At 68.8% G+C, this 57,279-nt stretch carries 47 protein-coding genes (1 of these 47 cut by a window edge); 31 read left to right on the plus strand and 16 right to left on the minus strand.

The annotated features are described in order from the left end of the window. Positions 1 to 248 precede the first annotated feature (248 nt). Together H8F25_RS08720 and H8F25_RS08725 are read left to right on the plus strand one after the other, a co-directional pair. Positions 249 to 3,032 (plus strand): DUF3987 domain-containing protein, encoded by a 2,784-nt coding sequence (locus tag H8F25_RS08720; protein WP_197213235.1) that lies wholly within the window; start codon positions 249 to 251, stop codon positions 3,030 to 3,032. A gap of 304 nt (positions 3,033 to 3,336) precedes the next feature. Next, positions 3,337 to 3,948, plus strand: coding sequence for a type IV toxin-antitoxin system AbiEi family antitoxin domain-containing protein (locus H8F25_RS08725; protein ID WP_197213237.1), 612 nt, complete (start codon positions 3,337 to 3,339; stop codon positions 3,946 to 3,948). A gap of 44 nt (positions 3,949 to 3,992) precedes the next feature. Here the strand turns inward: H8F25_RS08725 and H8F25_RS08730 are convergent, their stop codons facing one another. The 3 genes from H8F25_RS08730 to H8F25_RS08740 all read right to left on the minus strand — a co-directional run bounded on the left by H8F25_RS08730 (position 3,993) and on the right by H8F25_RS08740 (position 7,869). Next, positions 3,993 to 5,324: a Fic family protein gene (locus tag H8F25_RS08730; RefSeq protein ID WP_231597285.1), complete on the minus strand. Its 1,332-nt coding sequence runs from the start codon at positions 5,322 to 5,324 to the stop codon at positions 3,993 to 3,995. Positions 5,325 to 5,878: 554 nt separating this feature from the next. Further along, positions 5,879 to 6,862 carry an IS5 family transposase gene (locus tag H8F25_RS08735; protein WP_197213239.1) on the minus strand — a complete coding sequence of 328 codons (984 nt, stop codon included), beginning with the start codon at positions 6,860 to 6,862 and terminating at the stop codon, positions 5,879 to 5,881. Positions 6,863 to 6,927: 65 nt separating this feature from the next. Further along, the gene (locus H8F25_RS08740) at positions 6,928 to 7,869 is read right to left on the minus strand and encodes a LysR substrate-binding domain-containing protein (protein ID WP_197213241.1); all 942 of its coding nucleotides are present in this window, start codon (positions 7,867 to 7,869) and stop codon (positions 6,928 to 6,930) included. 349 nt (positions 7,870 to 8,218) lie between these two features. Here H8F25_RS08740 and H8F25_RS08745 point away from each other — a divergent pair, with 349 nt between their 5' ends. From H8F25_RS08745 to H8F25_RS08755, 3 genes are read left to right on the plus strand one after another with little or no spacing between them, the layout of a single operon-like run. Next, entirely contained in the window at positions 8,219 to 8,725 is a 507-nt protein-coding gene (locus tag H8F25_RS08745) for a hypothetical protein (protein WP_197213244.1), read from the plus strand. Between the two features lie 33 nt (positions 8,726 to 8,758). Next, positions 8,759 to 9,076, plus strand: a complete 318-nt coding sequence (locus H8F25_RS08750) for a hypothetical protein (RefSeq protein WP_197213246.1) — start codon at positions 8,759 to 8,761, stop codon at positions 9,074 to 9,076. After that, positions 9,073 to 10,773, plus strand: coding sequence for an AarF/ABC1/UbiB kinase family protein (locus H8F25_RS08755; RefSeq protein ID WP_197213248.1), 1,701 nt, complete (start codon positions 9,073 to 9,075; stop codon positions 10,771 to 10,773). Before H8F25_RS08750 ends, H8F25_RS08755 begins: the two co-directional genes overlap by 4 nt. Positions 10,774 to 10,930: 157 nt before the next feature. Here the strand turns inward: H8F25_RS08755 and H8F25_RS08760 are convergent, their stop codons facing one another. From H8F25_RS08760 to eno, 3 genes are all read right to left on the minus strand, one after another. After that, a complete protein-coding gene (locus H8F25_RS08760; RefSeq protein ID WP_197213250.1) occupies positions 10,931 to 11,083 on the minus strand; it encodes a hypothetical protein in 153 nt (50 codons plus the stop codon). Next, entirely contained in the window at positions 11,080 to 12,561 is a 1,482-nt protein-coding gene (locus tag H8F25_RS08765) for a GGDEF domain-containing protein (RefSeq protein ID WP_197213252.1), read from the minus strand. Before H8F25_RS08765 ends, H8F25_RS08760 begins: the two co-directional genes overlap by 4 nt. 235 nt (positions 12,562 to 12,796) lie before the next feature. Next, complete coding sequence (gene eno / locus H8F25_RS08770) at positions 12,797 to 14,092, minus strand: phosphopyruvate hydratase (protein ID WP_197213253.1); 1,296 nt, start codon at positions 14,090 to 14,092, stop codon at positions 12,797 to 12,799. A gap of 197 nt (positions 14,093 to 14,289) precedes the next feature. On the opposite strand from eno, the gene gloA reads away from it, so the two are divergent. The 8 genes from gloA (at position 14,290) to rplL (ending at position 21,688) form a co-directional block, all read left to right on the plus strand. Beyond that, positions 14,290 to 14,739: a lactoylglutathione lyase gene (gene gloA, locus H8F25_RS08775; protein WP_197213254.1), complete on the plus strand. Its 450-nt coding sequence runs from the start codon at positions 14,290 to 14,292 to the stop codon at positions 14,737 to 14,739. 3 nt (positions 14,740 to 14,742) lie between these two features. Beyond that, positions 14,743 to 17,691 carry an ATP-dependent Clp protease ATP-binding subunit gene (locus H8F25_RS08780; protein WP_197213255.1) on the plus strand — a complete coding sequence of 983 codons (2,949 nt, stop codon included), beginning with the start codon at positions 14,743 to 14,745 and terminating at the stop codon, positions 17,689 to 17,691. Positions 17,692 to 17,858: 167 nt separating this feature from the next. After that, a complete protein-coding gene (gene secE / locus H8F25_RS08785; protein WP_231597342.1) occupies positions 17,859 to 18,089 on the plus strand; it encodes a preprotein translocase subunit SecE in 231 nt (76 codons plus the stop codon). Continuing rightward, a complete protein-coding gene (gene nusG / locus H8F25_RS08790; protein ID WP_197213256.1) occupies positions 18,089 to 18,769 on the plus strand; it encodes a transcription termination/antitermination protein NusG in 681 nt (226 codons plus the stop codon). The genes secE and nusG overlap by 1 nt, the downstream gene beginning before the upstream one ends. 132 nt (positions 18,770 to 18,901) lie before the next feature. Further along, positions 18,902 to 19,327: a 50S ribosomal protein L11 gene (rplK, locus tag H8F25_RS08795; protein WP_197213652.1), complete on the plus strand. Its 426-nt coding sequence runs from the start codon at positions 18,902 to 18,904 to the stop codon at positions 19,325 to 19,327. Between the two features lie 118 nt (positions 19,328 to 19,445). Further along, complete coding sequence (gene rplA, locus H8F25_RS08800; protein WP_197213257.1) at positions 19,446 to 20,153, plus strand: 50S ribosomal protein L1; 708 nt, start codon at positions 19,446 to 19,448, stop codon at positions 20,151 to 20,153. A gap of 560 nt (positions 20,154 to 20,713) precedes the next feature. Continuing rightward, a complete protein-coding gene (rplJ, locus tag H8F25_RS08805; RefSeq protein ID WP_197213258.1) occupies positions 20,714 to 21,247 on the plus strand; it encodes a 50S ribosomal protein L10 in 534 nt (177 codons plus the stop codon). 57 nt (positions 21,248 to 21,304) lie between these two features. Beyond that, a complete protein-coding gene (gene rplL / locus H8F25_RS08810) occupies positions 21,305 to 21,688 on the plus strand; it encodes a 50S ribosomal protein L7/L12 (RefSeq protein ID WP_197213260.1) in 384 nt (127 codons plus the stop codon). Between the two features lie 129 nt (positions 21,689 to 21,817). Here rplL and H8F25_RS08815 read toward each other — a convergent pair whose 3' ends face one another. Continuing rightward, positions 21,818 to 22,624 (minus strand): SIMPL domain-containing protein, encoded by an 807-nt coding sequence (locus tag H8F25_RS08815; protein WP_231597286.1) that lies wholly within the window; start codon positions 22,622 to 22,624, stop codon positions 21,818 to 21,820. A gap of 118 nt (positions 22,625 to 22,742) precedes the next feature. Here H8F25_RS08815 and H8F25_RS08820 point away from each other — a divergent pair, with 118 nt between their 5' ends. Beyond that, positions 22,743 to 24,236, plus strand: a complete 1,494-nt coding sequence (locus H8F25_RS08820) for a mechanosensitive ion channel family protein (RefSeq protein ID WP_197213262.1) — start codon at positions 22,743 to 22,745, stop codon at positions 24,234 to 24,236. 109 nt (positions 24,237 to 24,345) lie between these two features. On the opposite strand, the gene H8F25_RS08825 is transcribed toward H8F25_RS08820, so the two are convergent. The 4 genes from H8F25_RS08825 to H8F25_RS08840 form a co-directional block, all read right to left on the minus strand. After that, a complete protein-coding gene (locus tag H8F25_RS08825) occupies positions 24,346 to 24,714 on the minus strand; it encodes an AbrB family transcriptional regulator (protein WP_197213264.1) in 369 nt (122 codons plus the stop codon). Positions 24,715 to 25,051: 337 nt separating this feature from the next. Beyond that, complete coding sequence (alaS, locus tag H8F25_RS08830; RefSeq protein ID WP_197213266.1) at positions 25,052 to 27,724, minus strand: alanine--tRNA ligase; 2,673 nt, start codon at positions 27,722 to 27,724, stop codon at positions 25,052 to 25,054. A gap of 139 nt (positions 27,725 to 27,863) precedes the next feature. Then, positions 27,864 to 29,813, minus strand: a complete 1,950-nt coding sequence (locus tag H8F25_RS08835) for an adenylate/guanylate cyclase domain-containing protein (RefSeq protein WP_197213268.1) — start codon at positions 29,811 to 29,813, stop codon at positions 27,864 to 27,866. Positions 29,814 to 29,833: 20 nt separating this feature from the next. Beyond that, positions 29,834 to 30,568 (minus strand): FecR domain-containing protein, encoded by a 735-nt coding sequence (locus H8F25_RS08840; protein WP_197213269.1) that lies wholly within the window; start codon positions 30,566 to 30,568, stop codon positions 29,834 to 29,836. 162 nt (positions 30,569 to 30,730) lie between these two features. Between H8F25_RS08840 and H8F25_RS08845 the strand changes: the two genes are divergently transcribed. From H8F25_RS08845 to H8F25_RS08880, 8 genes are all read left to right on the plus strand, one after another. Next, entirely contained in the window at positions 30,731 to 31,216 is a 486-nt protein-coding gene (locus tag H8F25_RS08845) for a hypothetical protein (RefSeq protein WP_197213270.1), read from the plus strand. An 85-nt stretch (positions 31,217 to 31,301) separates the two neighbouring features. Then, positions 31,302 to 34,409, plus strand: a complete 3,108-nt coding sequence (locus H8F25_RS08850; RefSeq protein ID WP_197213656.1) for a DEAD/DEAH box helicase — start codon at positions 31,302 to 31,304, stop codon at positions 34,407 to 34,409. A 447-nt stretch (positions 34,410 to 34,856) separates the two neighbouring features. Further along, a complete protein-coding gene (locus tag H8F25_RS08855) occupies positions 34,857 to 35,759 on the plus strand; it encodes an SWIM zinc finger family protein (RefSeq protein WP_197213271.1) in 903 nt (300 codons plus the stop codon). After that, positions 35,756 to 36,313 (plus strand): MEKHLA domain-containing protein, encoded by a 558-nt coding sequence (locus H8F25_RS08860; RefSeq protein WP_231597287.1) that lies wholly within the window; start codon positions 35,756 to 35,758, stop codon positions 36,311 to 36,313. Before H8F25_RS08855 ends, H8F25_RS08860 begins: the two co-directional genes overlap by 4 nt. 235 nt (positions 36,314 to 36,548) lie before the next feature. Then, positions 36,549 to 38,297: a diflavin flavoprotein gene (locus tag H8F25_RS08865; RefSeq protein WP_197213658.1), complete on the plus strand. Its 1,749-nt coding sequence runs from the start codon at positions 36,549 to 36,551 to the stop codon at positions 38,295 to 38,297. 160 nt (positions 38,298 to 38,457) lie between these two features. After that, positions 38,458 to 40,329, plus strand: coding sequence for a diflavin flavoprotein (locus tag H8F25_RS08870; RefSeq protein WP_197213272.1), 1,872 nt, complete (start codon positions 38,458 to 38,460; stop codon positions 40,327 to 40,329). 511 nt (positions 40,330 to 40,840) lie between these two features. After that, a complete protein-coding gene (locus H8F25_RS18030) occupies positions 40,841 to 41,557 on the plus strand; it encodes a rubrerythrin family protein (RefSeq protein WP_197210100.1) in 717 nt (238 codons plus the stop codon). A 330-nt stretch (positions 41,558 to 41,887) separates the two neighbouring features. Continuing rightward, positions 41,888 to 42,106 carry a hypothetical protein gene (locus H8F25_RS08880; RefSeq protein ID WP_197213659.1) on the plus strand — a complete coding sequence of 73 codons (219 nt, stop codon included), beginning with the start codon at positions 41,888 to 41,890 and terminating at the stop codon, positions 42,104 to 42,106. Between the two features lie 390 nt (positions 42,107 to 42,496). Here H8F25_RS08880 and H8F25_RS08885 read toward each other — a convergent pair whose 3' ends face one another. The 3 genes from H8F25_RS08885 to gcvH form a co-directional block, all read right to left on the minus strand. Then, the gene (locus tag H8F25_RS08885) at positions 42,497 to 42,688 is read right to left on the minus strand and encodes a hypothetical protein (RefSeq protein ID WP_197210101.1); all 192 of its coding nucleotides are present in this window, start codon (positions 42,686 to 42,688) and stop codon (positions 42,497 to 42,499) included. A 233-nt stretch (positions 42,689 to 42,921) separates the two neighbouring features. Further along, on the minus strand, positions 42,922 to 45,852 hold the full coding sequence (gcvP, locus tag H8F25_RS08890) for an aminomethyl-transferring glycine dehydrogenase (protein ID WP_231597343.1): 2,931 nt from the start codon (positions 45,850 to 45,852) through the stop codon (positions 42,922 to 42,924). 292 nt (positions 45,853 to 46,144) lie between these two features. Further along, positions 46,145 to 46,534 carry a glycine cleavage system protein GcvH gene (gene gcvH / locus H8F25_RS08895; protein WP_197210103.1) on the minus strand — a complete coding sequence of 130 codons (390 nt, stop codon included), beginning with the start codon at positions 46,532 to 46,534 and terminating at the stop codon, positions 46,145 to 46,147. A gap of 275 nt (positions 46,535 to 46,809) precedes the next feature. Here gcvH and H8F25_RS08900 point away from each other — a divergent pair, with 275 nt between their 5' ends. The 3 genes from H8F25_RS08900 (at position 46,810) to H8F25_RS08910 (ending at position 48,965) form a co-directional block, all read left to right on the plus strand. Further along, entirely contained in the window at positions 46,810 to 48,351 is a 1,542-nt protein-coding gene (locus tag H8F25_RS08900; protein WP_197210104.1) for an IS5 family transposase, read from the plus strand. A gap of 112 nt (positions 48,352 to 48,463) precedes the next feature. Further along, entirely contained in the window at positions 48,464 to 48,652 is a 189-nt protein-coding gene (locus H8F25_RS08905) for a DUF4160 domain-containing protein (protein WP_197210105.1), read from the plus strand. Then, positions 48,636 to 48,965: a DUF2442 domain-containing protein gene (locus tag H8F25_RS08910; protein ID WP_197210106.1), complete on the plus strand. Its 330-nt coding sequence runs from the start codon at positions 48,636 to 48,638 to the stop codon at positions 48,963 to 48,965. The genes H8F25_RS08905 and H8F25_RS08910 overlap by 17 nt, the downstream gene beginning before the upstream one ends. A gap of 21 nt (positions 48,966 to 48,986) precedes the next feature. Here H8F25_RS08910 and H8F25_RS08915 read toward each other — a convergent pair whose 3' ends face one another. Further along, on the minus strand, positions 48,987 to 50,300 hold the full coding sequence (locus H8F25_RS08915; protein ID WP_197210107.1) for a methionine gamma-lyase family protein: 1,314 nt from the start codon (positions 50,298 to 50,300) through the stop codon (positions 48,987 to 48,989). Positions 50,301 to 50,633: 333 nt separating this feature from the next. Here H8F25_RS08915 and H8F25_RS08920 point away from each other — a divergent pair, with 333 nt between their 5' ends. Both H8F25_RS08920 and H8F25_RS08925 read left to right on the plus strand, forming a co-directional pair. Then, entirely contained in the window at positions 50,634 to 51,482 is an 849-nt protein-coding gene (locus H8F25_RS08920; RefSeq protein WP_197213660.1) for a fatty acid desaturase, read from the plus strand. Positions 51,483 to 51,568: 86 nt separating this feature from the next. After that, positions 51,569 to 52,396 (plus strand): hypothetical protein, encoded by an 828-nt coding sequence (locus H8F25_RS08925; protein ID WP_197210108.1) that lies wholly within the window; start codon positions 51,569 to 51,571, stop codon positions 52,394 to 52,396. An 83-nt stretch (positions 52,397 to 52,479) separates the two neighbouring features. Here H8F25_RS08925 and H8F25_RS08930 read toward each other — a convergent pair whose 3' ends face one another. Then, entirely contained in the window at positions 52,480 to 53,289 is an 810-nt protein-coding gene (locus H8F25_RS08930) for a hypothetical protein (protein ID WP_197210109.1), read from the minus strand. Between the two features lie 175 nt (positions 53,290 to 53,464). Here H8F25_RS08930 and H8F25_RS08935 point away from each other — a divergent pair, with 175 nt between their 5' ends. From H8F25_RS08935 to mnmG, 4 genes are all read left to right on the plus strand, one after another. Beyond that, positions 53,465 to 54,445 carry a fatty acid desaturase gene (locus tag H8F25_RS08935; protein ID WP_197210110.1) on the plus strand — a complete coding sequence of 327 codons (981 nt, stop codon included), beginning with the start codon at positions 53,465 to 53,467 and terminating at the stop codon, positions 54,443 to 54,445. Positions 54,446 to 54,489: 44 nt separating this feature from the next. Next, complete coding sequence (gene rplI, locus H8F25_RS08940; protein WP_197210111.1) at positions 54,490 to 54,948, plus strand: 50S ribosomal protein L9; 459 nt, start codon at positions 54,490 to 54,492, stop codon at positions 54,946 to 54,948. A gap of 363 nt (positions 54,949 to 55,311) precedes the next feature. After that, positions 55,312 to 56,769, plus strand: coding sequence for a replicative DNA helicase (gene dnaB / locus H8F25_RS08945; protein ID WP_197210112.1), 1,458 nt, complete (start codon positions 55,312 to 55,314; stop codon positions 56,767 to 56,769). 99 nt (positions 56,770 to 56,868) lie between these two features. Continuing rightward, positions 56,869 to 57,279: the 5' end (the start) of a tRNA uridine-5-carboxymethylaminomethyl(34) synthesis enzyme MnmG gene (gene mnmG, locus H8F25_RS08950; RefSeq protein ID WP_197210113.1), read on the plus strand. 1,554 nt of this gene lie beyond the right edge of the window; 411 of the gene's 1,965 nt are visible here — the first part of the coding sequence; the start codon lies at positions 56,869 to 56,871; the stop codon falls past the right edge of the window.

The following is a 57,279-nucleotide window of genomic DNA, read 5'->3' on the forward strand; positions in this document are numbered from 1 at the left end:
CGATTGAGCTCGGTTGAACCGTGCAAACCGTGCAGATTTACAGGACTTGCACGGTTTGCACGGTTGCGGGGCATCCGGCAATGCCGCGCAGGAGCCCAAATGAAAAGGCCGCAGCGAAGTTCGCCGCGGCCCTGAGTTCGTGGTCTCCTGATTATGGCATCTCCGGCGATTGCTGCGGCTGCTTTCTGCTGGGTTGTTTCACAACGCAGAAACGGGTTCCGGGCCTCTGCCTTCATGGAGGTTCGGCGATGAACCCTTGTGCCTACAGCGCTCTCAGGGAGGCGGCCGTTCGCCTGCTGCAGCTGAGGCTGAGCATGCAGACGGTGATTCCGGTGGCGCTTCCCGCCGAGTCCTATCCCGCAACCAGAAAGAACGGAGCAACCGGTCGGCGGGACATTCAGCGCGACAAGAATGGCAAGCCCCTGCCTGCCTATGTGGGCAAGAATCCGAGTTTCTGGAAGGCGGACGGAACGCCGACTCAGACGAGTCACCGGAAAGCGGTGGATGAGGCAGAGCTGCTGGCAAGAATTGATGTTGCGGAACGCCTTGGAAAGCCGATCGGGCTAGCTGTCATCCCATCCACGGATGTGGTGGTGATCGACTTCGATCGCAAGAACTATCCATCACAGGAAGCTTGCGACCGTGAATGGCTGGGATTGCTGGATCTTTATCCAGAGCTGACGCAGACCCGGCTTGAGCGCACGCCCGGCGGCGGGGTCCACATTTACGTGCAGCCGGCTGACGGGATGGCCAGCTGGCGGAGTGCGGCAGGGTCACTGCACTGCCAGTTCACGCCCGTTCCTGGCGGTGAGCATCGCGGGGAGGTGCTGGCCGGCACCCGGGTGTGCGTCTGTGCCCCGACCCGCAGCGGAGCCGGTGCCTATGAGCTGGTCAACCCGGATCACGCCTACAGCGTGGTTGAGGTGCCGGATCTGGCCTCCATCGGCATCTACCCGAAGGTCAACGCAACACCTGAACCCACGGTTCCGCCGTCGTCGTCGCGGCCTGCCAGCGAGAGGAGAGCCCCGAACGGCCTGAACACCATTCCGCAGTTGGCCGATCTGATCGGCAGCAGGGCGCAGGAGGTGCTGAGGGGTGGGCGGCCCTATGGCGCGGACGCATCGGCCGTGGCCGATCGGAGCCTCCAGCTCACCGGCTTCGTGAAGGAGCTCTGGAGCTGGCACAACCTGCTGCTGGAGCAGGGGTGGAGGTTTGAGGGTGATCCCGATCAGTTGCTGGCGCAGGCGATCGCCGCCCTCGACATCGGCGACAAGGCGGAACGAGTTCTGGCGTCCATCATTCGGGCGGATTGTCGCCATCGGGATCCCGACCGGGCGGAGCGTCACTACGCCTGGCTGGCGGGTGATCGTTCCCGCCGTTGGGGTGGCCGCGGCGATGGCCAGGGATCGAGCAGTGGGGTCTGCGGTACTGCCGCGTCCGATCCCAGTCAGCCGCCGCCGCTGAGCCGCGAGGAGTGTCGCGATCGGTTTCGGGATGCGGTTGCCGCCCATCGCTCGCCCACCGAGGTGGAGCTGCTGCTCGGCGAGCTGGTGGATGAATCCCAGCTCCATCCCCAGGAGCTCCGCCAGCTGCTGGCAGCGGTTCGGATCGAGGCAGAGCAACGCGATGTCCTGCGGCAGGAAGCCAGCGCCCTGGAAGAGGATCTGGCCCGGCACCAGGCCCGTGCACCGATCACCCTGGATGGCTTGTTTCCCGCGCCGTTGGCGGAGGCGATCCGGCGGATCACAGAACACCTGCCGTACTGCGATCACGTGGTGGCCACGGCCTACCTGGCGGGCGTCAGCGGCCTGGTGAAGCTGGGCACGACGATCTGCGGCAACCCCTACACCGACTTCGTCACTCCGGCGAATCTGTACGTCGCGACGGTGGGCCGCTCCGGTCAGAAGAAAACGCCCCTGGAGAAGTTGCTCGTCCGCCGTCCGGCGCAGGAGCTCAGGCGGGAGATGGCTGCGGCCAACAGCCGTGCGATGGAGACATGGCTGAAGCAGTACAAGGGCTGCAAGAAAGACGAGCGGCCGCCCAAGCCGGTGGCGATCTACCTGCAGATTCAGGACTACACCGGGGAGGCCTTCGTTCAGCAGCTGCAGGAGCTCGATAAACGAGGGCTGAGCGTGCTGGTGCTGCGCGATGAGCTCGCGGGCCTGTTCGGTGCGATGAACGCCTACCGATCCGGCCGCGGGTCCGATGAACAGCAGCTGCTGGAGCTGTTTGACGGGCAGGCCTACACCTCGCTGCGGGTGTCAGCCGGCGATCGCAGTTATGACCGCTGTCAGGTGAGCATCTATGGGGCGATTCAGCCCGGCGTGCTGCGGGAGCTGATCAAGGGCGGCGACCCCTCAGGTAAATGGGCGCGCTTTCTGTTCTCTCCTCTGCCGGAGAACACGGTGCCCCTGCCCACCGCGATCAGTGCGGAGGGCGTGACAGCGGTGAACAGGGCCAATGAGGATCTGCAGGTCTATGCCCGCCGGATCTACACGATGCCGGCGCAGCGCTACCAGCTGGATCTTGAGGCGATCGTGGCCTTCAGTGCCTACGAGCACGAGAAGCAGATCCAGGCCCAGCAGGCCCGACTGGATGCCCAGGGGGCGCTCTACGGCAAGTCAGCGGGCAAGGTGCTCCGGGTCGCAGTGTTGCTGCACCTGCTGCAGCTGGCGGTGCTGAACGAGCCGGGTGAAGGGGAGGTCCCGGTGGCCACGCTGCAGCGGGCCATCGAGTTGGTCGACGCCATGGATGACTGGGCCCTGGGCTTCCATGAGCAGGCCGCGGCCGGTGAGGAGGAAGGAGGCGTCTCCTCGCTGATGCGGCGCATTCACACCCTGGCCCGCAAGGCCAAGGGGGCGGTGAGCTGGACGCAGCTGCGTCAGCAGATGAGCGGCCGCGAGAAGAAAGGCACCAACGCAGCTCTGGCTGATCAGGCGATGCGGGCCCTGGCTGAACTCGGTGTCGGCGAAGTCTGCGAGGGGCCCCGTGGGGGTCTGCTGTACCGGGCCACAGCAGACCTGCCCATGTGAGGGAGAGGGACACCATGGGGGAGGCGGCTGTGTCCCCCTGACAAGTCCAGTGCCCACAAGGGGAGAGAAGGAAGGAGGGAGAGGGGGACCTGTTGTTGCTCTTTCTTGGCTGCTCCCCTTTCTGTGGGCGTGATCGAAAAAACACGACCCCTGCTCCCTCCTGTCCCCCCATGGAGAGAGCCCAGTCAGGCAGAGCGTTCTGGTGGGGGAGCGTGGTGCGTCCCCTGGGCCGTCCCCCCACTGCTTTGCGACGAAAAGGGCATAGCTGAGCCTCAATGTGCAGGTTTTGTCGCATAATTGGTTCATGCCCCCCGTCCTGGACAGGAAAGAAACGGCCCTGAAGCTGGCCCGCAGCCGCGGCCTCCTACGCGCCAGGGAGGCCGCGGCGGCTGGTGTTGATCGTTCGACCCTGGCGCGGCTGTGCGACAGCGGCCTGCTGGAGCGGCTGGAGCGCGGGGTTTATGGCCTGCCTGCCGCGGCCGTTCGCGAGCACGTTGACCTGGAGATCGTCGCCAAGCGGGTCCCCCAGGCAGTGTTCTGCCTGCTGACGGCCCTGCGGCTGCACGGTCTGGGGACACAGCAGCCCCGCCGGGTCTGGATCAGCCTGCCGCGGGGGGGCGCCCATCGGCCCACCCTCCAGTTCCCGCCGCTGGAGATGATCCATGTACAGCCAGAGCTGCATCGGCTGCAGGTGGAATCACGCCGCTCCGGTCCGATCCGGCTGAAGGTCTACGGGGTGGAGAAGACCCTGGTCGACTGCTTCCGCCATCGCCGCCGGCTCGGCATGGAGCCCGTGCTGGAGGCCCTGAAGGATGCGATCAGCCAGAGACGGCTGAACGTCGATGAGCTCTGGCGTCAGGCGCAGGCGCAGCGCATGCAGCGGGTGATGACTCCGTACCTCGAAGCACTGCTGTGAAGGCCAATCGGCTGCTGGACCCGACACCATTGGGGTGATGCGGGTCAGCTCGGTAGGCGACTGGTGAGATCAGCCGGCACCCGGAAAACCTCCCGCTTGCCGTCCTTCTCCGGGGTCAGCAGGCCGCGGCCTGCCAGCTTCTGCAGATCGCTCCGGGCGGTCTGGTTACTGACGCCATGACTGTTCTGGTGGGAGAGCACCGTGTAGCGGAACCCCGCATGGAGCAGGGCATGGCGCAGCAGGGCCAGCTGGCGGTGGTTGAGTCCATCCATGCCCTCCAGACGCCGCTGCAGCAGAGCTACCTCATTGGCCTTGCGCTCCAGATACGCGTGCAGGTTTGCGATCGCCTGCTGGATCACCGTCACCTGGGCCAACAGGAAGTAGGTCAGGTCGTTGTCATCGGTTTCGCAGAGCAGGAAGGAACGCTCGTACCTCGCTCGGGCCTGGTTGATCACCGAGGAGATCGAGATGAACTCAAACAGCCAGTACCCCTGCTTGAGCATCGACCAGTAGAAGAGCGCCCTTGCCGTGCGGCCGTTGCCATCGCAGAACGGGTGGTCATAGGCCAGCCAGAAATGCAGGGTGATGGCCCGCACCACCGGGTGGATGAACACGGCCGGGGTTTCACCATTGGCGAAACGGCACAGCTGCTCCAGGCGCGCCTCCAGCTCACTTGCTGCCGGCGGCACGTGGAACACGGTGCCATAGATGTCATCGACCACCACCTCCATGTCGGGAGGACGCAGCCGGCCGGCATCGGCGGGGTCATCCAGCGTCTTCTCGCTCACCAGCCGATGCAGATCCAGCACCAGCTGCGGAGTCAGGGCGTGATCCTTCAGTTCCCGGATCCGCTGCATGGTCCGGAAGTTGTTGAGGATCATCTGCTCGGAGCGATCCCTTGGCGCGCGGTGGCTGCGGATCATGGCCTTGGCCACGTCCCGGGTTGTGGCGGCGCCCTCCATCTGGGAGGAGGTGATCGCCTCCTCCATCAGTGAACTCAGCAGGTAGCGATCGCGTGTGGAGGCCGTGGTGACGGCCTCTGGTGCCATCACGCTGGCCCCGGCCTTCATGTCGATCTCATGCAGACCCTTGAGCAGTAGGGGCGGCTGGCAGAACCAGAAAGGGCTGCCTTCGCTGCTCAGCAGGGGCAGCGGAGTGCCGGTGCCGCGTCTTGAGAGCTTCTCGGCCAGCCACCACTGCTCATGGCTCAGACCCTGCGGGGCAGGGCGATGGCGCAACTCGTCCCAGTGGAAGTAGCGATCCCCCTGGTTGCTCGCCGCGAGCTGAGCGAGCACGGGCATGGCCTCATGCAACCCGCCGGCCTGGGCGAGCAGTGCCTCCAGCGATGGAGGCCTGCGGGGCAGACGGGTGGGCAACTCCCAATGAACTCCTAATTTTGTCCAAATTAGGAGGTTGTTAGGAGTTGCGCGAGGTCCGCGTTGAACTCGGGCATCCCGGGCATGGCTGTCCGCTCCTGCCTAGTCCAGCCCTTCTTGTCTGCCAGGCACCGTGAGGCCGGTGGTTCCGGCTGCGCTGGCGACGCGCTGCGGTCGAAGACGGCCGTCCTTCAGCGTGCCACTGCTGCGCCGTGGCTGACGTCAGAAAGCCGCCGCCGACCTCCGCGCTGGGGCCGGTGTAGTGGGTGTTGGCGAGATGCCCTCTCCCGCGGCTGCGGCAGCAGGGCATCCCGTCCCATGCCGTGGCGGTTGGGGAATCACTGACACCGCCACGGGGTGTCTAGGGAAGCTCTGATCAAGACCGGGAATTGAGCGCAAGCGTGTCTCATTCTCGCCAATGAGACACAAGTGGGGTATTTTGTCCTTGGCTACTCGCCAGGTGCTCCAATCCAGGGCCTGACTGGCTTATTTCTCGTGAGTTCCCCGATCATTTTTGGCTGCTCACCCTCAAGATGGCACACTTATTCTGTCATTTACGCTGTAGAAGGACAACGTTCGCGCACCATCCAGAGATTGGCGAGGGCAAACAGCATCGTCAGCTTGAGGTTGTTCTTGCGGATGCTTCGGTAGAAGACCTTCCGAAATCCAAACTGGCACTTGATGATCCGAAATGGATGCTCCACCTTTGCCCTGACATGTGCTTTCGCCGCCTCCATCAGATCCAGCAGTCTTCCCTCTGGGGTGTCCGGTAGAACTCGGCGCTGTCCGGGCTTCATGGCGATGCGCATCTCTGCTTCGCAGTCCTTGAACGCCTCACGCTTTTCGATGCCGATGTGGCCAGAGTCGCCGTAGATCACGCGTTCCTCGCCATGGACGCGATCGGGTGCCGTGTTCAGCTCATGGACGTTGGCAGCCGTGCTCACCACGGAATGGACCAGACCCGAGGCTGCATCCACACCGATGTGGCACCGCATCCCAAAGAACCACTGGTTGCCTTTGGCCACCGAGTGCATTTCAGGATCCCGCTCGCCCGTCTTGTTCTTGGTTGAACTGGGAGCGTTGATGATTGTGGCATCGAGGATCGTACCCTCCTTAAGCATCACGCCCTTCTCCCGCAGGCTCTGGTTCACCGTCTCCAGGATCTGCTCTGCTATCCGATTCTCTTCCAGGAGGTGGCGGAAGTTCAGGATCGTCGTCTCGTCAGGGATCCGGTCCTCAACCATGTCGATCCCAGCAAAGCGGCGGAAGCAGGGGGTATCGATCAGCATCTCCTCCATCAAGGGATCGGAAAGCGTGAACCACTGCTGCAGCAGGTGGATGCGCAGCATCACCTCCAGCGGAAACGGTGGGCGCCCGCCCTTGGCAGAAGGCCTGTGGTACACAGGCGAAATCAAGGCCAGGAAAGGATCCCAGGGCACTGTGGCTTCCATCTCATCGAGGAAGCGCTGCCGGCGCGTTTTCTTCTTGGCGTAGGTCTGCTCGTAGTCCGTGAAACCCAACTGGAGGGGGGCCGCCATCCGCTGCCAGTCTCATTATTGGAACTGTACTGATTCTATCGGGTTTTTCAGGGGTTCCTTAGCTCTTATTTCAGGTCAGGCCAGGCCATGGTGTGATTTTTCGAGGTGCCCACCAACCGCACGTCCGGATGCCGGTCCACCAGCTCCCGTGCCCGTCGCTTCAGATGGGCCAGCAGCTGCCGGCTGCGGGGATGCGCCAGGAAGCGGCGGGGCACGACCAGGGTGTCGCCCACCTCGAGCGGGATCGGCACGGGCAGGATCACCCGGGGAGTCGGAAACAGGCCGAGGCTCACGGAGGTGGCGTAGCCCACGGTGACCTCGTCAGCGGTCTGGCCTTCCCAGTGCGCCTGGTCGTAGCGACGCAGGTCGCAGGGGGTGCTCCACAGGCCCAGCTCCTGCAGAGCGGCCTGCACCTTCGGAAACGCCCCATCCGGCAGGGCCAGGGAGGGGTAGTGGTGCACATCGTCCAGGGTGACGGCCTCCTTCAGGCGCAGCAGCGGATGGCCGGCGGCCACCACCAGGTGGGTGGGCAGCCGCGTCAGGTGCACACAGGCCAGATCGGGATCGTCGGCGTCCGGGATGTCGGGAAAACAGCCGATCCAGGCGTCGATCACTCCGCTGCGCAGGTGCTGCTGTGGTGTGCTGACTTCCAGGAAATCGAAGTTGCCCGCCAACCAGCCGGCTGGGAGTGGCTCGAGAAACAGGGGGCCTGAGTAGTACTGCGCTTCGATCCGCAGCGGCAGGTCCATCTGCCAGCGGTACAGCTGATGCGAGCTGCGTTCCAGATCCAGGAGGTTGCGATCACCCAGGATCTGCCATTCTCCGCCCTGTTTCTCCAGTTTCAGCTCAAAAGTGGCCGCCACCTTCCTGGCGGTGCGTGCCACGGTCGCCTGGTCCACCCCGAGTCTGCGCGCGGCGTTTTCGCCGGTGCGCAGCCACACCAGGTAGTCGAAGCACGAGAGGGTTTCGACGCTGACGATCACGCTTCCCGGTTCAGCGGTGGACACCGCCTGTCGTCAGATGGGCTTGCTCCCGATTTGATGGTCAGAGCTGGGCTCAAAGAGATGGCCCTCATGATACCTGGCTGGCCGCTGGATCCCCTGGGCTGGTGATCTCAATGTCGAGAAGAGTGCGGTGTGTCGTATAGCCTGCCGCTGCGTTTTCCTCCTCCTGATTCAGCAGGTGAATCGCCGACCGTCATGACTTCTCTGGCCGCCATGGCCATGGAGGGTGAGCGAGCACGCGAACGGCGCCCGTGAAGGGGTCACCGGCAGCCGCCGCCAGGCCCGCCGCTGTCGGGACCGGCGGTGACGGCGATGGCACACTGACCCGGAGATTTCCGCAGCGCGAGCCCCGATGGCCTCTCCGGCCGATGCCGCTCCGGCCACCAGTCGATCCCAGGCCCGCCCGGTCCGACCACGGGGCTGGAGGGGCTGGCTGCTGCTGGGCGCCTGCTTCGGTCTCGGCTACGGCATCACCCACCGCCTGCTGGCGCTGCGTCTCGAGACGGGCTGGAGTGGCCGCCAGCGCTTCGAGGTGAAGACGTTCCCGGGCACCGAGCTCGAAACCCTGCGCAGCCGTTTCGGGGATGCCTCGATGCAGATCCGGGGGGACCTCGATCTGCTCGAACTGGAGCGTCAGCAGACCAAGGACGCCGCCGCGATCGAGCAGCGCCGCATCGAGATGGAGGAGCGCGAGCGTCGCCGCCAGGAGAGCGCCAGCCGGGATGAACCGCAGCCCGAGCCCGCCCCGGTCGATCCCGGCGCCGATCTGCCTCCCCTGCCCGAGCCTCCCGTGTTGCCACCGGAACCGTCTCCCCCTGTCGCGCCTCCGGCCCCGGCGGCTCCCACCCCGACGCCCTGATCTGCCATGGTTGGGGCAGTGCCCGGCTAGGTGATGAGCGCGCCGCAGAATCTTCTCCAGGCCGCCGTGAACCGCCTGGCAGCCCGCGTGGGCAGTGCCGTGGCCGATACCGCCGCCGGCCTGGCGGTGCTGGCCCAGGACGCCCCGGCCCGCCTGCAGCAGGAGCTGACGCTGTTCTGGCAGGAGGTGGAACTGGAAGCCGAGCGCCTTGAGCGCGGCGATGCCGAGCCGGCCGCTGACGCGGATGCCGGCAGCCCGGCCGATCACCCCTCCGATCCCCAGGAGCAGATCGATCGTCTGCGGGCGCAGGTGGCCGCCCTGGCACGTCGGCTGGAGTCCCCGGTTCCTTGAGCGCCCCCCTGCCCTGGCTGCCGCGCCTCACCCGCCCGCTGCGCATCTGGTGGCTGGCCAGTCGCCTGTTGGCCGGTCTCTGGTGGGATGGCCAGCGCTGGACCTATCGCGGTGGTCCCACGCCGGAGCGCCGAGCCGAGCGGCAGCGGCGGCGCGCCCGCTGGCTGGTCGGTGAATTTCTGGCCCTCGGCTCGGCCTTCATCAAGCTCGGGCAGCTGCTCTCGGCCCGGCCCGATGTGCTGCCGGCCGACGTGGTCGAGGAGTTCGCGCGCCTGCAGGATCGGGTGCCCAGCTTCCCGTTCAGCGTCGTTGAGGAGCTGCTCAGCCAGGAGCTGGGCGAGCGCTGCGCCGAGATCATCGACCTGGAGGTGGAGCCGCTCGGGTCCGCCAGCCTCGCCCAGGTGCATCGCGCCAGCCTGCGCAGCGGTCGTCAGGTGGTGTTCAAGGTGCAGCGGCCGGGCCTGGAGCAGCGCTTCCGTCTCGATCTGGAGGTGCTGCAGCAGGTGGCCGCCGCGGTGCAGCGCCACCCCCGCTGGGGCCTGGGCCGCGACTGGCTCGGCATCGCCAAGGAGTGTCGCCGCGTGCTGCTGCGCGAGCTTGATTTCCGCCTGGAGGCCGAGCACGCCGCGCGCTTCCGCCAGCAGTTCCTCGATGACCCCGGCATCCGTGTGCCGGCGGTGGTCTGGGAGCTCTCCTCGCGCCGGGTGCTCTGCCTCGACTACGTGCCCGGCATCAAGATCACCGACCGCGCCGCGTTGATCGAGGCGGGCCTGTCGCCGTCCGCGGTGGCCGAGAAGGGAGCCGCGAGCTACCTGCAGCAGCTGGTGCGCTTCGGCTTCTTCCACGCCGATCCCCACCCCGGCAACCTGGCGGTGGCCAGTGATGGTGCCCTCATCTACTACGACTTCGGGATGATGGGGCAGATCTCCGAGCGGCTGCGCAGTCGCATCGGCCGCATGGTGCGCCAGGCCGCCGCCCGCGATGCCGCCGGCCTGGTCGGAGAGCTGCAGCAGGCCGGCGTGATCGCCGCCGGCATCGATCCGGGGCCGGTGCGGCGTCTGGTGCGTCTGATGCTCAACGAGGCGCTGACGCCGCCGTTCACGGCCGATGTGCTGGGCAAGCTCTCGGGCGATCTCTACGACCTGGTCTATGGCCAGCCGTTCCGTCTGCCTCCGGAGCTGATCTTCGTGATGCGGGCCCTGTCCACCTTCGAAGGCGTGGGCCGCAGCCTGGATCCGGGCTTTAGCCTGATGGCGATCGCCCGCCCCTATCTGCTGCCCCTCATGACCTCCAGCGGCGCCGGCGGCAACGATCTGTTCAATGAGCTCTCGCGCCAGGCGGCCGAGGTGGGCAGCCGTGCGCTGGGCATCCCCCGCCGGCTCGACGAAAGCCTCTCGCGCATCGAGCAGGGGGATCTGCAGGTGCAGATCCGCGCCGGCGAGACCGACCGCCTCCTGCGTCGCCTCGCCCTGGCCCAGCAGTCCGCCGGTCAGTCTTTCCTGCTGGGAGGTCTGGCGGTGGCCGCGGCCCTGCTGGCCGCCAGCAGCCGCCCGGCCCTGACGGCCGTGCCTCTGGTGCTGGGTCTGCCGGTGGGGCTCGGATGGCTGAAGCTCCAGGCCCGCCTCAAGCGTGATGGCCGCCTCGAGCAGCTGCCTGCGGCGGCGACGGTGGTCAGCAGCGAGCCTCCGACGGCCTGAGGCTCCAGCCTTTCTCCGGTCCGTCTCTCCGGGCGCGTCGGGAGGATGCCGACACTCCTGTGCAAGCGAGCCGCCTCCCAACGATCGGCGACGTGTTGGCCCAGCCGGCCTCGAAGGGGGATCGGCCTCCCACGTGTCCCGGCTTGCGGCGGTCGTCTCAGCTCAGCACCAGAAACACCAGCGCCCCCAGGATCATCAGGGCGAAGAAGACCAGAAGCGGACAGGCACGCCCGATGCCGAGGACGCTGATCGTCTGGGGCAGACCCAGGGACCGTTTGCATCGGTTCATCGTGTTGATGATCGCGTTCATGGAGAAGTTGCAGGGGGGGTGGGGTTGGGTTGGGGCGACGGGGTCGCCGCGGGGCGGCCCTTGACGCGGTACATCGCCTGATCCGCCAGGGACCAGGTCTGCTCCAGGCTCCTGCCGGCTTCGCTGAGTACCGCTCCGATCGAGGCCTGGATCCCCATCGTCTGCAGGCGGACACGCAGCCGCTTCACCAGGTCGTCGAGGCAGCCTGTGTTCGGCTGGAACACGAGCACGGCGAATTCGTCGCCGCCGACTCGGGCCAGCAGGTCGGTGTCGCGCAGTTCATCCTTCAGCTCCTTCGCCGCCTGCTGCAGGATCGCGTCCCCCTGTGCATGGCCCTGCGCATCATTGATCTGCTTGAAGCCATCCAGATCGATCACCAGCAGTCCGTAGCGGTGACCGTGGCGGCGGCGGCGGCTCTCCTCGCGGATCAGAGCCTCATCCCAGGCACGCCGGTTGGCCACGCGGGTCAGGCCATCGGTGCGGCTTTCCGCCGCCAGGACCTGATTCAGCCGTCGCATCCGGATCTGGGAGCTGCGGCTCATCAGCACGACGGCACTGGTGGCGAGCAGTCCGATCAGGAACACAAAGGCGGAGCTCCGGCGTGGGACGCGATCGAGCCGGCTGTGGTCGATGCTGATCTCTGTCTGCAGCAGCTGGTTGGCGAACGGCACCAGCTTGAGGCCGAGCAGTTTGTGGTCCTCCTCCTCCAGACTCGGCATGGCCCGATGCAGCGTCAGCGGATCCTTCAGCACGGTGGCGGGCTTGACCTGCACGCGCATGGCCAACTCGCCCGACCCGCCCGGAAACATGTCGTTGAGACTGTGATCGTGGCCGCTGGCCTGCATGGTGGTGGCGTTCAGGTCCACCAGGGCGAAGGCGATCCGGTCGGGGCTCCTGGTCGGCCATGGCCCATAGAGAAAGGCGAGCCATGAGGAAGCCTCACCTGCAGGCTGCGTCGGCTGCGGCTTCGGGCCGCTGGGCTGGTGGCCGTGAGCGTGATGCCCGTGATCCTTGTTCAGGGCGGGAATGCCGAAGACCCGGACCGCCATGGGGTTGAGGCCGTACCCCAGGTTGCAGCGATGGGTCTGCAGCTCGGCGAGGGTGGACCGGGAGGCCCGGGCGATCTGTGTCGCCATGTCGCTGGAAGGCGCGGCGGCCAGGCTGCCGCCGGGAAGGCTCTGCAGCACGGAGAGGGCCTCAGCCCGGCTGATTCCATTGGCTTGGAAGGTTGCCAGCTCCCGGGTGGAGGGAGTGAGCACGCCGATCGCTGTCGATGGTGCTGGCGTTGTGCTCAGGTGTTCAGACTCGCCGCTGACCACCTCGCTGCGGGCCACGGACAAGGCCGAGAGGACCTTGGTGATGGCCGTGCAATTGGAGGACGACAGGTGATCGACCACCGACGCGCCCAGGGACTCCATCTGCTCGTGCAGCACCCGGTAGGTGAGCAGGGTGGACGCCGCCGTCAGCGACAGGCCCACGCCCGCGAGGATGAAGCACAGGCGTGAGCAGCCTGTGCCGGCGATTTCGTCACTGACCGCATCAGGGCCAGTCCCCGCGGAGGAACCCCTCACGAACGACCTCACAGTCACTGCAGACCTGCAGTGATTCAGCGCAACAACCTATGCATGAACGTGCCTACTTTCGGTCCGGAGGCCACGCGAAGGCGAGGTCCTCATCGAATCTTCACTTTTGCCGGCAGGGCGCAGGCGCTCCTCAGATCCCCTTGCCCCGCGGACCCCGGTCCACCGTGCCGGCGTAGACGGCCTGGCTGCCCAGTTCGTCCTCGATGCGCAGCAGCTGGTTGTACTTGGCGACCCGGTCGCTGCGGCTGAGCGAGCCGGTCTTGATCTGGCCGGCGCGGGTGGCCACCGACAGGTCGGCTATGGTCACGTCTTCGGTCTCGCCGCTGCGGTGGCTGATCACGCTGGTGTAGCCGGCGCGGCCGGCCAGGTCGATTGCCTGCAGCGTCTCGGTGAGGGAGCCGATCTGGTTCACCTTGATCAGGATCGAGTTGGCCACGCCCCGCTCGATGCCCTGCTGCAGCCGCTCGGTGTTGGTGACGAACAGGTCGTCGCCCACCAGCTGCACGGTGCTGCCCAGCTTCTCGGTGAGCAGGCGCCACCCCTCCCAGTCGTCCTCGGCGATGCCGTCCTCGATCGAGACGATCGGATAGCGGCTCGCCAGCTTGGCGAGTTCCTCCACCATCTCGGCGCTGCTGTAGCTGCCGCCACCGAAGGCATAGCGGCCGTCCTTGAAGAACTCGGTGCTGGCCACATCCAGCGCCAGCGAGATCTGATCGCCGGGGCGATAGCCGGCCTTCTCGATCGCCTGAACCAGGATGTCGCCGGCGGCGTCGTTGCCCAGGTCGGGGGCGAAGCCGCCCTCATCGCCCACCGCTGTGCTCATGCCGCGCTCGTGGATCAGGCCCTTGAGCGTGTGGAACACCTCCGCGCCCATGCGCAGCGCCTCGCGGAAGCTGCCGGCGCCGTGGGGCACGATCATGAATTCCTGGAAGTCCAGGCTGTTCGAGGCGTGGGCGCCGCCGTTGATCACGTTCATCAGCGGCACCGGCAGCAGGTTGGCCAGCGGGCCGCCCAGATAGCGGTAGAGGGGCAGATTGACGGCGCGGGCGGCGGCGTGGGCGTTGGCCAGGCTCACCGCCAGGATCGCGTTGGCACCCAGCGCCGACTTGTTGTCGCTGCCGTCGAGCTCGTTCATGGCGCCGTCGACGGCCACCTGGTCGAGGGAGCTGAGGCCGCACAGGGCCGGCGCGATGCGCTCCTCGATGTTCTCGACCGCCTTGCTGACGCCCTTGCCGAAATAGGCGCGGCCGCCGTCGCGCAGCTCGTGGGCTTCGTGGGCGCCGGTGCTGGCGCCGCTGGGCACGATCGCGCGGCCGCTGACGCCTCCCTCCAGCCACACCTCGGCCTCGACGGTGGGCGTGCCGCGTGAATCGAGCACCTCGCGGGCGACGATCGAATCGATCACGAAGTCGAGGGAATCGAGCACGAGCGCTTAATGCACAACTGTCGCGATCCTATGGGTCGCCCCCGCCACCCTCGCTGCAGCGATGCGCACGGCGGAGGGGCGCCTGCACTGCTTTGTGACTGTCTCCGTCGCCCGTTCCAGGGCTGGCCGGCGACCGCCGGCCGCTCGCCCCTCCCCCGCTGCCGCTGGCCACAATGGGGTGAGTGCAGCCCCTGCCGATGCGATTGCTCCACACCATGCTGCGGGTGGGGAACCTGGAGCGTTCCCTTGCCTTCTACATCGATGTGCTCGGCATGCAGCTGCTGCGTCGCCGTGACAATCCCGAGCACCGTTACACCCTGGCCTTCGTGGGCTATGGGTCCGAGAGCGAGACCGCCGTGCTCGAGCTCACCCACAACTGGGACATCGATCACTACGACCTCGGGACGGCTTACGGCCACATCGCCATCGGCTGCGATCAGGTGGCGGCCACCTGCGCGGTGATCCGCGAGCGGGGTGGCCGCGTGGTGCGGGAGCCCGGGCCGGTGAAGGGCGGCAGCACCGTGATCGCCTTCGTCGAGGATCCCGACGGCTATCGCATCGAGCTGATCGAGCGCCCCGTCGCTGCCATGCCCCCGGGGGGGACAGGCAGCGCCGCCGGCGCCGGCCTCGCTTCGCCCGCGTCCTGAGCGATGGCCTCCTCTGCTCCTGCCGGCCCCACGCCCGCCAGCCTCACCGCCGAGCCGGAACGCTTCAGCGAACAGGCCTGGGAGCTGCTGCTCTCCAGCCAGGAGACCGCACGCCAGTGGCGGCACGGCAGTCTCGATGTCGAACACCTGCTGATCACGCTGCTGCGCGACCGGCGCTTCGCCGGCTGGATCGATCCGCTGCCGCTCGATCCCGATCGCCTGCTCGATCAGCTGGAGAGCTTCTGCGCTGTCCAGCCCAGCACCCGTGAGGACAACCTCTTCATCGGCGAGTCCCTCGAGCAGCTGCTGGAGGCGGCTGAACGCTGGCGCGCCGAACGCGCTGAGCCGGAGATCGATCTGCCCCAGCTGCTGCTGGCGCTGTTGCGCGAGCCCCGCATCGGCGCCTCGCTGCTGGCCGAAGAGGGCCTCAGCGAAGACCTGCTGCTGCGCCAGTGGCGCCCCGGCGGCAGTCGCCTCACCACCCGCCCGGCCGAGGCCGACGACGTGGAGGGCGCGGGCGCTTCTGCCGCGCGTGCGTCCGCACCCCGCCGCCGCCAGGCCGTTGGTGGCGGCCCCGGCGAGATGGTCGGCGAGCGCTCCTCTCGCCCCCTGCCTTCCCGCGAGGCATCTCCCCCGTCCCGCCGCAGCCCGGCCGCCGAGGACGACTGGATCGACAGTCCCCGTTCCCGTGCCGTCGGAACGCCGTCCTCCGTCGTCGTCAGCGGCTCTGCTGTGTCTCCGGCGGCCGTCCCGGGCCAGGACCGCGAGCCCGGCCTGCGGCTCGAGCGCCTCAGCGGTCCCGACGGGGAGGCGGCGGAGCTCACGGCCCTGGAGCGTTTCGGCCGCGATCTCACCGCCGCCGCCCGCTCCGGTCAGCTCGATCCGGTCGTCGGCCGCGACACCGAGATCCGCCGTCTGATCCAGGTGCTCTCCCGCCGCGGCAAGAACAACCCGGTGCTGATCGGTGAACCGGGCGTCGGCAAGACCGCCGTGGCCGAGTCGCTGGCCCAGCGCATCGTGGCCGGCGAGGTGCCCGACGCCCTGCGCGGCGTGCGGCTGGTGTCGCTCGATCTGGGTGCCCTGATCGCCGGCGCCAAGTTCCGCGGCCAGTTCGAGGAACGCCTGCGGCAGGTGCTCGACGAGGTGCGCGAGCCCGACGCCAGCGGCCCCGGCGCTGGGGGCGTCGTGCTGTTCATCGATGAGCTGCACACGATCGTCGGGGGCGAGCGCTCCGCCCCCGATGCCGCCAGTGTGCTCAAGCCGGCCCTGGCCCGCGGCGACCTGCGCTGCATCGGTGCCACCACCCCCGAGGAGTACCGCCGCACGATCGAGAAGGATCCGGCTCTCGAGCGCCGCTTTCAGCAGGTGCTGATCCGCGAGCCCGACCAGGACACCTGCCTGCAGATCCTGCGCGGCCTCAAGGAGCGCTACGAGCTGCACCACGGCGTCACGATCACCGACGCGGCCCTCGCCGCGGCCGCCCGCCTGGCGGATCGCTACATCGCCGACCGCTGTCTGCCGGATTCGGCCATCGACCTGGTCGATGAGGCCGCGGCCCAGCTGCGCATGGAGGTGACCTCCAAGCCGCGCGCCGTCGAGGAGGCCGAGGCGCGTCTGCGCCGGGTGGAGCTCGCTCTGCTTTCGGCAGAGGCGGCGCCCCTGGAGGAGCGCGTGCAGCTGCAGGAGGAGCGACGCCTGGCCCATCAGGATCTCGAGGCGCTGCAGGAGCGCTGGGCCGGCGAGCGGGAACGGCTGGCTGAGCTGCGGGCCCTGTTGCAGCAGGACGAGGATCTGCGCCATGCCATCGCCGAGGCGGAGCGTGCCGGCGATCTCGAGGAGGCGGCCCGGCTGGAATACGACCAGCTCCGGGCGCTGCAGCAGCGCCGCCAGGACCTGGAGGCGCTGCTGGAGGCCGAACCGATGCTGCGGGAGCAGGTGGAGCCCGGCGACATTGCCGATGTGGTGGCCCGCTGGACCGGCATCCCGGTGCAGCGGCTGCTGGCCGGCGAGCGCCAGAAACTGCTCGACCTGGAGCAGCGTCTCGGCCAGCGGGTGATTGGCCAGCCGGAGGCGGTGGCGGCGGTGGCGGCGGCGATCCGCCGGGCCCGGGCCGGCATGCAGGCTCCCACCCGGCCGGTGGGCTCATTCCTGTTCCTCGGTCCCACCGGCGTCGGCAAGACCGAGCTGGCCAAGGCCCTGGCGGCCTCCCTGTTCGACGAGGAGGAGGCGCTGGTGCGGCTCGACATGAGCGAGTTCATGGAGCGCAATGCCGTGGCCCGTCTGGTGGGTGCGCCGCCCGGCTACGTCGGCTACGAGGAGGGCGGCCAGCTCACCGAGGCGGTGCGCCGCCGCCCCTATGCGGTGCTGCTGCTCGATGAGGTGGAGAAGGCCCATCCCGAGGTGTTCAACCTGCTGCTGCAGGTGCTCGATGACGGCCGCCTCACCGACTCCCAGGGCCGCACCGTCGATTTCCGCCACACGGTGGTGATCCTCACCAGCAACCTGGCCAGCCGCGCCATCCTCGAACATGCCCGCGGTGGTCTGGAGGAGCGCCAGCTCGAGCAGGCGGTGGATGAGGCGCTGGCATCGCGCTTCCGCCCCGAGTTTCTCAACCGCATCGATGAGGTGATCCGCTTCCGGCCGCTGGCACCGGCGGATCTGCAGCGGATCGTGCGCCTGCAGCTGGCGGAACTGGCGGGGCTCCTGCAGGAGCAGCAGCTGGGCCTGCAGGTGGAGGAAGAGGTGGTCGAGGCCCTGGCGGCACAGGGCTATGAGCCCGAGTACGGGGCGCGGCCGCTGCGGCGGGTGCTGCGCCGCCGCATCGAGAATCCGCTCGCCACCGCCCTGCTGGAGGAGCGCTTCCGCCGCGCCAGCGGCGTGCGCGTCGAGCGGGCCGCGTCCGAGGGTGTCGGCGGGTCGCCGGAGCTCCGCTTTCTGCCGCTCAACCCGTAGCTGCGGTCACATCCGGTAGGGTTGGCGTTTGCCGACGCGGACTCCGACGCCGCCAGGCCGTCCCACGGGCACCCCGCCCCGTCTCGGTAGCCCTGCAATCCGTGGCCCAGATCACCCCCTCCGGCTCCGCCCAGAGCAATCCCGAACGGTCCGTTCCCTCCGGAGTGCTGGAGGAGGCCTCCGCTGCTTCGCCCGCCGATGCGGTGGAGGCGGAATCCGGCCAGAACGGTGGTTTCGTGTCCGCCACCCTGGCCGAGCTGCGCAAGGTGGTCTGGCCCAGCCGCCAGCAGCTGTTCAGTGAGTCGATCGCCGTCATCCTGATGGTGGGCCTGTCGGCGGCGTCGATCGCCGCCCTCGATCGCTTCTACCGCTGGGTCTCGATCCAGGTCTTCCGTTGATGTCCTCCCTCTCCCCTGCCGTGTCCGAGACCCCCCTGGATCTCACCGACCTCCCCCTGCCCGGGGCCGACGTCCCTCCGGCTCCCGAGGTTGCCGCCGCTCCCCAGGAAAAGCCCCAGGTGGCCCGCTGGTACGCGGTGCAGGTGGCCTCCAGCTGCGAGAAGAAGGTGAAGGCCACGCTCGAGCAGCGGGCGGTCACCCTCGGAGTCGAGAACCGCATCCTCGAGATCGAGATTCCCCAGACACCCGGCGTCAAGCTCAAGAAGGACGGCAGTCGCCAGTCGATCGAGGAGAAGGTCTTCCCCGGCTATGTGCTGGTGCGGATGGTCCTCGATGAGGACACGATGATGGCGGTGCGCAGCACTCCCAACGTCATCAATTTCGTGGGCGCCGAGGATCGGCGCGCCACCGGCAAGGCCCGCGGTCACATCAAGCCCAGGCCCCTCAGCCGCGGCGAGGTGGAGCGCATCTTCCGCCGTGCCACCGAGAAGAAGCCCGTGGTCAAGGTCGACCTGGTGGAGGGCGATCAGATCCTGGTCACCGCCGGTCCGTTCAAGGATTTCCAGGGCGAGGTGATCGAGGTCTCCGGCGAACGCAGCAAGCTCAAGGCCCTGCTGTCGATCTTCGGCCGGGAGACGCCGGTGGAGCTCGAGTTCTCCCAGATCAGCAAGCAGAGCTGATCGCGCGGCCCGGAGCCTCGCCCGTCGGGGTGTACGGTCGCCTGTTCCCCCTGCGGGAAACACTCCGGCTCCCCGTTCGGGAGCCTGTTCCTTGCGCACCCCGCCCGGGTGCGTGTCCCCAACGCCCAGCTGATGGCCAAGAAAGTCGTAGCCGTGATCAAGCTGGCCCTCCAGGCCGGCAAAGCCAACCCCGCACCGCCGGTGGGCCCCGCCCTCGGCCAGCACGGGGTCAACATCATGGCGTTCTGCAAGGAGTACAACGCCCGCACTCAGGACAAGGCCGGGTACGTGATCCCGGTGGAGATCTCGGTCTTCGAGGACCGCAGCTTCACCTTCATCACCAAGACCCCGCCCGCCTCGGTGCTGATCTCCAAGGCCGCCGGCATCGAGAAGGGTGCCGCCACCTCCGCCAAGGGCAAGGTGGGCAGCATCAGCCGCGCCCAGCTCGAGGAGATCGCCAAGACCAAGCTGCCCGACCTCAACTGCAGCAGTGTCGACTCCGCCATGCGGATCATCGAGGGAACCGCCCGCAACATGGGCGTCGCCGTCCTCGACTGAGCAGCCGCCTCACCCCTGAGTCGTCGTCCGGGCCTGCCGCCTGAACGCCGCCTCCCGTTCCACACCACACCTCATTGCCGGGGGAGACCAGCACGGTCGTCTGCACCCCACACCTGCCATGCCGAAAGTTTCCAAGCGTTTCACCGCCCTCGAGGCCAAGGTCGAGGACCGCGCCTACGCCCCCCAGGAGGCCCTGGAGCTGGTCAAGGCCAACGCCACCGCCAAGTTTGACGAGACGATCGAAGCCCACGTGCGCCTGGGCATCGATCCGAAGTACACCGACCAGCAGCTGCGCACCACCGTCGCCCTGCCCCACGGCACCGGCCAGACGATCCGCATCGCCGTGATCGCCCGCGGTGAAAAGGTGGCCGAGGCCAAGGCCGCGGGTGCCGACATCGCCGGCGACGACGATCTGGTGGAAGCGATCGCCGGTGGCGCGATGGACTTTGACCTGCTGATCGCCACCCCGGACATGATGCCCAAGGTGGCCAAGCTGGGCCGGGTGCTCGGTCCTCGCGGCCTGATGCCGAACCCCAAGGCCGGCACCGTCACCACTGACCTGGTTGGCGCCATCAACGAGTTCAAGGCCGGCAAGCTCGAGTTCCGCGCCGACCGCACCGGCATCGTGCACGTGCGCTTCGGCAAGGCCAGCTTCGATGCCGCCAAGCTGCTCGACAACCTCAAGGCCCTGCAGGAAACCATCGACCGCAACAAGCCCAGCGGTGCGAAGGGCCGCTACTGGCGCTCCCTGTATGTCACCTCCACCATGGGTCCCTCGGTGCAGGTCGACTTCTCGGCGCTGCAGGACATCAAGCAGGAGGGCTGATTCTCAGAGCCTGACCGGGAGCCGCAGTGGCGCCCGTTCTTCAGGGACTCCGACCGGGGTTCTGCTGGCGCAAGCCGCAGGCCCCGTTTTTTGTGGCCTTCTCGGAGCTGGCGACTGCCCGGATCGGCTCCTAGTCGGAGCCCCTCCGCTCGCCGCTGGATCCAACGACCCTCTCGACGGGAGCGCCCGCGCGGCACCCTTGCGGCCCCTGCGATCGAACGGGTGAGGCGCTGTTGTAGGTTTGCGGGCTGGCAACTGCCAGATGGGCACGCGCCCGACCCCAGACAGCAGGTGAACCGTGCCGCTGCTGGATCCGCTCGACCGAGCTGTTCCAGAGCAGGACACCGGACTGCCCCGGCAGTTCGCAGTGCCGCCCAGGCGGCTTCAGGGTTCATAAATCCTGCCGAGGTGAACGCGACAGGTTGGCAACGTGATCGGGCTCCGGCATCACCGGGGCGACGGGCGTGACCGGCATGCAGCGGCCTCGAGGTGTGGCTGCCGCCCTGCGGCTGCCTCTGGGCCGCGCGCCCCGCTTGTTCCCTCGATCCGTTCCACTCCCTATGGGCCGCACCCTGGCGAGCAAGCAACAGATTGTCGAAGAGCTCAAAGGGCTCCTCTCAGGGGCCGAAATGGCGCTCGTCCTTGATTTCAAGGGCCTCAGCGTCAAGGAGATGACCGACCTCCGGACCCGTCTCCAGGCCGCCAACGGTGTCTGCAAGGTGACCAAGAACACCTTGATGCGCCGGGCCATTGATGGTGACAGCACCTGGGCCAATCTCGATTCCCTGCTCAGCGGCACCAATGCCTTCGTCCTGGTCAAGGGCGATGTCGGCGGTGCGGTGAAGGCTGTTCAGGCCTTCCAGAAGGAATCGAAGAAGTCCGAGACCAAGGGCGGCCTGTTCGAAGGCAAGCTCCTGTCTCAGGCCGACATCAAGGCGATCGGGGATCTGCCCTCCAAGGAGGTGCTCATGGCCCAGATCGCCGGTGCCATCAACGCCGTGGCCACCAAGGTCGCCGTCGGCATCAACGAGGTGCCCTCCGGCCTGGCCCGCGCTCTCAAGCAGGTGTCCGAAGGCGAAGGTCAGGCCTCCTGAGGCCGCACCCCGGTGCTTCGACGCTTTTTTCATCCGATCTGTTGCTGAATCTCAACCATGTCCGCTACCACTGATCAGATCCTCGATCAACTCAAGACCCTTTCGCTGCTGGAAGCTTCCGAGCTCGTCAAGCAGATCGAAGAGGCCTTCGGTGTCTCCGCCGCCGCTTCCGCCGGTGTGGTGATGGCCGCCGCCCCCGCCGCTGCCGCTGAGGCCGCTGAGGAGAAGACCGAATTCGACGTCGTGCTCGAGAGCTTCGACGCCGCCGCCAAGATCAAGGTCCTCAAGGCCGTCCGCGAGGCCACCGGCCTGGGTCTGGGCGAAGCCAAGGCCCTCGTCGAGGCTGCTCCCAAGGCCGTCAAGGAAGGCGTCAGCAAGGCCGACGCCGAAACCCTCAAGAAGGCCATCGAAGAGGCCGGCGGCAAGGTCACCATCAAGTGAACTGTGCCCGATCGCTGCGGCGATCACGGTTTCAAGGCCAGCGGCCCCTGCGGGGGCCGCTTTTTTCATGTCTTCCGCGTGGGTCAGCGGTCGCCCGTGTCAGTGCCGCCGCCATTGTTCGTTCAGGCATCATTCGGCGCAGAAGCGCACCTGCAGCCCCAGGCGATCCAGGGGCTGCCTGAGTTCGGCTGGATCGAAGGGCGGCGGGGCCGCAGCGGCCATGCCCCGCAGCACCGGCATCGGCGTCTCCATTCCATCGACCCGGATCTCCAGTGCCCGCAGCCGGCGGCGACCGATCAGATCCGCGAGGGGTTGCACCTGCCGCAATGCGTCCTCATAGGCCTGGCGCAGGAGCGCCTGGCGCACCCGGCCGTCCTCGCTCCGGTCGGCTTCGGTGCCGACCGGCGCCAGCCGCACGCCCGGGAGCGCACCCACCGTGCGGATCAGCGCCTGCAGGCGGGAGGGGGCCAGGCTGCCGCTCACCTGCAGGGTGGCCTGCACCGCGGCCGGGCGCTCCCGGCTCGCCGGCCGTTGCCAGGTGGAGGGGGAGGTGACGCGCAGGTCCGTCACCTGGAGCTGCTGCAGGGCGGAGCGCACAGCGGCCAGCCGCTGCTGCAGCAGGCCGAGGGCCTGATCGGCAGTGGCGGCCTCGGCCTCCAGGTTCAGGGATGCCTTGAGGGAGGCGGTGGACCGGCGTGTCTCCGCCTGCCCGCGTGCCTCCAGCAGGGTGCCCGCGCAGCTCAGCTGCACCTGGCCCTCGGCCAGGGCCCTGCTGCCGGCGAGGCTGGGCGCCAGCAGCAGGGCGGAAAGCACGGCCAGATGCCGCCAGCCCTGCGTCCGGGGAGCCGGCTGGCCGGGAAGGGCAGCCCTGCGGCTCGGCCGTTCGGGCGCCTCCGGCATCGCGAGGTGGCGGACACGGCCAGCGTTGTCGTCCATCGGGCTGGGGGCTGCGGCTCCGCTCCAGGTTGGCCCGGCCACGCCCGCACGACCAGATCGAACCGCGCGCTGCCGGGGCGCCGGCAGGATGGGGCGGTCGCCGCGGGACCGCTCCAGGATGGGTGCGCTGCAGATCGGGCTCACGGCCCTGGCAGGGGCGGTTCTGCTGGTGTTCACGGCACTGGTCTGTCGTTCCCGCAGACTGCCGTCCCCGCCGTTGCGTCTGGGCCTGGTGGCGCTGGCCAGCTGGCTGTTGGTGGCCCTGGTGCCTGCGGCCCTGGTGCCGCTTCCCTATCGCCTCTGGCTGCAGATCAGCGACGACCTGCTGTTCAGCTTCGCCGCCATCCGCCTGCTCATCTGGGCCTTGCTGGAGATCCCGGGCAGCTTGCGCTGGTGGCCGTCGCCGCCGGATCTGGTCATCCAGCTGCTGTCGCTGGGGGGCTGGGCTGCGGCGACGGTCTTGGTGGTGCGCCAGACCGCCCGTTTCGATCTGATCAACCTGGTGGCCACCTCCGCCGTGCTCACCGCCGTGATCGGCCTGGCGGGGCAGGAGGCACTCAAGGATCTGTTCTCCGGTCTGGAGCTGAGGCTGGCGGACGACTTCGGCCTCGGCGACTGGCTGGAGCTCTCCGATGGACGGCACGGCATCGTCGTGGGCTTCAGCTGGCGCGAGACGCGTCTGCGCACGGTCGACGACTTCCTGCTGCTGGTGCCCAACAGTGAGATCACCGCTGCGGTTCTCACCAACCGCTCGAGCTTCGGAGCCTGCTGCGATCGCTTCGAGGTTGGCCTCGACTACGACTTCCCCCCCGGCAGGGCCCTGGCGCTGCTGCAGCAGGTGGTGCAGCAGCATCCGCTGGTGCTGGCCGATCCGCAGCCTCTCATCCGCGTCAAGGGCTTTCTCGACAGTTCGATCAGCTACGAGCTGCAGGTGTGGCAGAAGACCGTGGGGGAACGGGCCCGTCTGCAGCTGCGCAGCGAGCTCCTCCAGCAGATCTGGTATAGCGTCCATCGCCAGGGCCAGTCGTTCCCCTTCCCGGTGCGCGAGATGCGGCCGCGCCGCTCGGCGCTGCCATCGGAGCTGCTTCAACAGCCCACCCTGGAGGCCTGTCGCCTCGCCCTGGCCTCGGTGCCGATGTTCGCCGATCTGAGTGAGGAGGAGCTGCAACTGTTGGTGGCCGACAGCGGGCTGCTCACCTATGGGCCAGGCGAGGCGGTGGTGCGCGAGGGGGCCGAAGGGCAGTCCCTGTTCTGCCTCCTGCGCGGCCATGTGGAGGTGGTCAAGCAGCTCGAGGACGGCAGCCACGTGCGCGTGAGCGAGCTGCAGGCAGGCAATGTCTTCGGGGAGATGACGTTGTTTCTCGATGCTCCTCGCAGCGCCACGGTGCGCACCCTTGAGGAGTGCCAGTTGCTGCGCGTGGGCCGGCCGGCGGTGCGTCGTCTCCTGGACCTGAACCCGGCGCTCCTGGAGCGCCTCGCCGCCCTGGTGGATGCCCGTCAGGCGGAGCTCGCCCAGCTCGGGCGCGGGCAGGATCATGAACGCTCGCAGGGATTGCTCGAGACGATGCGACGCCTGTTCGGTGTCGTCAGCGGTGCCGCCGGCCTGGAGTGAATCCCTGTGGAGGACGGGCCGAAGCGGCGTGCGCCTGAATCTGTCGAGAGGCCGGGCAGGCGGGTGACACCCCGCCCGCATGTTGTCTCGGCTCAGATCGCAGCGACGATCATTCCTCTTCGTCGATGGAGCCGGCGGGGATCAGGCGGATCTGCTTGCGACCCAGCTTGATCTCGAACTCGTCACCGGGCTTGAGATCAAGAAGCGCCGTGTAGGCCTTGCCGACCAGCAGGTTGCCATTGCCCTGAACGGTGGCCACGTAGCTGAGTTTGCGGCCACCCTTGCCATTGCCGGTGGCAGCGCCATCGCCGAGGCTGACGCCCTTGGCCTCCAGAAGTGCCTCATAGAACGCGGTGAAGTTCAGTCGCTCGGTGCCGTCCTTCTTGGTGCTGACGTAGCCGCAACCGCGAACGAGCTCGGATTTGGAGACATCACCGAGTTCCTTGACCTTGGCCAGCAGATCCGAACCTTTGAGCATGGTGAAGAGGGAGGTAATCAATCCACTCTATTCTATGGCCATGACAAGCGTTCATGTGGCGAAGCCCCAGAAAACCAATCGTGTTTTCAGGCAGGGCCTCATTGAATCGCGGTTCACCCTGCTGCCGCAGGCCGCTGGATGTGCCGGCAGCAAGGGGATCTGACGTCCGGATGTTGGGCGTTGTGTTGCCAGTCTCCCCCTGTTTCTGCGGCCGGCTCGCTGACTGCGCGGTGCATCCATTGCGCGGCACTGCTGCCGCGGTGGTGGCGCAAGTTTCCCCGTTGCTGGCTGTGTTCGAGCCGGCACACCGCGCCGGCGCCGCGTTGCGGACGGCGGTTCAGCGTTGCAGCTGGGCCAGCAGGCTGTCGCGGGCGCTGCGCAGGGCCTGATCCAGCGCCGCACCATCACGGCCACCGGCCTGGGCCAGGTTGGGGCGGCCGCCGCCACCGCCGCCGCAGGCCTTGGCCACGCCGCCGATGAATGGGCCGGCCTTCTGGCCGGCTGCGATCACGTCCTTGCCGAAGGCGGCCACCAGGATCACCTTGCCCAGATCGGTGGGATCGGGCAGGCCGCCCAGCACCACGGCGGCTCCGTCGCCCAGCTGATCGGCCAGGCCCTGGGCGGCGCTCTGCAGCCCGGCACCGTCGACGCGATCAAGGCGCGCCACCAGCAGCTGGAAGTCTCCGACGGCTTCCGCCCTGGCGGTCAGAGCCGCAGCCTTGGCCAGGGCCAGCTCCTCGCGGGCGCTCGCCAGGGACTTGCCGGTGGCCTTGAGTTCTTCCTGCAGCGCTGACACGCGATCCACGATCTCGCCGGGCTGGGCCTTGAAGCGTTCGCCCAGCTGTTTCACCACCGCGTCGCGTTCATTCAGATAGGCCAGCACCGCCGGACCCGCCACCGCCTCGATGCGGCGGATGCCGGCGGCCACGCCGCTCTCGCTGACGATCTTGAACAGGCCGATCTCGGCGGTGTTGGCCACGTGGGTGCCGCCGCACAGCTCCATCGACACGCCCGGCACATCCACCACCCGCACCACATCGGCGTACTTCTCGCCGAACATCGCCACGGCGCCGGCGGCCTTGGCTGTCTCGATCGCCATGTCCTGCACCTCGAGAGTGTGGGCTTCGGCGATCCAGCCGTTGATCAGCGCCTCGATCCGCTCCAGCTCGGCTGGCGTCACGGCGCGGGGGCAGTGGAAGTCGAAGCGCAGGCGATCGAAATCCACCAGTGAGCCCGCCTGGCCGATGCCCGGATCCACCACCTGCTTGAGCGCCGCCTGCAGCAGATGGGTGGCGGTGTGGTTGGCCTGGGCGCGACGGCGGCAGGCGCGGTCCACCTGGGCGTTCACCAGATCGCCCACCGCCAGGCTGCCGCGCTCGATGCGGCCGCTGTGCACGAACACGCTGCGGTTGCGCGAGACGCCGTCGATCGCCACGATCACGCCTTCGCCGGAGCTGCCCTCGCCCGAGAGCACGCCGCGATCGCCCACCTGGCCGCCGCCCTCGCCATAGAAGGGGGTGGAATCGAGCACCAGCTGCACGCTGTCGCCGGCGCTCGCGCGTTCGGCGGGCTCACCGTTCACCACCAGCGCCAGCACGCAGCTGGGGTGCTCCAGCTGTTCGTAGCCCTTGAAGCTGGTGGCCTCCAGCTCGGCCGCCATCTGTTCGATGGCGCCCTGCAGGGTCAGATCGATGCTCACGGCCGCGGCCTTGGCGCGCTGCCGCTGCTCCTCCATCGCCGCCTCGAAGCCGGCCAGATCGACGGTGAGCCCGTGCTCCTCGGCGATCTCCTCGGTGAGCTCCAGCGGGAAGCCGTAGGTGTCATACAGCTCGAAGGCCTGCTCGCCGGTGATCTGCTTCGGCTTGGATGACAGCACCTCGGCCAGCAGCTTCTCGCCCCGCTCCAGGGTTTCCAGGAAGCGGGCCTCCTCCCGCTGGAGTTCCGCCAGGATCACCTCCCGGCGCTCGATCAGCTGCGGATAGGCCGTCTCCATCAGGGCGATCGCGGCCTCGCCCATCGCCGTCAGGAACGGCTTGTCGATGCCCAGCAGGCGGCCGTGGCGCACGACCCGGCGCAGCAGGCGGCGCAGGATGTAGCCGCGGCCCAGGTTGCTGGCGGCGACGCCGTCGCAGATCAGCTGGGTGATGGCGCGGCTGTGGTCGCCGATCACCTTGAGGCTGGTTCTGCCCTTCTCGTCCAGCTGTCGATAGTCGACGCCGGCCAGGGCCGCCGCCGTCTCGATCAGCGGATAGATCAGGTCGGTCTCGTAGTTGTTGGGCACCTGCTGCAGGATCTGAGCCATCCGCTCGAGGCCCATCCCGGTGTCGATGTTGCGGGCCGCGAGCGGCGTGAGGGTGCCCTCCGCGTCGCGGTTGTACTGCATGAACACCAGGTTGTAGAACTCGATGAAGCGGCTGTCGTCCTCCAGGTCGATGCCGTCATCGCCGTGCTCCGGCCTGAAGTCGTAGTAGATCTCCGAGCAGGGTCCGCACGGTCCGGTGGGGCCTGAGGCCCAGAAGTTGTCGGCCTCGTCCATGCGGATGATCCGCTTCGGATTGACGCCCACCACGTCGCGCCAGATCGTCTCGGCCTCCTCGTCCTCCCGGAAGACGCTGACGACGAGATTCTTCGGGCTGAGGCCGAACACCTCGGTGCTCAGCTCCCAGGCCCACTGGATCGCCTGCTGCTTGAAGTAGTCGCCGAACGAGAAGTTGCCCAGCATCTCGAAGAAGGTGTGGTGCCGCGCCGTGCGACCCACGTTCTCGATGTCGTTGGTGCGGATGCACTTCTGGGAGCTGGTGGCCCGCGCCGCCGGCCGCGGTTGCTGTCCCAGGAACACCGGCTTGAACGGGAGCATGCCGGCGATCGTCAGCAGCACCGTCGGGTCCTCGGGGATCAGCGAGGCGCTCGCCATGCGCCGATGGCCGCGCTGCTCGTAGAAGTCGAGGAAGGCCTCGCGGATCTCGGCGCCGCTTCTCGGCAGACCAGGGCGGGAGGCGGCGGTGGCCATGGTGAGTCGGAGCGGTACGGGCCTTGAAGGGGCATGATCGCGCAACGGCTTCGGCCGGCCGAGCGCGGATCGCTCTCGCCAGGGGCCTGCCGTTGTCTTCACCCGTGGCATTCATCTGTTCCTGAGGGAGTGCGGGCGATCACCCACAGGCGGCTGCGTGACCACAGCCAGCCTCCGGATCCGCGCCGTCCTCGGGCGTCTCAGCGCCGGCTGCCACGGCCGTGAACACCTCGATCTCCCCGAGGCCCTTCACCGGCTGGGCACCCAGACTGCGCAGGCCGATGCCGGCGCAGCCGGACACCAGAGCAGCCGTGGCGCCATCGAGGCAGACCGGCACCTTCAGTTGACGCGTCAGCCCCTCCAGCCGGCTGGCCCGGTTGACGGTGTCGCCGATCACCGTGAACTCGAGCCTCTGGGGGCTGCCGATCTGACCGGCCACCACCGGGCCGCTGGCCAGTCCGACCCCATTGGCCAACGGTGTGAACGGCTCGTCCTGGTTCTGCAGCCGCCATTCGTCGTTGAGTCGCTGCAGCCGCCCGGCTATCGCCAGGGCGCACTGCACGGCGGTCTGTGCCTCCCGGGCGGGACCGCGCCCCACCGGCGAGCCGAAGACGGCCATCACCGCATCGCCGATGAACTTGTCGACCGTGCCGCCGTGGGCGCTGATCACCTCGACCATGGCGCCCAGATAGCTGTTCAGCTGGCGCACGTGCAGTTCGCTCTGGCCGGCCTCACTGCGGCGGCGCGTCAGCTGAGTGAAGCCCTGCAGATCGCAGAACAGCACCGTCACCTCCAGGGTGCGGCCCCGCAGGATGCCACGGGCGGATTCCGGGTCGGCCAGGATCTCGGCCACGACGCTCGGGGCCACATACCGCTCGAAGGTGTTGCGCAGGCGCCGCCGCTCCTTGCCCTCCAGGAGATAGGCGTGGCCGCCGTAGAGGAGCCCCAGCAGCACCAGGGCACTCGCGGGGGCCAGCAGCGGAATCCAGCGGTGCGCCATCTGCAGCGCCAGCACGGCGGCCGTCAGCTGCAGCGCCAGCACGATCGCGAGCGTTCCGAGGCGCCAGGGCAGGGAGCGACGCCGCAGGGCCAGGAGCGCCGCCAGCAGGGGTACCGCCAGCGCCAGGAGTGCCCGTGCCGCGGCCTCCTGCGGCCAGCTGGCCAGGCCGTCGCCCTGCAGCGAGTTGGCTGTCGCCGTGGCCAGCAGTTCCAGACCCGGCAGCGGCCCGAAGGCGGTGGCCAGCCGGTCGCCCTGCAGGGGGCCCACCACCACGAGGGCCCCGTTGAGAGAAGGGCGCAGCGGATGGTCGCGCCAGCGCAGCGGATCGAGCACCTCCCAGGCCGGCAGCCGCGGAAAAGTCCCGTCCGGGCCGTACACGTTGAGGCCCATGCGGGCGTCGTCCTGGCGGGAGCGCAGGCCGGCCCGTCGCAGCAGCGTCGTCGACAGGGCCGCTGGGGCGTTGACACCCTGGGACCGCAGCAGGCCACCGCTGTAGGCCTCCGGATGGGGCAGCGGCCTCCCTGGCGAGGCCGGGAGCGTGTTGGTCAGTCCCACGGCGGCGGAGCCACCCACGGCCTCCAGGAAGGGCTCCGGTTCCACCAGGGTGAGGCCGCCGGCGCCGCGGCTGTCCTCGGGCTCCAGCATCTCGCCGGCCAGCGCCACGCGGCCGCGGCGCAGCAGGGCGGCCATGGCGGCGTCGTCGCCAGGTCCCTCGGCGCTCTCGCCTTCGAACACGACGTTGATCGCCACGGCGGCGGCGCCGGCCTCCAGCAGGCGTTGGGCGATCACCCCATAGGCCGAGCGGGGCCATGGCAGGGTGTCGAGCCCGCGGGCCCAGAGGGGAATCACGGCCTCCGGTCCGGCCTCCGCGAACCAGGTGGCCTGCTGCAGGCTGGCGTCATCCACCGGCACCATCACCACCCGGCGGGGTGGGCGGCGCGGCCCGCGCCAGAGCAGCAACTGGGTTTCGAGGTTCTGCTCCCACAGCCGCCAGCGCGGTCCGGGCCACCCGGCGCTCAGCCCGGCCCAGAGCGCCACCACGGTCGAGAGCAGTGCCAGCCCCCTGCTGTGGTCGAGGCGAAGAGCCATTCAGGGCGGGGTGGCGGGGATCAGAACAGGCCGAAGCGCGGGATCGAGGGGAGCGCCGGGCCGGCGGGCGGCCGCGGTGTGACGGGCAGCGTCACGCCAGGAACGGAGGTGCGGATGTAGCTCTCCAGCGAACGGAAGCCGGGCAGCTGCGTCCGGAAGCCCGAGAACAGCGGGCCGTTGAGGAGGCTTGTGTAGTCGGAGGCGGACAGGCGAAGCAGGGACAGCACCACTCCCACCGGTGACAGCCGCAGCCTGTTGCCCGCTTCGACGGTGGTGGCGGGGGCGCCCGTGGGCTCGCCGTCGCGCAGGGGCTCCACCTCCACGGATCCCTCCAGCACCGAGATCTCGGAGGTGCCGTCCTCCTGCACGTCCACCACGTAGTTGGTGCCGCGGACGCTCAGGCGCGCCGATCGGGTGCAGCCGTTCTGCTTGCCGGACACCAGGATCTGCCCTTTCTCCACCAGGAAGCAGCTGCTGCCCAGCCGCAGCATCGAGAAGCGGTTGAGTCGGCCGCCGGCGCCGCTGCTGAAGGCCAGCTGGCCGCGGCTGTCGCGGGTGCTCACCACCTCCGGGGCGGAGGCTCGCGCCTTCACCCGGGCCTGCTTCTGGTTGATGTAGAGCTCGTTGCCATCGAGGATCTCGACGATGGTGGCGCTTTCGGCGGCCAGCGCCGCCTGGGGCAGAAGCGTGGCGGCTCCCAGCAGCAGGGCAGCGGCCAGTGGGGTGCTGGCGAGCGTGGTGGCGGCCGGCGCCATGGCAGCAGCGCAGAGGTGCAGCATTCTGAACCGGACGGCCGGATCCGGCTGTTGCGTTCCTGACGGTGGTGTGCGCCTGCAGGGCCTCGTTCCGTGCCGGATCGACACCACGCCCGGAGACGCTCCGCGTCGACCCGGGCCTCCGATCGGCCCTGACCCGGCATGATCGCCGCCACAGCGAGGTGGTGTTCCGTGTCGTCCAGCCCGGCTGCTCAGGCCTCCCGCGCCCGCATGCGTCTGGTGTCCGTCAGCTGGGCTCTGTCGGCGGCCGTGGTGGCGGGGTTGGTGGCCTTCACCCTGGCTCGCTGGCAGGCTGCGGCAGCCCTGGAGCCCGCCCTGCGCGCTGCCGGCTGCGGCTTTTTCTATGGCCTGCTGGCCTTCCATCTCCAGCGGGTCGATCCTGATGACAGCCACCTGCAGGCGGGCCTGGTGGGGGCCGTCTGCGCCCTGCGCAGCCTCGGAACCTCGCCGTTGTCCGCCTCCCTGAACGAGCTGCTGGCGCCCCCGCTGTCGGTGGTCACCCTGGCGTCGCGCCTGCTCTCGGCGATGATGGGGCTGTTCAGTGGTTGGCTGCCCCTGTGGCTGCCGCTGATGGCCAGCGCCCTGCTGCTGCTCGGAATCCAGCGGTGGCTGCCGTCGCGGGCGTGACTCCGGCCCTGTGCCTTCCCCCCCAACCCTGCGGCTCTTCCGTCCCTCCGGGGGTGAGGACACCGCCAGGCCCTCCCCAGCATCCATGAGCCTGCTGCACGCCACCTGGCTGTTTCCTCCTGAAGGGTCCGGGGGACGCCTGCTGCTGTGGGCCGACACCTGGAGGGCCGTGGATCCGGTGCGCCCTTCCGGCAGCGTCGCGCCCCCCCACCCGTTCAGCCTCAGCGAAGACGATCTGGCGGTCTGGCTGGATGATCACGGCCTCTGGTCAGAGGCGCTGCGACCGGCAAGGGCGTCGCTCACCCTGCCCAGCCGCAGCCAGGCCGCACGGGGTGGCCGCGGTGGCGCCGGCGTCTGGAGCGGCCTGCCCCTGCAGGCGGGTGAGCCTGTGCCGAAGCAGACGCAGTGGTGGCCCTGGCTGGTGGATGGCCTGGCACTGGAGCCCGGTGCGGCGGCGGAATGGCTGAGCACCCTTCCGCTTTCAGGCGACCATCCCGACCTGGCGGAGGACCTGCGCTGGTGGACCCATCTGCAGCGCTGGGCCCTGAGCCTGATCGCCCGCGGCCGCTGGCTGCCGCTGGTGGAGGAGGGACGCGCCCGCTGGATCCCGCTGATCAATCGCGAGGGAGACCGGCGACGGCTGGAGGAGCTGGCCAGCCGGCTGCCCCAGGTGGCCTGCTGCGCCCTCGCGGTACAGCCCTATGGCGAGGCGCCGCTCACCTGCCGGCGCCCCGGCAGCGGCCGGTTGCGGGTGGCGAGCCTGCTGGAGGCGCTGCTCGACGGCCAGCTGCGCGCCGGGTTCCGTCCCTCCGACGCTGATCTCGATCCGCTGCTGGTGGCCTGGCAGCACGGCCTGGCTCCCGGCAAGGGGAGCCTCGAGCTCGATGAGGAGGAGCTCGAACGTCTCGAGATCGCCACCCATCACTGGCGTGAAGCGGTGGCCGGCCGGGTGGCTCCGGCGCGGGCCTGCCTGGAGCTGTTCACACCGCCCGGCGATGAGGAGCTGTGGGAGCTGCGCTTCGCGCTGCAGGCTGAGGCCGATCCCAGCCTGAGGGTGCCGGCCGGCGTGGTGTGGGCACGCGGCGATGCGCCGCTGCAGCTCGGTGAGGTGGAGGTGCAGCAGCCCGGAGAGCTGCTGCTGGAGGGTCTGGGCCGCGCCCTGCAGGTGTTCGAGCCGCTGGGGCGGGGCCTCGATGCGTCGGCACCGGAGGCGATGCAGCTGACGCCGGCCGAGGCTTTCGTGCTGGTGCGCACGGCCGCCGCCCAGCTGCGCGATGTGGGCGTGGGGGTGATCCTGCCGGCGAGCCTCAGCGGCGGCCTGGCAAGCCGCCTGGGCCTGGCGATCAAGGCGGAGCTGCCGGCCCGCTCGCGCGGCTTCAGCCTCGGCGAGAGCCTCGAGTCCAGCTGGGAGCTGATGATCGGTGGTGTCACGCTGACCGTGAAGGATCTCGAGCGGCTGCAGGCCAAGCGCAGCCCGCTGGTGCAGCACAAGGGCGTCTGGATCGAGCTGCGCCCCAACGACCTCAGGAACGCCGAGCGCTTCACCGTCGCCTCGCCCACGCTCAGCCTCGATGAGGCGCTGCGTCTCACCGCCAACGACGGCGAGACGCTGATGCGGCTGCCGGTGCACCGCTTCGATCCGGGGCCGCGGCTGCGGGCGGTGCTGGAGCAGTACCACCAGCAGAAGGCCCCCGATCCCCTGCCGGCACCCGAGGGATTTGCCGGCCAGCTGCGCCCCTATCAGGAGCGGGGCCTGGGTTGGCTGGCGTTCCTGCATCGCTTCGACCAGGGCGCCTGCCTGGCGGACGACATGGGTCTGGGCAAGACGATCCAGCTGTTGGCCTTCCTGCAGCACCTCAAGGCCGAGCAGGAGCTGAAGCGGCCGGTGCTGCTGGTGGCGCCCACCTCGGTGCTCACCAACTGGAAGCGGGAGGCGGCGGCGTTCACGCCGGAGCTGGTGGTGCGCGAGCACTACGGGCCAAGGCGTCCCTCCACCGAGGCGGCCATGAAGAAGGCGCTCGCGGGTGTCGATCTGGTGCTGACCAGTTATGGCCTGCTGCAGCGCGACAGCGAGCTGCTGGAGACCACCGACTGGCAGGGGGTGGTGATCGATGAGGCCCAGGCGATCAAGAATCCCGTGGCGAAGCAGTCGATGGCGGCCCGCGACCTCGGCAGGCCGGGGCGCAATGGACGCTTCCGCATCGCCCTCACCGGCACGCCGGTGGAGAACCGGGTGAGTGAGCTGTGGGCGCTGATGGATTTCCTCAATCCGAAGGTGCTGGGCGATGAGCCCTTCTTCCGCCAGCGCTATCGCCTGCCGATCGAGCGCTACGGCGACATGAGCTCGCTGCGCGATCTCAAGGCACGGGTGGGTCCGTTCATCCTGCGGCGCCTGAAGACCGATCGCTCGATCATCTCGGATCTGCCCGAGAAGGTGGAGCTGCGCGAGTGGGTGGGTCTCTCGGGCGAGCAGGTGAAGCTCTACAGGCGCACCGTGGAGGAGAGCCTCGAGGCGATCGCCAGGGCGCCGCTGGGCCAGAAGCATGGACAGGTGCTGGCGCTGCTCACGAAGCTGAAGCAGATCTGCAACCACCCGGCCCTGGCTCTCAAGCAGGAACCACAGGACGGCGATGCGGCCTTCTTCCGGGAGTTCGCAGGCCGCAGCGCCAAGGTGCAGCGGCTCGACGAGATTCTCGAGGAGGTGATCGAGGCGGGCGACCGGGCTCTGCTGTTCACCCAGTTCGCCGAATGGGGGCACCTGCTCAAGGCACATCTGGAGCGCCGCTGGAAGCAGGAGGTTCCGTTCCTGTACGGCAATACCAGCAAGAGCGAGCGCCAGGCGATGGTCGATCGTTTCCAGGAGGACCCGCGCGGCCCGCAGCTGTTCCTGCTGTCACTCAAGGCGGGTGGTGTGGGCCTGAACCTCACCCGCGCCAGCCACGTGTTCCACGTGGATCGCTGGTGGAACCCGGCGGTTGAGAATCAGGCGACGGACCGCGCCTACCGCATCGGCCAGCAGAACCGCGTCATGGTGCACAAGTTCATCACCAGCGGCTCGGTGGAGGAGCGCATCGACCGCATGATCCACGAGAAGTCGAAGCTCGCCGAGGACATCGTCGGCAGCGGCGAGGACTGGCTGGGCGGTCTGGAGATGGGGCAGCTCAGGGAGCTGGTGGCGCTGAATGAGGAGTGAGCGGCGTGCGGGCCCGGTGCCGCGGCGGCTCAAGGGCCCGACCCCCGCCGGATCCCCTGGGCAAGGCATGCCGTGCGCCGACCCGGGGCCTGCCGGTGCAGCCCCGATCTGCCTCAGGATGGCCGGCTGCAGCGCCTGTCTACCGAGCCATCTCTGATCGTCGCGCCACCCCGCTGGCCCACAACGCCGGGATCTCGGAGGGCACCTTCATCCGGCTCGAGGGCCAGGTCGACGGCGATGCAGCGGAGGCAGAGCGCCGCGCCAGGCCCCTGCAGGCCAGGCCCCCAGCAGGGAGCCCACCACCTGGGGGCTGTGCAGGGCGGCGTGCGGCAGCACCCGATCGAGACACGACCCGGAGCAGGCGAGGCAGGCCAGCCGGCTGGCGCCATGGCCGTGCAGCAGGCCCGGGCCTGCGGACGGGGCAGAATGAGGTCCGGGAGATGTGCCATGACCGTCACTCCGGCGATCACCACCCAGCTGGGCGACCAGGGCCTGGGTCAGCAGCCCTGGTGGGTGCTGCAGTGGATGGAGCTGATCAACGGCTACCGCTTCAAGAAGCGGCTGGAGCGTGCCTGGGAGTACGTGCGCTCCGGCAACGTGCTTTCGATCCGCTTTGAGGGGCGCCGGGTCCACGCCCGGGTGCAGGGCAGCGATCCCGATCCGTACAAGGTGAAGCTGTGGCTCGACGTGCTCAGCGATGAGGACTGGGGCTACGTGCTCGAGGCCCTCAGCCAGAAGGCCCGCTGGTCGGCGCAGCTGCTGGCCGGGATCATGCCGGAGGACATCGAGCGTGCCTTCGCGGCCAGTGGCCGCCGCCTCTTCCCGTTCAAGCTGCAGGAGGTGCGCAGCGAATGCAGCTGCCCCGACAAGGCGAACCCCTGCAAGCACGTCAGCGCCGTCTTCTATCTGATGGGCGATCGCTTCAGCGAGGACCCCTTCGTGCTGTTCCAGCTGCGCGGCCGCACCCGCAGTCAGCTGCTGGCCGAGCTGGCGGCCCGCCGGCGCGAGGGCGTCGAGCTCCCCGCCCAGCAGGCTCCGCACCCCCTGCATCCCGCCCTGGCGGACCCGGCCCGCTGGTGGCGCTACGACGCCCCGCTCGACGGCGATCTGGTGGTGATCACGCCGGCTCTGGAGGGGGAGTCGGGCCTCGATGGGGCCGGCCCCCTGCCACTGGCGGAGGATCCCCGTTTTCCGCAGGCCAATCGCCTGTTCCTGGAGCGTCTGCGCGAGCACGGCCAGCGCATGGCCCAGGCGGCCCTGGAGCGGGCGATGGCCGCTGGTGCTGAACCGAGCGAAGCCGATGCGGCGGCGGCCTCCGAGGCGGCTGCCGCTGGTGGGGATGCGGTGTGAGCGCCGTGCCGACGGGCGGGCGTTCCACCTCAAGCGATGAGGTTCCGCCGCTGCAGGCCCTCCTGCAACCTCAGCCTCCCTGGCTCAGTCCACCGGTGCTGGAGCGGCTGGAGTGCCTGGAGCGCGGGCACCTCCAGGCCTTCGGCCGCCCCCTGCTGGCGGGCGATCCCGATCGGCCCCTCCGCCTGCGGGCCCAGGAGCTGTTCGCGGCCGCCGAGGTGGTGCTGGCCCACGACGGTGCCGATCCCGGGCTGGATCCGGGTCCGCGCCTCATCTATGCGAACTGTGCCGCGTTGCGGCTGTGGCGCAGGCCCTGGGCCGAACTGGTGGGCATGCCCAGCCGTCTGACGGCGGAGCCCGCACAACGGTCATCCCGCTCCCAGGCGCTCACCCAGGCGCTGCGCAGCGGCGGCATCCGTGGCTACGCCGGCATCCGCATCGACAGCCAGGGCCGCCGCTTTCAGCTCAGCGGAGCGCGGATCTGGAGCCTGATCGGCGCGGACGGCACGACCTGCGGCCAGGCGGCGGCGTTCGAGAACTGGTGGTGGATCTGATCCGGCTCCGGTGGCGGCGGCGATCAGCAGTGCGGATGGCTGCCATTGCCGGCGGTGATCCCGGCGCCAGGGCGACTGGCCGGAAGCCTTGCGCCGCAGACTTTTTGGCGGAGGGCGCCGGCCCCGGCCGGGATCGGTGCCGCGGTCGCTGCGCCGGCCGCCCTTCAGGGGCTGTTCCTACAGTCCACTCCCCGGACGCAGGAGCAGGAAAGCCATGACCGTCTCCCCCAGCCCGATGCCCGCCGCGCCCGCCAGCGGCCGCCTCAGCCTGCAGTGCCAGGACATCGCCGCGGACACCACCGCGATCCGCTCCCTGGACTGGGACCGCAGCCGTTTTGACATCGAGTTCGGCCTGCGCAACGGCACCACCTACAACAGCTTTCTGGTGCGCGGTGAGCGCACGGCGCTGATCGACACCAGCCATCTCAAGTTCGAAGGCACCTGGCTGCCGCTGCTGCAGGAGCAGATCGACCCCAAGGCGATCGATCACCTGATCGTCAGCCACACCGAACCGGATCATTCCGGCCTGATCGGCCACCTGATCGATCTCAACCCCGAGATCGAGATCGTCGGCTCGAAGGTGGCGATCCAGTTCCTCGAGAACCAGGTGCACCGGCCATTCAGAAGCCGCGCCGTCAAGAGCGGAGAGGAGCTTGATCTGGGCGTCAACCCGGACAGCGGTGTGCAGCACCGCTTCGAATTCCTGAGCGCGCCGAACCTGCACTGGCCGGACACGATCTTCTCGTTCGACCATGGCACCGGCATCCTCTACACCTGCGATGCCTTCGGCCTGCACTACTGCAGCGACGAGCTGTTCGACAGCGATCCTGGCGCCATCGCTCCCGATTTCCGCTTCTACTACGAGTGCCTGATGGGCCCCAATGCCCGCAGCGTGCTGCAGGCGATGAAGCGCATGGACGCCCTGCCGCCGATCACCACGATCGCGGTGGGCCACGGGCCGCTGCTGCGTCATCACCTCAACCTCTGGACCGGCGACTACCGCAGCTGGAGCAGTGAGCGCAGCCAGGGTGAGGCCTATGCGGCGGTCTGCTATCTGAGCCAGTACGGCTTCTGCGACCGCCTCAGCCAGGCGATCGCCCGCGGCATCGGCAAGGCCGAGGCCCAGGTGCAGCTGGTGGATCTGCGCGCCACCGACGCCCAGGAGCTCAGCGCCCTGGTCGGTGAGGCCCGTGCCGTGGTGGTGCCCACCTGGCCCGCGGAGCCGGATGCCGAGCTGCAGGCCTCCATCGGCACCCTGCTCGCGGCGCTCAAGCCGAAGCAGTGGGTGGCGGTCTACGACGCCTACGGCGGCAACGACCAGCCGATCGACACCGTCGCCAGCCAGCTGCGCGGCCTGGGCCAGAAGCAGGCCTTCGCGCCGCTGCGCATCCGTCAGGTGCCCGGCGCCGCCGAGTATCAGCTCTGCGAGGAGGCCGGCACCGACCTGGGTCAGCTGCTCACCCGCGACAAGGCGATCGCGGCGATGAAATCGCTCGACGGCGATCTCGACAAGGCGCTCGGCCGCCTCTCCGGGGGCCTGTACGTCGTGACGGCCCGCCAGGGTGAGGGGGAGAGCGTCCGCAGCGGCGCCATGGTGGCCAGCTGGGTGAGCCAGGCCAGCTTCGATCCGCCCGGCATCACGATCGCCGTCGCCAAGGACCGGGCGATCGAATCGCTGCTGCAGGTGGGCGATCGCTTCGTGCTCAACATCCTGCGCGACGACAATCACCAGCCGCTGCTGCGCCATTTTCTGAAGCGCTTCCCGCCCGGGGCCGATCGCTTTGCCGGCGTCAACGTGCTCGATGGCGTCGCCAGCGGCGGACCGGTGCTCGGCGATGCCCTCGCCTTTCTGGGCTGTCGCGTCACCCAGCGGATGGAGGTGCCGGACCACTGGATCGTCTATGCCGAGGTGGAGCAGGGCAACGTCTCCGACGCCACCGCCCGCACCGCCGTGCACCACCGCAAGGTGGGCAACCATTACTGATGGCCGGCTGACTGATGACCGATCCGCAGTCCGCTGCTGACAGACCACCCACCGCCACGGCCCGTTGTAGACGGGCCCCTACCTCCACCGTCCGCTGTTGACGGACCCCCACCGACGTGGCCCGCGCCGCGCCCGGATCCTCCCCCCGACGGCTGACGCCATGCCTGCCCTCAATCCCCCGGCCCCCCTCCAGGACGCGCCCACGGCCGGCGCCGGGTCGCCCGAGTCGGCTGGCCGCCGCGTCATCGCCCTGCCGATCGAACCGGGCCTCGTCTGTCTGCGGGGCCTGAGCCCGCGGCGGCTGCGCTTCGAGGTGGAGTACGGCCTGGAGCGGGGCACCACCGCCAACAGCTTCCTGTTCGAGGGCGGCACGGCGGTGGATGGTCATCCGGTGCCGCCGGTGCTGATCCATCCGCCCGGCATGACCTACGCCGAGCCCTTCTTCGCCGCCCTGGCCGAGCGGGTGCCGGCGGATGCCGCCCTCAAGGTGGTGGTGGGCGTGGTCAACCCCAACCGGGTGGAGCTGCTGCGGGCGCTGGCCCAGCGCTGGCCGAACCTGGCGCTGGTGGCCTCCAATGCCGGCGCCAAGCTGCTGCGTGAGCTGTGGGACCAGCGCAAGCCGGTGGGCCCCGGCGAGTCCGAGCCGCCGCCGCTGCCGCCTTTGCCGGCCATCGATGTGGTGAAGCAGGACGTCTGCCGCCGCCTGGCCGGGGGCTTCAGCCTCTGCCTGATCCCGGCGCCCACCCCCCGCTGGCCGGGGGCGCTGATGGCGTTTGAGGAGAGCACCGGCCTGCTGATGAGCAGCAAGTTCTTCTCGGCCCACATCTGCGACGAGGCCTACGACGAGGCCAACCGCAGCAGCACCGAGGAGGACCGCCGCTGGTTCTACGACTGCCTGATGGCGCCGATGGCCCGCCAGGTGGAGATGGTGCTCGACAAGCTGGACGAGCTGCCGATCCGCACGATCGCGCCGTTCCACGGGCCGGCGATCGCAGGCAGCTGGCGCAGCCTGGTGGCCGACTACCGCCGCTGGGGCGAGGGCCAGAACCGCTCGCGTCTGTCGGTGGCGCTCCTGTATGCCAGCGCCTACGGCAACACCGCCGCCATCGCCGATGCCCTGGCCCGTGGCGTGTCGCGCACCGGCGTGCGGGTGGAGAGCCTCAACTGTGAGTTCGCCGAGCCCGAGCAGCTGCTGGCGGCCATCCGCGGTTGCGACGCCCTGTTGATCGGCTCGCCCACCCTCGGAGGGCATGCGCCCACACCGATCGTGTCGGCCCTGGGCACGGTGCTGGCCGAGGGCGACCGCAGCAAGCCCGTGGGGGTGTTCGGCAGCTTCGGCTGGAGCGGTGAGGCCCTCGATCTGCTGGAGGGCAAGCTGCGCGACGGTGGCTTCCGCTTCGCCTTCGAGCCCGTCAAGGTGAAGTTCAGCCCTGACGCCAGCCGCATCCAGGCGCTTGAGGAGACCGGCACCGCCCTGGGCCGCCAGCTGCAGGCCGAGCAGCGCCGCAGCGAACGGCGCGCCGCCGGCGGATTGCAGGAGAGCCGCAGCGAACCGGCGATCCAGGCCCTCGGACGGGTGGTGGGCTCCCTGTGCGTGCTCACTGCCGTGCGTGGCGAGGGCGAGGGCCGCCTCAGCGGCGCCATGGTGGCCAGCTGGGTGAGCCAGGCCAGCTTCAGCCCGCCGGGGATCACCGTGGCCGTGGCGAAGGACCGGGCGGTGGAGACCCTGCTGCATGTGGGCGATGCCTTCGCTCTCAACGTGCTCGCCGAGGGGCGCCAGAGCGGGCCGATGAAGCGCTTCCTGCAGCCCTTCTCCCCCGGTGCCGACCGCTTCGCCGGCCTCGAGATGGAGAGCGGTCCGGCCGGTCAGCCGATCCTGCCCGAGGCCCTGGCCTGGCTGGAGGCCACGGTGCAGCAGCGGATGGAATGCGGCGACCACTGGCTGATCTATGCCCGGGTGGATCACGGCGGGCTGCTCGATGCCAGCGGGGTGACGGCGGTGCACCAGCGCCGCAGCGGCGCCAATTACTGAGCCACTGGCCGGAGCCGAGCCGGTTCCATCACGGGACGGGCCTGGGCCATCCCCGCAGCCGGGGCATCCCGTCTGGTCGATCGATCCGCCTGTCCTGGAATCGGGCCTGGGGGGAGCGGCTGGTGCTTGCGCGCCCCCCGCGCCTGCAGCTGTGGTTGAGACCGTCGTTCTGCCGGCGGCCCTCACGCGACCTCCCACGCAACGGAAGGCACCGCTCGCCTCCGGGATGGCGCCCATGGTGTGGGTCAGCAAGTGGTCCGTCGGTGGCAACCGCCTGGCGCCTGTCCTGGGTCGAGAGGGGCGGCGCTGCCGATCGCCCCGTGGGTGGGACCTCGCGGTGCGGGCCGCCATGGCGGGTCGGCTGAGCGCCGCTAACTCATACTGACTCCGGGTTAGTGCTAGGGTTCCGCCATCGCCGGCGCTCCTGTCCCTTCCGGCGGCTGGGGCCTGTCGCTCCGGTCCACTGGGGACGCGAGGCGCCGCTGAAGCCATCCCCTGCGCGGACATCCACATGGATCTCTCCAACCCAGCCACCCAGGCCAATCTCGAAGCCGCCTTCGGCGGCGAGAGCATGGCCAACCGCAAATATCTGTTCTTCGCCGATGTGGCCAAACGTCTCGGCAATGCCGATCTGGCGAAGCTTTTCCGTGATACGGCCAACCAGGAGACCGAGCACGCCTTCGCCCACTTCCGCCTGCTCCACCCCGAGCTGGTGATCGACGATCCCGAGGCGCTGTCGCCTGAGCAGAAGCAGGCGGTGCTGGCCCGTTGCCTGCAGCTGGCGATTGAGGGCGAAACCTACGAGTACACCACCATGTACCCGGAGTTCGCCGCTCAGGCCCGCAGTGACCGGGACGCCTCCGCCACGGCGGAGTTCGAGGAGCAGATCGCCGAATCCAAGGAGCATGCCGGCATCTTCCGCAAGGCCGCCAGCAACTTCGGCTTCCTGGCGCCGATCGAGCAGCACCACGCCGAGCGCTATGGCGTCGCCCTGGAGGCCCTGCAGCAGGGCGGCCAGGCCGGTGAGGCGCCGGCGGCCGTGCCGGGCAAGTGGATCTGCAAGGTGTGCTCGATGATCTACGACCCGGCGGTGGGCGACCCTGATTCCGGCATCGCCCCGGGCACGCCCTTCGAGGCCATCCCCGATGACTGGGTCTGCCCGATCTGCCAGGCCCGCAAGTCGAGCTTCGTTCCTTATCGCGAGCCCGAGCTGCAGGCGGCTGCCTGACGTGATCTGGTAGCGGTCGATACGCTTCCCTGTGATCTTTCGGCTGCGGGGAAGTCGGCTCGCTTCGACTGTCGACGGGATGGCAACTCTCTGTCATCCCGTCTGGACCTTGGATCAGCGATTCCTGGCCTGGCACTGAGTCGGGCGTGAAGAAATCGTGGCGATCGTTGTGTGATCGGGTCCCATTCCTTAGAACATGCCGAGTCAGCGTGTTGCCCGGTCATGACGTCGCCCCTGCGAGGCCCTGTTCCCGATGGCCGGGCGAACGCTCCGGCCGCGGCGGCTCCACGGCGGCTGCCGCGGGCGTCAGCTCCGGGAGAGGAAGCCCTGATGGCGGCGCTGGTCGCGGCCGGCGCCAGCCGCAGCGCCGTTCGCTATCGCGGCTTCGTGCTGCTGCCCCAGCCCGATCTGGGTTGGTTGGTGCGTCCGGAGCGCAGCCCGATGACGGTGCTGCCCTTCCGCACTCCCGCGATTTCGCTGTGTGATGTCAAGGCGCTGGTGGACTGGCGCCTGGATGGGGCACCGCTGCAGCCTGGCCCGAGGCGCTGATTCCTCCTCGGTTCGCGGATGGCTGCTCGGCTCACTGGTATCCGCTCGGTTCACAGTGCCGACCGTCGGGCCTCCGTCCTTCGATGGAGCTGGGCGGCAGGCGTTGAGGCGGCCCTGGCCTTCCGGGCTGCGGCGCTGAGATCAGGAAAGCGCTGTCCGTAGAGCGCTGTCCGTGCTGCGGTCGGCGTGATCGCCACGGCGGCCGGGCCGCTCGGTCGGAGCGCGCCGCGCTGATGAGGGTCTCCATTGGCTCCCAGGGCAGCCACGGCAGCCGGTGGAGGGTCGCCCGTCGTCCTCCAAAGAGCAAAGGGGCAGGCCAGGCATGTCCTGCTCTGGTCCTGCCCTGCTTCGCAGGAGTGAGGCCAGGCCTGTCGTCTGTCCCTGGAGGTGTCAGGCCGCCTGGGGCGGGGTGGGATGGGAGCCACCGCCGGCCTGGAAGGGCAGCACAAGGGTCGCCCAGCGCTCGGGGCGCTGCGGGCGGCTGCGGCGGGGGAGCCTCACCCCGAAGGGCACGCGCACCACGTTGGTGCCCTCCACGCGCACGCTGTTGATGGAAGCCTCAATCGGGCCGTTGCCGTCCATGGTCCCCAAATGATGAATGGCAGAGTCCTGCCGCGGATTGCTGTCGTCACCCGTCCGAGATCAGGTCAACCGATTGCTGTGGGAACGGCCAGAGAAGCGCGCTTCGCTGATGTGTTCCGCCGCTTCGATTGGCGCCGATGGCGGATGTCTGAAGCCCTTGAGCCGAGCGGCTCGTGTGCAGCAGGCACCGCAATGATGCGCCATGCGTGGCGTAAATGGTAATGGCGTGAGCCTCAGGCGGCCACTTCCGCAACCGGCATGGCGGTGGCCAGCTCCTCCACCGACGGGCAGGTGCACACCAGATGGCGATCGCCATAGGCGTTGTCGATGCGCGCCACCGCCGGCCAGAACTTGTCGGATCGCTGCGATTCGCCCGCCGGATAGGCGGCCTCGCTGCGGCTGTAGGGCCGCTCCCATGCATCGGCGGTGACGGCCGCCAGCGTGTGCGGCGCCCGCTTGAGCGGATTGTCGAGCGCGTCGCAGCGGCCCTCCTCGATCGCCCGCGCCTCCGATCGGATGCCCTCCATGGCGGCGCAGAACCGATCGATCTCGGCCAGGCTCTCGCTCTCGGTGGGCTCCACCATCACCGTGCCCGCCACCGGCCAGCTCACGGTGGGGGCATGGAAGCCGTAGTCCATCAGCCTCTTGGCCAGGTCGTCCACCTCCAGGCCGCAGCTGCGCTTGAGCGGCCGCAGATCGAGGATGCATTCGTGGGCCACCCAGCCACCGGCACCGCGATAGAGCACCGGGTAGTGGGGCTCCAGCCGCCGGGCGATCACGTTGGCCGCCAGCAGCGCCGTCTGGCTGGCCAGCCGCAGCCCGGGGCCACCCATCAGGCGGATGTACATCCAGCTGATCGGCAGGATGCCGGCGCTCCCCAGCGGCGCGGCCGACACCGGCCCGACGGGTGGGTCGCCATCGGCTGCAGCCGAGGCCAGGGGATGCCCCGGCAGGAAGGGCACCAGATGCTCCGCCACCGCGATCGGCCCCACGCCCGGTCCGCCGCCGCCGTGGGGGATGCAGAAGGTCTTGTGCAGGTTCAGATGGCAGACGTCGGCCCCATACAGGCCCGGCTTGCACAGGCCCACCTGGGCGTTGAGGTTGGCCCCGTCGAGGTACACCTGGCCCCCCTGGGCGTGTACCAGGTCGCAGATGCGGCGGATCTGCGGTTCGAACACGCCGTGGGTGGAGGGATAGGTGACCATCAGCGCCGCCAGCCGCCCGGCGTGCTCGCGGGCACGGGCTTCGAGATCACTCAGGTCGATGTTGCCCTGGTCGTCGCAGGCCACCGGCACCACCTGCAGGCCGGCCATCACGGCGCTGGCGGGATTGGTGCCGTGGGCGCTGGTGGGGATCAGGCAGACCGTGCGGTGCCCCTCGCCGCGGCTGCGATGCCACGCCCGGATCGCGAGCAGGCCGGCGTATTCCCCCTGGGAGCCCGCATTGGGCTGCAGGGACACGCCGGTGAAGCCGGTGAGGGCCGCCAGCCAGGCCTCCAGATCGGCCGCCAGCCGCCCGTAGCCGCTGCAGCGCTCCGCCGGGGCGAACGGATGCAGGCGGCTGAACGCCGGCCAGCTCACCGGCGCCAGCTCGCAGGCGGCGTTGAGCTTCATCGTGCAGCTGCCGAGCGGGATCATCCCGTGCACCAGGGACAGGTCCTTGCTGGCCAGGCGCTGGATGTAGCGCAGCAGCTCGGTTTCGCTGCGGTGGCGGTGGAACACCTCCTGACGCAGCCAGGGCTCGCGGCGCTGTGGCAGGGCACCCCAGGCCTGGGCCGCCAGGGTGCGGGGCTGGGCGGCACTGTTTTTGAGCGCGTCGCGCAGCACCGCGATGGCGGCGTCGAGGCCTGCCGGAGCCGTGTCGGCGAGCAGCAGCCGCACCAGGGTCTCCAGTTCGGCCGGCCCGCTGCGCTCATCGAGGCTGATCGCCAGAGCCTCCGACGCCCCCTCGCCGCGTACGCCATGGCGCAGCAGCAGGTCGGCGGCATCGGCCCGTGCCACCAGTTCCCGCGCCCGCGCCGAGCGCACCACCACGGTGTCGAAACCGGGGCCGGGATCCACCGCCAGGCCGCCGGCCGCCAGGGCCGCCGCCAGGGCCTGGCGCAGCTGCAGGATTCGCCCGGCGATCGCCTCCAGCCCCTCGGGGCCGTGGTGCACGGCGTAGAAGCCGGCCATCACCGCGAGCAGCACCTGGGCGGTGCAGATGTTGCTGGTGGCCTTGTCGCGGCGGATGTGCTGTTCGCGGGTCTGCAGCGCCAGCCGCAGGGCCTCGTTGCCCTCGGCGTCGCGGGAGACACCCACCAGACGGCCGGGGATCTGGCGGCGGTAGTCCTCGCGGGTGGCGAAGAAGGCGGCGTGGGGGCCGCCGAAACCCAGGGGCACGCCGTAGCGCTGCAGGCTGCCGACGGCGATGTCCACGCCCAGATGGCCGACGGGGGCCAGCAGCACCTGGGCCAGGGGATCGATCGCGGCGGTGCTGATCACGCCGGTGGCCTGGCAGGCGGCCAGCAGGGGCGCCGGATCCCAGAGGCGCCCGGCGGTGCCGGGCAGCTGCAGCAGCAGGCCGAAGGCGTCCGCGGGCAGAACGTCCTCAGGGCTGGCCCCTGCCGCCAGGGCAGCGGCCAGGGCCTCGGCATCGATCGGACTGAGCATCAGTCCCAGCGGCTCGGCCCGGGTTTGGAGCACAGCCAGGGTCTGGGGCAGCACCTCCCGATCCACCAGGAACGTGCGCGTTGCCCCTCGCCGGCAGACCGCCCGCGCCAGGGCCATCGCCTCGGCGGCGGCGGTGCCCTCATCGAGCAGCGAGGCGTTGGCGATCGGCAGGCCGGTGAGCTCGCTGATCAGGGTCTGGAAATTGAGCAGGGCCTCCAGCCGTCCCTGGGCGATCTCGGCCTGGTAGGGGGTGTAGGCGGTGTACCAGCAGGGGTTCTCGAGCACGTGGCGCTGGATCAGAGCCGGCGTGACGGTGTCGTGGTAACCCAGGCCGATCAGGGCGCGGCCGGGGCGGTTGGCGGCGGCGATGCTCGCCAGCTCCTCGAGGGCGTCGTCTTCGCTGCAGCTCTGCGGCAGGCCGCTGACCGCCTGCTCCGCCGGCAGCAGGATGTCGGCGGGCACCACGGCCGCGCTCAGCGCCTCGAGGCTCTCGAGCCCCAGTTCCGCCAGCATCTGTTCGCGGTCGGCCTGATCCGGTCCGAGATGGCGGATCGGGAACAGGGCGCTCACGCGGGACCGGGCAAGGGGTCGCGGGATCCTAAGGACGTTGCGGCGGTCGACGGCCGCGGGTGGCGTCCTGGAAGGTGCTCCCCTTCACCTCTCGGCCTGAAGGAATCGCGGCCTGAAGGAACGGGGGCCACGCCGTTCGGGCCGCGACCATGAAGGCGTGGTGCACCGCTGTCACCGGAGGGCCTGTTGTACGCGGAGCCGCGGACTGCCCGCTGCCGGCCGCCGCAGGGAGACCTCAGGTTCCTTCCACCTTGGTGCGGTAGGTGTCGGCGTCCATCAGAGCTTCGGCGGCGTTCGCCTCGCCGGGACGCACCAGCAGCAGCCAGCCCTCGCCGTAGGGGTCGTTCTGCAGGGTCTCGGGGTCGCTGAGCACCCCCTCGTTGCGGGCCTCCACCACGCCGCTCACCGGCGCCATCAGATCCTCGACCGCCTTCACCGATTCGACGCTGCCGAAGCTCTGGCCGGCCGTGATCGTGGCGCCCACCTCCGGCAGCTCCACGAACACGATGTCCCCGAGCTGGTCGACCGCGAAGGCGCTGATGCCGATGCGCAGGGTCTCGCCCTGAGTGCGCACGTATTCATGACTGTCGGCGTAGCGGCAGTCGTCGGGGAAGGAGAGGGCCATGGCCAGACCGGCAGCGGCGGCAGCCTATCGGGTCCGGTCGGGACCGACAGCATTGAGCCGAGGTCCGGTCTTGGTGGAATCGTCAGTCCCGGTCAGAATGGAGTTTTCACGGTACGGGGGTGCATGCCCAGAATCGCCTATTTCTTTGGCATCTCTATCTAGGGCGTGCTGAGAATCCCAGACCCACTGCCCCGCAGTTGATTCCAACAGGAATCTCATGATAGGATGGCCTGTAATCAGCCATTCCTGGCCTAGAAGAACCTGCTGACACGCAAATGTACGTTTTTCAGCACACCGGTCAGCTGTCGATTGAGGAGTTTCACTCGCCCTTTGGCGGGAAGCTCGATCCCAACAACCGCTGGGTTCTGCTCCACAAGTTGATTCCGTGGATTCAACTGGAAAGCCACTACGCGCCCCAGTTCAGCGCCAAGACAGGAGCCCCAGCCAAGCCCTTCCAGATGGCGTTCGGTGCGCTCTACATCCAACGACGATTGGGAGTGACGGATCGAGAGACGGTGGAGCTGATCACGGAATCACCCTATCTGCAATTTTTCATTGGCTTGAGCGGTTACCAGCCCCTGCCGCCGTTTGACGCCTCCATGATGGTGCACTTTCGCAAGCGAATTGGCCCTGAGCTGATCAAGGTCTGCAATGCTATGACCAAGGCCAACGGGATCGCAATGATTCAGGAGATGCTCGCTACTTGCGAGCAGGAAGACGGCATGACTGCAGAGGATCACAAGCAGCTTGCGGCCATTGAGGAAGAGCTGGGGGTGAAGCCAGCATCGCTCGATCCTGGCAGCAACTGGGGAACTCTGATCCTTGATGCAACCTGCGTGCCTGATGACATCCCCTACCCAGTGGACTTGAGGCTGCTTGCTGAGTCCCGGGACACAACGGAGAAGGTCATTGACGAGTTGTTCAAGCAGTTACAGGGCAAGATTCCCCGCAAGCCGCGCTGCAATAGCGTAAAAGCTCATAACCTATTCCTGGTTATCATCAAAAAGAAAAAGCCAAGCCGTGAGGAGATCCGGGAGGCGAAACGCTTCCAGCTCAACGAGATCAGCCGTAATCTCAGAGCAATTGACGGCATGATCTATTGCGGTGCAGAGCTTTCGGGGCTTGGTTCACAGCTGTACCGCAAGCTGCTGATCGCCAGTGAAGTCGCCCGGCAGCAACAGGAGATGTATAACGCTGACAGCCGGCGCATCGATGACAGGATCGTGAATCTGATGAAGCCACATGTAAGACCGATCGTGCGAGGCAAGGCGGGCAAGAAAACCGAGTTCGGGGCCAAGATTTCAATTTCTGATGACAATGGCTTTGTCGATGTGGATCGGATCAGCTGGGACAACTACAATGAAGCCAACGATCTGATCACACGTGCCGAGCAATACAAGGAAGAGCGAGGATACTACCCGGCCCGGATCTGTGCCGATTCAATCTATATGACATCTGGAAGCAAGAAGTTCTGTGAGGCTAATAAAATCAGACTCAGCGGCCGCCCACGCAAGAAGCAGGTCGAAGCCGAGGTGCAGACAGCAGAGCAGCAAGAGCTGTTCAAATCAGACATGAGAAAGCGTTCCGTGATCGAGGGAAGAATCGGGACGGGCAAGCGGAAATACGGACTGGATCGAATCCTAACCAAGTTGGTTGAAACATCAAGAACAGTGATCACGATGGCGTTCTTTGTCATGAATGTCGAGAAGATCATGAGGCTACTGCGCCTCTTGTTCGCTATTTTTGTCTCTGTGTACATCCTGATGCTTGGTTTGTGCACTGTCCGGTGCCGTCCAGCGCTTCTGTGGGCTGCTTAGTCAGCTTCCAGGAGTAAAACTGCGGTCACCACTGCTCGGGCGTGCGGGCCAAGAGATCCGCCTTTGACGCGCCGGAAAAGCCCACAATCGAAATTCAGCAAGCTCTATCTATATGTATCTGGACGATCATGGCTGTCCGCACTGCCATGCAATGTATGGAGACTACGCAGGCGCTTATTCTATTGAGGACGCTCAGAGGATGGCCGGATTGATGCCGCCGCAGCAGGAAAAGAAGATTCGCGAGTTCATCCTCGCCAACCGCGATGACTTGATGGAGAAGTGGCATGAACTCTCCGACTGATTTTTCCTGGCCGAAGGTCGTTGAGGTCGAGCCTCTGGGTGAGAAACGCCTGCGCGTGCGTTTCGCTTCTGGCGCTCAGCTGCTGCTCGATCTCGGTGATCTGATCGAGCGTCGCGAGGCTTACTGGAGACTCCGTCATTCCCGTTATTTCCACCAGGTGGCGATCGATCCGCTCGGTGGCTTGTGCTGGCCGGAAGGAGAAGACCTTGCCCCCGATGGCCTCGAGCGTTACGCGACGCACGCCTCTCCAGGCGAAGCCGCTCAGGACGGCCCGGAGCCTGGTGGTGACGGGGAAGACGCAGCGCCGATCTGAACGGATGGTCATCCGGCCTGCTCAGCTACCCTCCAGCGCCGCCAGGGCCTTCTCCAGGGCCAGGGCGACGTGGGCGTGGTGGGTGCCGCCCTGCACATAGAGCACGTAGGGCTCGCGCAGCGGCCCGTCGGCGGAGAACTCACTGGTGCTGCCGTCGATGAAGCTGCCCCCCGCCATCACCAGTTCGCTGGCGTAGCCGGGCATCGGCGCCGGCACCGGATCGAGGTACGACCCCACCGGCGAGCAGCTCTGGAAGGCGCGGCAGACGGTCTTGATCCGCTCCGGCGAGCCCAGGCGCACCGCCTGGATCACATCGCTGCGGGGGCCGCCCGGCAGAGGGTTCACCGCATAGCCCAGGTCGTGGAACACCTGCGCCACCAGCTCGGCGCCGATCAGGGCCTCGGCCACCATCTGCGGCGCCAGAAACAGCCCCTGGAACAGCAGCCGGTTCAGATCGAAGCTGGTGCCCCCCTCGCTGCCGATGCCCGGCGCCGTCAGCCGGCAGCAGGCCTGCTCCACCAGCTCCGCCCGGCCGGCGACGTAACCGCCGGTGGGGGCGATCGTGCCGCCCAGATTCTTGATCAGCGAGCCGGCGATCAGGTCGGCGCCCACCGCCGTGGGCTCCTGCTCCTCCACCAGCTCGCCGTAGCAGTTGTCGACGAACACCAGGCACTCCGGCCGGACTGCCTTGACCCGCTCCACCAGGGCTCCGATCTCGGCCACCGACAGGGAGGGGCGCCAGCTGTAGCCGCAGCTGCGCTGGATCAGCACCATCCGCGTCGGCACCGCCAGCGCTGCGTCGATCCGCTCCAGATCCACCCGGCCCGCCGCCGTGAGCCGCAGTTCGTCGTAGGTGATGCCGAACTCGGCCAGGGAGCCCTGCCCTGTGCCGCGCAGGCCGATCACCTCCTCGAGGGTGTCGTAGGGCCGGCCGGTCAGCGCCAGCAGGCGATCACCCGGACGCAGCACGCCATACAGGGCCGCGGCGATGGCGTGGGTGCCGCTGACGAACTGCAGCCGCACGGCCGCCGCTTCGGCCTCCAGCACCTGCGCGAAGACGCGATCGAGGGTCTCTCGGCCCAGGTCACCGTGGCCGTAGCCGCTCACGGAGGCGAAGTGGTGCACCCCCACCCGCTCGGCGGCGAAGGCCGCCAGCACCCGCTCCAGACGCTGGCGCACGGCCGTGGTGCGGGCGGCCGCCAGCGGGGCGATCGCCTGCAGCGCCCTGGCCACCCGCTCGGCGGCCTCCCCGCTGCAGGTGGCGACGCCTGCCGTCTGTTGGAAGGGGGAATCTGCGCTGGAGAGAGACAGGAGAGGCAGGCCGGCTGGAGCCATCGTGCCCGGCGGCGCTCCACTCCCCGGCGCTGATCGGCAAGGGCCCCCGCCGTGCCTGCGGGCCGGCGCGCAGGCGCATCCGGCCACCCTGCTGCAGCGCGCTCAGCCGCCCTGAGGTCGGTGACAGCACGTTGAGACGGCCGTGGAACCTCCCGGGGGCCTTGCTGTCCCACCGCTAGATTCCTGCGTCGCCTTCCGCCGCTGAACGCCTTGCCCGTTCGTCCGCCAGCCGACCCCGATGCGGCGGCCCGCGACATCCTCCGGATTCCCCATCCCGGCGAACCGCTCGAATCCGCCCCGTCCGTGCGGCGGGAGCGAGCCCTGCGTGAGGGAATGAGCGTGGCGCGGCAGCCCCTGCCGCCCCGCCAGCGCAAGATCAAGCTCGGCACCACGGGCTTCATGCTGGCGATCCACATCGGCGCCGTGGCCGCCCTGCTGCCCATGTACCGCAGCTGGCAGGGCCTGGCTGTTCTGGCGGTCCTCTACTGGATGACGGTGCTGGGGGTCACCCTCGGCCTGCATCGGCTGGTGGCCCACCGCGGCTTCGAGGCGCCCCGCTGGCTGGAGCGGCTGCTGGTGCTGATGGGCACCCTGGCCTGCCAGAGCGGTCCGATCGAATGGGTGGGGCTGCATCGCCATCACCATCTGTTCTCCGATCAGCCCAACGATCACCACGACGCTGCCCGCGGCCTGTGGTGGGCCCACAGCGAGTGGATGCTGCACGACATCCCGGCCCTGCGCGAGATCCACCGCTTCACCGGCGACCTGGAGCGCGATCCTTTCTATCGCTGGCTGGATCGCTGGTTCCTGCTGCTGCAGATCCCCCTGGGGCTGATGCTCTACGCCTATGGCGAAGCCGCCGGGGTGCATGGCGGCGGCCTGGGCCTGGTGCTGTGGGGCATTCCCCTGCGCCTGGTGCTCGTCTACCACGTCACCTGGCTGGTGAATTCGGCCACCCACGCCTTCGGCTACCGCAACTTCGACTGCCCCGATCGCTCCCGCAACTGCTGGTGGGTGGCGCTGCTCACCTTCGGCGAGGGCTGGCACAACAACCACCACGCCCATCCCGCCAGCGCCCGCCACGGGCTGCGCTGGTACGAGTTCGACATCACCTGGCAGCACATCCGCCTGCTGCGCGCCCTGGGCCTGGCCCGGCGCCTGCGGGTGGCGCGGCTGCCGTGAGCGGTGCGGGCTCCCTGCCATCGTGCAAGCTGTCCCACGCCTGCAGCCCCTTCGCTCAGCGGGCAGCTCTTCTGTGATCAACGGCCATGGAACGCTGGGAATACCAGGTGGTCCACCTCAACGTCGAAGGAGGCCAGACGCCTCCAGCCGGTGGCCCGGCCCGCCAGGGGCCTCCAGCCCCGCAGCAGCGACCCGAAGCCGTGTTCTCGAAGGAATATCTCGAGAAGGAATTCCCCGGTTTCTACAGCTCCCAGCCAGGCGGCGGCTCGGCCCAGGCCAAGGATCATCCCGCCAATCAGCTGCGGACCTTTCTCAACAATCAGGGCCAGCAGGGTTGGCAGCTGCTGGGCTTCTTCCCGGTGGGCCAGCTGACGATGATCATCTTCCGTCGGCCGCAGCGCACCTCCCCCTCCGTTGGCACTGCCACCTCCGTCGGCGCCTCCCCCGAACGGCGCGACGGTGCTCCCCTGCCGCCGGCTCCCGAAGTCGCCACCGCGCCAGCTTCTCCCGAGGCGGCAGCCCCCGCGCCCCCGCCGAGCGCGCCACCACAACCATCGACTGAGCTGCTTGCGCGCATCCTCGAGCGACTTGAGGCGCTCGAGCGCCGCCTGCCGGCTGCCTCCTCGTCCACGGCGGAGCCGGATCCCTGGGCCGATCTGGAGGACGGCGCGATCCTGCCGCCCCAGCGCTGGGGCGAGCTCGAGGACCAGCCGCGCCTGTCGACGCCGGCGGCGGCCCGTGCCCTGGGCTTCCGCAGCGCGGCCAGCCTGCTCAACCTGGCCGCCCGCAACGGCTACCGCCAGGGCCTGGTCAAGCGGGGTCTCGCATCCACGCTGGCGGTCTACATGGGCAGCGAGACGAGCGGCCGTGGCGACCGCCATGTCTGGGTGGTGCTGCCGATCCCGGACAGCTGAGCAGCGACCACGTCCTTCCCGGGATCCGTGCCTGACGCCGTTGCTGATCCCGCCGACTGCCGACCGCCGACTGGCGGCTCCGGTCAGGGGAGGGCGTTCCCCACGCCGGCCTCGCCGGCCGCCACCTCCTGGAGCTGGCTGCGGATGGCGCTGGCCAGATCTCCGGCGCCGTTGCCGGCCAGGCGGCTGGCCTGCCGCCGCAGCAGGGCCAGGAACGGATCGGGGGCCAGCTCGGCCGTGCCGGGGCCGCCCAGGGTGGCGAGGGTGCGGCGCAGGTCGGGCAGTTCGCCGTCGAGCTCGCCTGCGCTGTACTCCCGCTGGCCGGCCATCACCTCCGCGAACCGTTCACGGCGCGCGCGGCGGGCCACCGGATAGGCGGCCATCACCGTGTCGCGGCACTGGCGCCAGGGGCGTCCGGCGGTGAACAGGGCCGCCAGGGCCGCCGAGAGGGCCGGCGCCTCGCTCTCGCTGATGTGCAGGTCGAAGGCCGGGGGGGCGGGGCGCAGGCCCACGAACAGCTCCAGCAGATCGCCGCTTCCGAGCACCGTGTCATCGGCGTCGCGCACCGGCAGGGCGGAGGACTGCAGCGCCTCGATCAGCTCCGGATGGCCCGCCAGCAGGGTGGTGGCCCGTTCGGGGCTGAGCCGCCCGTCCGGGGCCTCCCGGGCCAGCCACAGGTTGATGCTCCCCAGGGCCAGGAAGACCTCCGGTCCGGGCGAGGCGAGCTTGCCGTTGCGCAGCATCGACAGCTGGGAGTTGTGCACGCGGCCGCAGTCGAGGGCCTCGGCCAGCGCCGGCAGGATCCGCTGCGACCAGCCATTGCGGGCATGCCACACCCGGATCAGATGGGCGAAGGCGACGCGGCCGCTCTCGACGGAGTTTCGGTAACCCATGCCCTCCCGCGGACGGTGTGAATGGCGCTGTGAGCGATGCAGTGAGCGACCCGCTCGCGATCCGGACCGGAGGTGCGTTCGGAGGGGGATCCGATCCGAAACCCGTGCGACCGGGTTGCCTTGATCAGAATTCGTATTGCTACGATCGTAGCGTTCGATCCGGAGCCGGTCCGTCATGGCCGCCACACCTTCCTCCCGCCCAGCGCGCCCCGGCGGGCTGCATGCACAGCACACCCGTCGCTGCGCCACCATCAACACCGGCGCCGACTCCCTGCGTCGGGCCCAGTCCTTGCATCGGCCCCGTCACGGGGAGATGGCCGTGGCGCCGCAGAAGGGTCGCAACTGGGGCGTCATCGCCTTCATGGCGGCCATTCACGTGCTGGCGGTGGTGGCCCTGCTGCCGCAGTTCTGGAGTCTTCCCGCCGTCGCCACCCTGCTGATCCTCTACTGGGTCACCGCCTGCCTCGGCGTCACCATCGGCTACCACCGCCTGCTCAGCCACCGCGCCTTCCGGCTGCCCCAGTGGCTGGAGCGCTTCTTCGCCACCTGCGGCGCCCTCAGCTGCCAGCACGGTCCGATCGACTGGGTGGGGCTGCACCGCCACCACCACAAGTTCTCCGATACGGATGCCGATCACCACGACAGCAACAAGGGCTTCTGGTGGAGCCACATGGGCTGGATGCTCGAGGCGGTGCCCGCCCTGGCCTCGGTGCCCCGTCTCACCGGTGATCTGGCCGCCGATCCCTACTACCGCTGGCTGAACAAGTGGTTCCTGGTGCTGCAGCTGCCCCTCGCCGCCCTGCTGTTCTGGATCGGCACCGTCACCGGCGCCGGCGGCTGGGCCCTCGTCCTCTGGGGCATCCCGCTGCGTCTGGTGCTCGTCTATCACGTCACCTGGCTGGTGAACTCGGCCACCCACTGCTGGGGTGAAGCCGTGCACGACAGCGGTGACAAGTCGCGCAACAACCTCTGGGTCGCCCTGTTCACCTTCGGCGAGGGCTGGCACAACAACCACCACGCCTACCCCCACTCCGCCCGCCACGGCTTCGGCCCCGGTCAGATCGACCTCACCTGGCAGCACATCCGTCTGCTGCGCGCCCTCGGCCTCGCCACCCAGGTCCGCCTGCCGCGGGCCGCGGCTCGGCCCATGTCGTAGGTTGGCCGATCGGATTTCATACCCGGCGAACGGTTCGGACAGTCATGGCCAAGCGTGTACAGGTGGTGCTCAATGAGGACGTGCTGAGCCTCGGCAAGGACGGCGATCTCGTCGAGGTCGCCCCCGGCTACGCCCGCAACTTCCTCGTCCCCACCGGCAAGGCTGTGCCGGTCACTGCGGCGGTCCTCCGCCAGGTGGAGCACCGCCGCGCCAAGGAGGCCGAGCGTCAGGCCGCCCTCAAGGCCGAAGCCGAAGCCTTCCGCACGGCTCTGGCCACCATCGGCCGCTTCACCGTCAAGAAGCAGACCGGCGGCGATGACGTCCTCTTCGGCACCGTCACCAACGGCGACGTCGCCGAGGCGATCGAAGCGGCCACCAAGAAGGAGGTCGACCGCCGCGACATCCTCGTCCCCGAAATCCACCGCACCGGCGCCTACAAGGTGCAGATCAAGCTCCACCCCGAAGTCACCGCCGAGATCAACCTCGAAGTCGTCAGCTACTGACCCCCCCCTACGGGGGGTTCGCATTGGGGGGCTGCAGCCGGAGGGTTCCGGAGGCAGCCCTTTTTTGTGGGGTTTCGGAGGCCCCTGTCGGGCGCTGCGGCCATGGGGTGATGGCCCGCCGGGGCCTCCCGCTCACGGCTTCGGGCTGGAGGCGCGAGCGGCGGCCAGGCGGGCGGCATGGTCCAGCAGTGGTGCCTGTGTCAATGCCGCACACCAGATGTGGTGGTCTCCCCCTGGCGATCCGCCCCACCCGCGGCGATGATGGATCTCCCCTCCCGCACGCGGCCACCCCCTGGCGCCACCGCCTCCCGCCACGGCCGCCACAGTGGAGCCCTGTCCCTTTGCCCCCGTTGAGGTTCTGCCATGGTGAGCGTCCCCCTGGCCGGCGGCTCCTCCACCTCCGAGCTGGAACCGGGTGGCGCTCCCGGCGGGCCTGCCGGCGGCAGTGCATCGGCGGGAGGGCGTCGGGGTCGCCGCTCCCAGGACGCCGCCGAGTTCGAGGCGCTCAGCGATGCGGTGCCGCCTCAGAACATGGAGGCCGAGGAGGCGGTGCTGGGCGGCATCCTGCTCGATCCCGAGGCCATCGGCCGCGTCGCCGACGTGCTCCAGCCCGAGGCCTTCTATCTCGGCGCCCACCGCGAGATCTATCGCACCGCCCTGATGCTGCACAGCCAGGGCAAGCCCACCGATCTCACCGCCATGTGCGCCTGGCTGGCGGACACGGGCCATCTCGAGAAGGTGGGCGGCTCGGCGCGGCTGGTGGAGCTGGTGGAGCGCACCCTCACCACCGCCTCGATCGACCAGGTGGCGCGCCTGGTGATGGACAAGTACCTGCGCCGCCAGCTGATCCGTTCCGGCAACGAGGTGATCCGGCTCGGCTTCGATCAGAGCAAGCCGATGGAGCAGGTGCTCGATGAGGCCGAGCAGACGATCTTCGCGATCAGCCAGGAGAAGCCCTCCACCGGCCTCACCCCCACCGCCGAGATCCTCACCAGCACCTTCGAGGAGATCGAGAGCCGCTCGCTGGGCACGGCCGTCGCCGGCATCCCGGTCAACTTCTACGACCTCGACGCCATGACCCAGGGGCTGCAGCGCAGCGATCTGATCATCGTCGCCGGCCGCCCGGCCATGGGCAAGACGGCCATCACCCTCAACCTGGCCAAGAACGTCGCCCAGCTGCACGGGCTGCCGGTGTGCCTGTTCTCACTGGAGATGAGCAAGGAGCAGCTCACCTATCGGCTGCTGGCGATGGAGACGGGCATCGAGAGCGGCCGCCTGCGCACCGGCAGGCTGCAGCAGGAGGAGTGGCCGCTGTTGGGGCAGGGCATCAACAGCCTCGGCCAGCTGCCGATCTTCATCGACGACAAGCCCAACTCCGGTGTGCTCGAGATGCGCTCGCTCTGCCGCCGCCTGATGGCCGAAAGCGGCAAGGAGCTGGGTCTGGTGGTGATCGACTACCTGCAGCTGATGGAGGGCAGCGGCAGCGACAACCGTGTGCAGGAGCTCTCGCGCATCACCCGCGGCCTCAAGCAGATGGCACGCGAGCTCAACGTGCCGGTGGTGGCCCTCTCCCAGCTCAGCCGTGGCGTCGAGGCGCGCACCAACAAGCGGCCGATGCTCTCCGATCTGCGGGAATCCGGCTCGATCGAGCAGGACGCCGACCTGGTGCTGATGATCTACCGCGACGAGTACTACAACCCTGAGACGCCCGATCGCGGCATCACCGAGGTGATCGTCACCAAGCACCGCAACGGCCCGGTGGGCACCTGCAAGCTGCTGTTCGAGCCCCAGTTCACCCGCTTCCGCAACCTGGCCGCCTGACCAACAGCCTTGCGGCGTGAGCAACTGTCTTGCGGCGTGAAGCCCGCTCCCACTTCCGCAGGCGGCGAGTGCGTGGCGGTCGGCTCCTAGCGTGACTCCATGGTTGACACTGCACCTCCCAGCGAATCCTTCGACGTGATCGTCGTCGGCGGCGGCCATGCCGGCTGTGAGGCGGCGCTGACCGCCGCGCGACTGGGCCTCAGCACGGCGCTGTTCGCTCTCAACCTCGACCGCATCGCCTGGCAGCCCTGCAACCCGGCCGTCGGCGGTCCGGCCAAGAGCCAGCTGGTGCATGAGGTGGACGCCCTCGGTGGTGTGATCGGCCGCCTCGCCGATGCCACCGCTCTGCAGAAGCGCATCCTCAATGCCAGTCGCGGCCCGGCGGTGTGGGCCCTGCGCGCCCAGACGGACAAGCGCCAGTACGCCCGCCAGATGCTGCAGCTGCTGCAGCACACCCCCAACCTGGCCCTGCGCGAGGCGATGGTCACCGGCCTGGTGATCGAGGGCGAC

The sequence above is a fragment of the Synechococcus sp. CBW1004 genome, from assembly GCF_015840715.1.
Taxonomy (GTDB): Bacteria; Cyanobacteriota; Cyanobacteriia; order PCC-6307; family Cyanobiaceae; genus Cyanobium.

Coding starts and splice junctions, on each gene's coding strand:
- H8F25_RS08720 (WP_197213235.1), top strand. CDS start 249: ATGAACCCTTGTGCCTACAGCGCTCTCAGGGAGGCGGCCGTTCGCCTG.
- H8F25_RS08725 (WP_197213237.1), top strand. CDS start 3,337: ATGCCCCCCGTCCTGGACAGGAAAGAAACGGCCCTGAAGCTGGCCCGC.
- H8F25_RS08735 (WP_197213239.1), bottom strand. CDS start 6,862: ATGGCGGCCCCCCTCCAGTTGGGTTTCACGGACTACGAGCAGACCTAC.
- H8F25_RS08745 (WP_197213244.1), top strand. CDS start 8,219: ATGGCCTCTCCGGCCGATGCCGCTCCGGCCACCAGTCGATCCCAGGCC.
- H8F25_RS08750 (WP_197213246.1), top strand. CDS start 8,759: ATGAGCGCGCCGCAGAATCTTCTCCAGGCCGCCGTGAACCGCCTGGCA.
- H8F25_RS08760 (WP_197213250.1), bottom strand. CDS start 11,083: ATGAACGCGATCATCAACACGATGAACCGATGCAAACGGTCCCTGGGT.
- gloA (WP_197213254.1), top strand. CDS start 14,290: ATGCGATTGCTCCACACCATGCTGCGGGTGGGGAACCTGGAGCGTTCC.
- H8F25_RS08780 (WP_197213255.1), top strand. CDS start 14,743: ATGGCCTCCTCTGCTCCTGCCGGCCCCACGCCCGCCAGCCTCACCGCC.
- nusG (WP_197213256.1), top strand. CDS start 18,089: ATGTCCTCCCTCTCCCCTGCCGTGTCCGAGACCCCCCTGGATCTCACC.
- rplK (WP_197213652.1), top strand. CDS start 18,902: ATGGCCAAGAAAGTCGTAGCCGTGATCAAGCTGGCCCTCCAGGCCGGC.
- rplA (WP_197213257.1), top strand. CDS start 19,446: ATGCCGAAAGTTTCCAAGCGTTTCACCGCCCTCGAGGCCAAGGTCGAG.
- rplJ (WP_197213258.1), top strand. CDS start 20,714: ATGGGCCGCACCCTGGCGAGCAAGCAACAGATTGTCGAAGAGCTCAAA.
- rplL (WP_197213260.1), top strand. CDS start 21,305: ATGTCCGCTACCACTGATCAGATCCTCGATCAACTCAAGACCCTTTCG.
- H8F25_RS08815 (WP_231597286.1), bottom strand. CDS start 22,624: ATGGACGACAACGCTGGCCGTGTCCGCCACCTCGCGATGCCGGAGGCG.
- H8F25_RS08820 (WP_197213262.1), top strand. CDS start 22,743: ATGGGTGCGCTGCAGATCGGGCTCACGGCCCTGGCAGGGGCGGTTCTG.
- H8F25_RS08825 (WP_197213264.1), bottom strand. CDS start 24,714: ATGCTCAAAGGTTCGGATCTGCTGGCCAAGGTCAAGGAACTCGGTGAT.
- alaS (WP_197213266.1), bottom strand. CDS start 27,724: ATGGCCACCGCCGCCTCCCGCCCTGGTCTGCCGAGAAGCGGCGCCGAG.
- H8F25_RS08835 (WP_197213268.1), bottom strand. CDS start 29,813: ATGGCTCTTCGCCTCGACCACAGCAGGGGGCTGGCACTGCTCTCGACC.
- H8F25_RS08840 (WP_197213269.1), bottom strand. CDS start 30,568: ATGGCGCCGGCCGCCACCACGCTCGCCAGCACCCCACTGGCCGCTGCC.
- H8F25_RS08845 (WP_197213270.1), top strand. CDS start 30,731: ATGATCGCCGCCACAGCGAGGTGGTGTTCCGTGTCGTCCAGCCCGGCT.
- H8F25_RS08850 (WP_197213656.1), top strand. CDS start 31,302: ATGAGCCTGCTGCACGCCACCTGGCTGTTTCCTCCTGAAGGGTCCGGG.
- H8F25_RS08855 (WP_197213271.1), top strand. CDS start 34,857: ATGACCGTCACTCCGGCGATCACCACCCAGCTGGGCGACCAGGGCCTG.
- H8F25_RS08865 (WP_197213658.1), top strand. CDS start 36,549: ATGCCCGCCGCGCCCGCCAGCGGCCGCCTCAGCCTGCAGTGCCAGGAC.
- H8F25_RS08870 (WP_197213272.1), top strand. CDS start 38,458: ATGCCTGCCCTCAATCCCCCGGCCCCCCTCCAGGACGCGCCCACGGCC.
- H8F25_RS18030 (WP_197210100.1), top strand. CDS start 40,841: ATGGATCTCTCCAACCCAGCCACCCAGGCCAATCTCGAAGCCGCCTTC.
- H8F25_RS08880 (WP_197213659.1), top strand. CDS start 41,888: ATGGCGGCGCTGGTCGCGGCCGGCGCCAGCCGCAGCGCCGTTCGCTAT.
- H8F25_RS08885 (WP_197210101.1), bottom strand. CDS start 42,688: ATGGACGGCAACGGCCCGATTGAGGCTTCCATCAACAGCGTGCGCGTG.
- gcvP (WP_231597343.1), bottom strand. CDS start 45,852: ATGCTGGCGGAACTGGGGCTCGAGAGCCTCGAGGCGCTGAGCGCGGCC.
- gcvH (WP_197210103.1), bottom strand. CDS start 46,534: ATGGCCCTCTCCTTCCCCGACGACTGCCGCTACGCCGACAGTCATGAA.
- H8F25_RS08900 (WP_197210104.1), top strand. CDS start 46,810: ATGTACGTTTTTCAGCACACCGGTCAGCTGTCGATTGAGGAGTTTCAC.
- H8F25_RS08905 (WP_197210105.1), top strand. CDS start 48,464: ATGTATCTGGACGATCATGGCTGTCCGCACTGCCATGCAATGTATGGA.
- H8F25_RS08910 (WP_197210106.1), top strand. CDS start 48,636: ATGAACTCTCCGACTGATTTTTCCTGGCCGAAGGTCGTTGAGGTCGAG.
- H8F25_RS08915 (WP_197210107.1), bottom strand. CDS start 50,300: ATGGCTCCAGCCGGCCTGCCTCTCCTGTCTCTCTCCAGCGCAGATTCC.
- H8F25_RS08920 (WP_197213660.1), top strand. CDS start 50,634: ATGAGCGTGGCGCGGCAGCCCCTGCCGCCCCGCCAGCGCAAGATCAAG.
- H8F25_RS08925 (WP_197210108.1), top strand. CDS start 51,569: ATGGAACGCTGGGAATACCAGGTGGTCCACCTCAACGTCGAAGGAGGC.
- H8F25_RS08930 (WP_197210109.1), bottom strand. CDS start 53,289: ATGGGTTACCGAAACTCCGTCGAGAGCGGCCGCGTCGCCTTCGCCCAT.
- H8F25_RS08935 (WP_197210110.1), top strand. CDS start 53,465: ATGGCCGCCACACCTTCCTCCCGCCCAGCGCGCCCCGGCGGGCTGCAT.
- rplI (WP_197210111.1), top strand. CDS start 54,490: ATGGCCAAGCGTGTACAGGTGGTGCTCAATGAGGACGTGCTGAGCCTC.
- dnaB (WP_197210112.1), top strand. CDS start 55,312: ATGGTGAGCGTCCCCCTGGCCGGCGGCTCCTCCACCTCCGAGCTGGAA.